The organism is Nocardia sp. NPDC060255 (assembly GCF_042727395.1).
Taxonomy (GTDB): domain Bacteria; phylum Actinomycetota; class Actinomycetes; order Mycobacteriales; family Mycobacteriaceae; genus Nocardia.
Map to the genome: position 1 here is coordinate 1 of NZ_JBHXAU010000038.1, position 56068 is coordinate 56068.

At 65.9% G+C, this 56068-nt stretch carries 57 protein-coding genes (1 of these 57 cut by a window edge); 17 read left to right on the forward strand and 40 right to left on the reverse strand.

From position 1 onward, the window contains the following. Positions 1 to 825: 825 nt before the first annotated feature. Genes ACFWF1_RS40760 through ACFWF1_RS40770 form a run of 3 tightly spaced genes read left to right on the forward strand, consistent with a single transcriptional unit; the run spans position 826 to position 3162 of the window. Positions 826 to 1416, forward strand: a complete 591-nt coding sequence (locus ACFWF1_RS40760; protein WP_379283549.1) for a hypothetical protein — start codon at positions 826 to 828, stop codon at positions 1414 to 1416. Beyond that, a complete protein-coding gene (locus tag ACFWF1_RS40765; protein WP_379283551.1) occupies positions 1413 to 2264 on the forward strand; it encodes a hypothetical protein in 852 nt (283 codons plus the stop codon). Before ACFWF1_RS40760 ends, ACFWF1_RS40765 begins: the two co-directional genes overlap by 4 nt. Before the next feature lie 22 nt (positions 2265 to 2286). Beyond that, positions 2287 to 3162: a lysophospholipid acyltransferase family protein gene (locus ACFWF1_RS40770; protein ID WP_379283553.1), complete on the forward strand. Its 876-nt coding sequence runs from the start codon at positions 2287 to 2289 to the stop codon at positions 3160 to 3162. Between the two features lie 43 nt (positions 3163 to 3205). Here the strand turns inward: ACFWF1_RS40770 and ACFWF1_RS40775 are convergent, their stop codons facing one another. The 3 genes from ACFWF1_RS40775 to ACFWF1_RS40785 all read right to left on the reverse strand — a co-directional run bounded on the left by ACFWF1_RS40775 (position 3206) and on the right by ACFWF1_RS40785 (position 4687). Continuing rightward, positions 3206 to 3652: a nuclear transport factor 2 family protein gene (locus tag ACFWF1_RS40775; RefSeq protein WP_379283554.1), complete on the reverse strand. Its 447-nt coding sequence runs from the start codon at positions 3650 to 3652 to the stop codon at positions 3206 to 3208. A gap of 71 nt (positions 3653 to 3723) precedes the next feature. Continuing rightward, on the reverse strand, positions 3724 to 3921 hold the full coding sequence (locus ACFWF1_RS40780) for a hypothetical protein (RefSeq protein ID WP_379283555.1): 198 nt from the start codon (positions 3919 to 3921) through the stop codon (positions 3724 to 3726). A 118-nt stretch (positions 3922 to 4039) separates the two neighbouring features. Further along, on the reverse strand, positions 4040 to 4687 hold the full coding sequence (locus ACFWF1_RS40785; RefSeq protein WP_379283556.1) for an HAD family acid phosphatase: 648 nt from the start codon (positions 4685 to 4687) through the stop codon (positions 4040 to 4042). Positions 4688 to 4904: 217 nt separating this feature from the next. On the opposite strand from ACFWF1_RS40785, the gene ACFWF1_RS40790 reads away from it, so the two are divergent. Together ACFWF1_RS40790 and ACFWF1_RS40795 are read left to right on the forward strand one after the other, a co-directional pair. Beyond that, a complete protein-coding gene (locus ACFWF1_RS40790; RefSeq protein ID WP_379283557.1) occupies positions 4905 to 5564 on the forward strand; it encodes a hypothetical protein in 660 nt (219 codons plus the stop codon). Continuing rightward, entirely contained in the window at positions 5561 to 6403 is an 843-nt protein-coding gene (locus tag ACFWF1_RS40795) for a hypothetical protein (RefSeq protein WP_379283558.1), read from the forward strand. The genes ACFWF1_RS40790 and ACFWF1_RS40795 overlap by 4 nt, the downstream gene beginning before the upstream one ends. Before the next feature lie 48 nt (positions 6404 to 6451). On the opposite strand, the gene ACFWF1_RS40800 is transcribed toward ACFWF1_RS40795, so the two are convergent. The 12 genes from ACFWF1_RS40800 to ACFWF1_RS40855 form a co-directional block, all read right to left on the reverse strand. Beyond that, complete coding sequence (locus tag ACFWF1_RS40800) at positions 6452 to 7096, reverse strand: class I SAM-dependent methyltransferase (protein WP_379283559.1); 645 nt, start codon at positions 7094 to 7096, stop codon at positions 6452 to 6454. Between the two features lie 100 nt (positions 7097 to 7196). Beyond that, entirely contained in the window at positions 7197 to 8543 is a 1347-nt protein-coding gene (locus ACFWF1_RS40805; RefSeq protein WP_379283560.1) for a M14 family zinc carboxypeptidase, read from the reverse strand. 133 nt (positions 8544 to 8676) lie between these two features. Continuing rightward, a complete protein-coding gene (locus ACFWF1_RS40810; protein WP_379283561.1) occupies positions 8677 to 10995 on the reverse strand; it encodes a GH92 family glycosyl hydrolase in 2319 nt (772 codons plus the stop codon). Between the two features lie 290 nt (positions 10996 to 11285). Then, positions 11286 to 12215 carry a hypothetical protein gene (locus ACFWF1_RS40815; protein WP_379283562.1) on the reverse strand — a complete coding sequence of 310 codons (930 nt, stop codon included), beginning with the start codon at positions 12213 to 12215 and terminating at the stop codon, positions 11286 to 11288. 366 nt (positions 12216 to 12581) lie between these two features. Further along, complete coding sequence (locus ACFWF1_RS40820) at positions 12582 to 13613, reverse strand: esterase/lipase family protein (protein ID WP_379283563.1); 1032 nt, start codon at positions 13611 to 13613, stop codon at positions 12582 to 12584. Between the two features lie 616 nt (positions 13614 to 14229). Beyond that, positions 14230 to 14583, reverse strand: coding sequence for a hypothetical protein (locus ACFWF1_RS40825; protein WP_379283564.1), 354 nt, complete (start codon positions 14581 to 14583; stop codon positions 14230 to 14232). Continuing rightward, positions 14562 to 14840: a hypothetical protein gene (locus ACFWF1_RS40830; RefSeq protein WP_357389697.1), complete on the reverse strand. Its 279-nt coding sequence runs from the start codon at positions 14838 to 14840 to the stop codon at positions 14562 to 14564. Before ACFWF1_RS40830 ends, ACFWF1_RS40825 begins: the two co-directional genes overlap by 22 nt. Positions 14841 to 14885: 45 nt before the next feature. Next, positions 14886 to 15770 (reverse strand): phosphoribulokinase, encoded by an 885-nt coding sequence (locus ACFWF1_RS40835; protein WP_379283566.1) that lies wholly within the window; start codon positions 15768 to 15770, stop codon positions 14886 to 14888. Between the two features lie 16 nt (positions 15771 to 15786). Then, positions 15787 to 16857 carry a class 1 fructose-bisphosphatase gene (locus ACFWF1_RS40840; protein ID WP_379283567.1) on the reverse strand — a complete coding sequence of 357 codons (1071 nt, stop codon included), beginning with the start codon at positions 16855 to 16857 and terminating at the stop codon, positions 15787 to 15789. Between the two features lie 35 nt (positions 16858 to 16892). Continuing rightward, positions 16893 to 17240, reverse strand: a complete 348-nt coding sequence (locus ACFWF1_RS40845; protein WP_379283568.1) for a DUF5313 family protein — start codon at positions 17238 to 17240, stop codon at positions 16893 to 16895. An 11-nt stretch (positions 17241 to 17251) separates the two neighbouring features. After that, positions 17252 to 18187: a LysR family transcriptional regulator gene (locus ACFWF1_RS40850; protein WP_379283570.1), complete on the reverse strand. Its 936-nt coding sequence runs from the start codon at positions 18185 to 18187 to the stop codon at positions 17252 to 17254. A 3-nt stretch (positions 18188 to 18190) separates the two neighbouring features. Then, the gene (locus tag ACFWF1_RS40855) at positions 18191 to 19186 is read right to left on the reverse strand and encodes a class I fructose-bisphosphate aldolase (protein WP_379283571.1); all 996 of its coding nucleotides are present in this window, start codon (positions 19184 to 19186) and stop codon (positions 18191 to 18193) included. 163 nt (positions 19187 to 19349) lie between these two features. Between ACFWF1_RS40855 and ACFWF1_RS40860 the strand changes: the two genes are divergently transcribed. Genes ACFWF1_RS40860 through cbbX form a run of 3 tightly spaced genes read left to right on the forward strand, consistent with a single transcriptional unit; the run spans position 19350 to position 22189 of the window. Then, on the forward strand, positions 19350 to 20780 hold the full coding sequence (locus tag ACFWF1_RS40860) for a form I ribulose bisphosphate carboxylase large subunit (RefSeq protein WP_379283572.1): 1431 nt from the start codon (positions 19350 to 19352) through the stop codon (positions 20778 to 20780). Between the two features lie 16 nt (positions 20781 to 20796). After that, on the forward strand, positions 20797 to 21222 hold the full coding sequence (locus ACFWF1_RS40865; protein WP_379283574.1) for a ribulose bisphosphate carboxylase small subunit: 426 nt from the start codon (positions 20797 to 20799) through the stop codon (positions 21220 to 21222). Between the two features lies 1 nt (position 21223). Continuing rightward, positions 21224 to 22189, forward strand: coding sequence for a CbbX protein (gene cbbX, locus ACFWF1_RS40870; protein WP_379283575.1), 966 nt, complete (start codon positions 21224 to 21226; stop codon positions 22187 to 22189). Here cbbX and ACFWF1_RS40875 read toward each other — a convergent pair. Continuing rightward, complete coding sequence (locus tag ACFWF1_RS40875) at positions 22157 to 23305, reverse strand: GAF domain-containing protein (protein WP_379283911.1); 1149 nt, start codon at positions 23303 to 23305, stop codon at positions 22157 to 22159. The genes cbbX and ACFWF1_RS40875 overlap by 33 nt on opposite strands. A gap of 101 nt (positions 23306 to 23406) precedes the next feature. Then, positions 23407 to 24075 carry a response regulator gene (locus tag ACFWF1_RS40880; RefSeq protein ID WP_379283576.1) on the reverse strand — a complete coding sequence of 223 codons (669 nt, stop codon included), beginning with the start codon at positions 24073 to 24075 and terminating at the stop codon, positions 23407 to 23409. Between the two features lie 175 nt (positions 24076 to 24250). Between ACFWF1_RS40880 and ACFWF1_RS40885 the strand changes: the two genes are divergently transcribed. Next, positions 24251 to 25180, forward strand: coding sequence for a phosphoribulokinase (locus ACFWF1_RS40885; RefSeq protein ID WP_379283577.1), 930 nt, complete (start codon positions 24251 to 24253; stop codon positions 25178 to 25180). A 179-nt stretch (positions 25181 to 25359) separates the two neighbouring features. Here the strand turns inward: ACFWF1_RS40885 and nuoN are convergent, their stop codons facing one another. Genes nuoN through ACFWF1_RS40945 form a run of 12 tightly spaced genes read right to left on the reverse strand, consistent with a single transcriptional unit; the run spans position 25360 to position 37012 of the window. After that, the gene (nuoN, locus tag ACFWF1_RS40890) at positions 25360 to 26916 is read right to left on the reverse strand and encodes an NADH-quinone oxidoreductase subunit NuoN (RefSeq protein ID WP_379283578.1); all 1557 of its coding nucleotides are present in this window, start codon (positions 26914 to 26916) and stop codon (positions 25360 to 25362) included. Then, complete coding sequence (gene nuoK / locus ACFWF1_RS40895; RefSeq protein ID WP_379283579.1) at positions 26916 to 27215, reverse strand: NADH-quinone oxidoreductase subunit NuoK; 300 nt, start codon at positions 27213 to 27215, stop codon at positions 26916 to 26918. The genes nuoN and nuoK overlap by 1 nt, the downstream gene beginning before the upstream one ends. Beyond that, entirely contained in the window at positions 27212 to 27955 is a 744-nt protein-coding gene (locus ACFWF1_RS40900; RefSeq protein WP_379283580.1) for an NADH-quinone oxidoreductase subunit J, read from the reverse strand. The genes nuoK and ACFWF1_RS40900 overlap by 4 nt, the downstream gene beginning before the upstream one ends. Next, positions 27952 to 28482, reverse strand: a complete 531-nt coding sequence (gene nuoI, locus ACFWF1_RS40905) for an NADH-quinone oxidoreductase subunit NuoI (protein ID WP_379283581.1) — start codon at positions 28480 to 28482, stop codon at positions 27952 to 27954. The genes ACFWF1_RS40900 and nuoI overlap by 4 nt, the downstream gene beginning before the upstream one ends. Further along, positions 28475 to 29698: an NADH-quinone oxidoreductase subunit NuoH gene (gene nuoH, locus ACFWF1_RS40910; protein WP_379283583.1), complete on the reverse strand. Its 1224-nt coding sequence runs from the start codon at positions 29696 to 29698 to the stop codon at positions 28475 to 28477. The genes nuoI and nuoH overlap by 8 nt, the downstream gene beginning before the upstream one ends. Further along, entirely contained in the window at positions 29695 to 32067 is a 2373-nt protein-coding gene (locus ACFWF1_RS40915) for an NADH-quinone oxidoreductase subunit G (RefSeq protein WP_379283584.1), read from the reverse strand. Before ACFWF1_RS40915 ends, nuoH begins: the two co-directional genes overlap by 4 nt. Beyond that, a complete protein-coding gene (gene nuoF / locus ACFWF1_RS40920; protein WP_379283585.1) occupies positions 32064 to 33389 on the reverse strand; it encodes an NADH-quinone oxidoreductase subunit NuoF in 1326 nt (441 codons plus the stop codon). The genes ACFWF1_RS40915 and nuoF overlap by 4 nt, the downstream gene beginning before the upstream one ends. 1 nt (position 33390) lies before the next feature. Further along, positions 33391 to 34161 (reverse strand): NADH-quinone oxidoreductase subunit NuoE, encoded by a 771-nt coding sequence (gene nuoE / locus ACFWF1_RS40925; protein WP_379283586.1) that lies wholly within the window; start codon positions 34159 to 34161, stop codon positions 33391 to 33393. Then, positions 34158 to 35453, reverse strand: a complete 1296-nt coding sequence (locus ACFWF1_RS40930) for an NADH-quinone oxidoreductase subunit D (RefSeq protein ID WP_379283587.1) — start codon at positions 35451 to 35453, stop codon at positions 34158 to 34160. Before ACFWF1_RS40930 ends, nuoE begins: the two co-directional genes overlap by 4 nt. Further along, positions 35453 to 36121: an NADH-quinone oxidoreductase subunit C gene (locus ACFWF1_RS40935; protein WP_379283588.1), complete on the reverse strand. Its 669-nt coding sequence runs from the start codon at positions 36119 to 36121 to the stop codon at positions 35453 to 35455. The genes ACFWF1_RS40930 and ACFWF1_RS40935 overlap by 1 nt, the downstream gene beginning before the upstream one ends. After that, complete coding sequence (locus ACFWF1_RS40940; RefSeq protein ID WP_379283589.1) at positions 36118 to 36645, reverse strand: NuoB/complex I 20 kDa subunit family protein; 528 nt, start codon at positions 36643 to 36645, stop codon at positions 36118 to 36120. The genes ACFWF1_RS40935 and ACFWF1_RS40940 overlap by 4 nt, the downstream gene beginning before the upstream one ends. Positions 36646 to 36652: 7 nt before the next feature. Further along, the gene (locus ACFWF1_RS40945) at positions 36653 to 37012 is read right to left on the reverse strand and encodes an NADH-quinone oxidoreductase subunit A (protein WP_379283590.1); all 360 of its coding nucleotides are present in this window, start codon (positions 37010 to 37012) and stop codon (positions 36653 to 36655) included. A gap of 234 nt (positions 37013 to 37246) precedes the next feature. Between ACFWF1_RS40945 and ACFWF1_RS40950 the strand changes: the two genes are divergently transcribed. From ACFWF1_RS40950 to ACFWF1_RS40965, 4 genes are all read left to right on the forward strand, one after another. Continuing rightward, positions 37247 to 38128 (forward strand): phosphotransferase, encoded by an 882-nt coding sequence (locus ACFWF1_RS40950; protein WP_379283591.1) that lies wholly within the window; start codon positions 37247 to 37249, stop codon positions 38126 to 38128. 235 nt (positions 38129 to 38363) lie between these two features. Next, positions 38364 to 38960 carry a DUF4360 domain-containing protein gene (locus ACFWF1_RS40955; RefSeq protein ID WP_379283592.1) on the forward strand — a complete coding sequence of 199 codons (597 nt, stop codon included), beginning with the start codon at positions 38364 to 38366 and terminating at the stop codon, positions 38958 to 38960. Between the two features lie 164 nt (positions 38961 to 39124). Beyond that, positions 39125 to 39682, forward strand: a complete 558-nt coding sequence (locus ACFWF1_RS40960; RefSeq protein WP_379283593.1) for a GrpB family protein — start codon at positions 39125 to 39127, stop codon at positions 39680 to 39682. Positions 39683 to 39691: 9 nt separating this feature from the next. After that, positions 39692 to 40582, forward strand: coding sequence for an aminoglycoside phosphotransferase family protein (locus tag ACFWF1_RS40965; protein ID WP_379283594.1), 891 nt, complete (start codon positions 39692 to 39694; stop codon positions 40580 to 40582). 1 nt (position 40583) lies between these two features. On the opposite strand, the gene ACFWF1_RS40970 is transcribed toward ACFWF1_RS40965, so the two are convergent. The 5 genes from ACFWF1_RS40970 to ACFWF1_RS40990 form a co-directional block, all read right to left on the reverse strand. Then, positions 40584 to 41957: a beta-N-acetylhexosaminidase gene (locus ACFWF1_RS40970; RefSeq protein ID WP_379283596.1), complete on the reverse strand. Its 1374-nt coding sequence runs from the start codon at positions 41955 to 41957 to the stop codon at positions 40584 to 40586. Positions 41958 to 41997: 40 nt separating this feature from the next. After that, positions 41998 to 42867 (reverse strand): carbohydrate ABC transporter permease, encoded by an 870-nt coding sequence (locus ACFWF1_RS40975; RefSeq protein WP_379283597.1) that lies wholly within the window; start codon positions 42865 to 42867, stop codon positions 41998 to 42000. Further along, the gene (locus ACFWF1_RS40980) at positions 42858 to 43811 is read right to left on the reverse strand and encodes a carbohydrate ABC transporter permease (RefSeq protein WP_379283598.1); all 954 of its coding nucleotides are present in this window, start codon (positions 43809 to 43811) and stop codon (positions 42858 to 42860) included. The genes ACFWF1_RS40975 and ACFWF1_RS40980 overlap by 10 nt, the downstream gene beginning before the upstream one ends. 6 nt (positions 43812 to 43817) lie before the next feature. Beyond that, positions 43818 to 45194: an extracellular solute-binding protein gene (locus tag ACFWF1_RS40985; RefSeq protein ID WP_379322273.1), complete on the reverse strand. Its 1377-nt coding sequence runs from the start codon at positions 45192 to 45194 to the stop codon at positions 43818 to 43820. Positions 45195 to 45906: 712 nt separating this feature from the next. Next, a complete protein-coding gene (locus ACFWF1_RS40990) occupies positions 45907 to 46266 on the reverse strand; it encodes a winged helix-turn-helix transcriptional regulator (RefSeq protein ID WP_379283601.1) in 360 nt (119 codons plus the stop codon). A 146-nt stretch (positions 46267 to 46412) separates the two neighbouring features. Between ACFWF1_RS40990 and ACFWF1_RS40995 the strand changes: the two genes are divergently transcribed. The 3 genes from ACFWF1_RS40995 (at position 46413) to ACFWF1_RS41005 (ending at position 50511) form a co-directional block, all read left to right on the forward strand. Beyond that, positions 46413 to 47273 (forward strand): NAD(P)-dependent oxidoreductase, encoded by an 861-nt coding sequence (locus ACFWF1_RS40995; RefSeq protein WP_379283603.1) that lies wholly within the window; start codon positions 46413 to 46415, stop codon positions 47271 to 47273. Positions 47274 to 47648: 375 nt separating this feature from the next. Continuing rightward, positions 47649 to 48806, forward strand: coding sequence for a 4-hydroxybenzoate 3-monooxygenase (locus ACFWF1_RS41000; RefSeq protein WP_379283604.1), 1158 nt, complete (start codon positions 47649 to 47651; stop codon positions 48804 to 48806). Positions 48807 to 48825: 19 nt separating this feature from the next. Next, on the forward strand, positions 48826 to 50511 hold the full coding sequence (locus ACFWF1_RS41005) for a methyltransferase (RefSeq protein ID WP_379283606.1): 1686 nt from the start codon (positions 48826 to 48828) through the stop codon (positions 50509 to 50511). 18 nt (positions 50512 to 50529) lie between these two features. On the opposite strand, the gene ACFWF1_RS41010 is transcribed toward ACFWF1_RS41005, so the two are convergent. From ACFWF1_RS41010 to ACFWF1_RS41025, 4 genes are all read right to left on the reverse strand, one after another. Beyond that, positions 50530 to 51402, reverse strand: coding sequence for a glycosyltransferase family 2 protein (locus ACFWF1_RS41010; protein WP_379283607.1), 873 nt, complete (start codon positions 51400 to 51402; stop codon positions 50530 to 50532). 42 nt (positions 51403 to 51444) lie between these two features. Next, positions 51445 to 51810 (reverse strand): hypothetical protein, encoded by a 366-nt coding sequence (locus ACFWF1_RS41015; RefSeq protein WP_379283609.1) that lies wholly within the window; start codon positions 51808 to 51810, stop codon positions 51445 to 51447. 13 nt (positions 51811 to 51823) lie between these two features. Next, positions 51824 to 52150: a MafI family immunity protein gene (locus ACFWF1_RS41020; protein ID WP_379283610.1), complete on the reverse strand. Its 327-nt coding sequence runs from the start codon at positions 52148 to 52150 to the stop codon at positions 51824 to 51826. 157 nt (positions 52151 to 52307) lie between these two features. After that, positions 52308 to 52529, reverse strand: a complete 222-nt coding sequence (locus ACFWF1_RS41025; RefSeq protein WP_379283611.1) for a DUF6301 family protein — start codon at positions 52527 to 52529, stop codon at positions 52308 to 52310. On the opposite strand from ACFWF1_RS41025, the gene ACFWF1_RS41030 reads away from it, so the two are divergent. Continuing rightward, on the forward strand, positions 52476 to 52754 hold the full coding sequence (locus ACFWF1_RS41030; protein WP_379283932.1) for a hypothetical protein: 279 nt from the start codon (positions 52476 to 52478) through the stop codon (positions 52752 to 52754). The genes ACFWF1_RS41025 and ACFWF1_RS41030 overlap by 54 nt on opposite strands. Before the next feature lie 90 nt (positions 52755 to 52844). Here ACFWF1_RS41030 and ACFWF1_RS41035 read toward each other — a convergent pair whose 3' ends face one another. Next, on the reverse strand, positions 52845 to 54074 hold the full coding sequence (locus ACFWF1_RS41035; protein ID WP_379283613.1) for an alpha/beta fold hydrolase: 1230 nt from the start codon (positions 54072 to 54074) through the stop codon (positions 52845 to 52847). Between the two features lie 233 nt (positions 54075 to 54307). After that, positions 54308 to 56068: the 3' portion of an adenylate/guanylate cyclase domain-containing protein gene (locus tag ACFWF1_RS41040; protein ID WP_379283614.1), read on the reverse strand. 1455 nt of this gene lie beyond the right edge of the window; only the last 1761 of its 3216 coding nucleotides appear in the window; its start codon lies off the right edge, out of view; it ends in the stop codon at positions 54308 to 54310.

A 56068-nucleotide genomic window follows, 5' to 3' on the forward strand; every position in this document is an offset into this window, starting at 1 on the left:
CGCATTAGTTGTGCTGCCGCGCGCGAGTTATGCTGCCGCGCATGTAATTGCTGGCAGTTTCGTGCGCGGCGGGCGAGGACTTGCGCGGGCGAAAGCGGCGTGCGGCGAGAGGGCGCGGGCGTGCGCCTCGAGGGTCGGCCGTTGCTGCCGCGCACAAGTTGTGCTGCCGCGCACAAGTTGTGCTGCCGCGCACAAGTTGTGCTGCCGCGCACAAGTCGTGCTGCCGCGCACAAGTTGTGCTGCCGCGCTCGGCCGAAGCTGCTGCGCATTAGTTGTGCTGCCGCGCGCGAGTTATGCTGCCGCGCATGTAATTGCTGGCAGTTTCGTGCGCGGCGGGCGAGGACTTGCGCGGGCGAAAGGGGCGTGCGGCGAGAGGGCGCGGGCGTGCGCCTCGAGGGTCGGCCGATGCTGCCGCGCACAAGTTGTGCCGCCGCGCTCGGCCGAAGCTGCCGCGCATGAGTTGTGCCGCTGCGCATGTAATTGCTGGCAATTTTGTGCGCGGCGGGCGAGAAGGCGCGCGGCGACAGGGGGTGGGGCGAGGGGGTGCGCGGCGGGCGAGGGCTTGCGCGGGTGAGTGGGCGTGCGGCGAGAGGGTGCGCGGGGCGCGGGGGCGTAGACGCGGTTGGCCAGTTGCGTCGGATTTGACTTGGCGCTGGGGTACCGCGCGGTCGGGTTCGGGGTGGTGGGTGTGTTGCCGGTGGATCGCGGAAAGCTGTGGGCGGGGCGGAATCTCAATTGGTGACATCCGGGTGAGATCAAGAGTTTGGAACCTTGGCGGCGAGGCATTCCCTGTCCGAATACGACAGGCTCGGCAAGGAGGTACAGGTGTCGTCTGGAGTGTTGATCATCGTGATCGTTCTGGTCGTCGTCGCGGCGTTGGTCGCGGCCTTATTGGTATGGCCCATGGTGCGCAGGCAGCGGCTGCGCAGCACGTTCGGGCCCGAGTACGACCGGACGGTCGAGGAACACGACGACCGCCGGGCGGCCGAACGTGAACTGGCCGAACGGGAGAAGCGGCACGCCGAGCTGGAACTGCGGGCGCTGACACCGGAGCAGAAGCAGCTCTACACCGCGGAATGGGTCGAGGTGCAGGAGCGGTTCATCGACGACCCGGCCGAGGCGCTGCAGGCCGCCGACCGGTTGCTGACGACGGTGATGGGCCAACGCGGCTATCCCACCGAAAATTTCGACCAGCAGGTCGCCGACCTGTCCGTGCAGCACGCGGAGCCGCTCGGCCACTACCGCGCCGCGCACGAGATCGCGACCAGGGCGACCGGCACCGAGGTGTCCACCGAGGACCGGCGCACCGCCATCGTGCACTACCGGGAGTTGTTCCAGGACTTGCTCAATGGTGCGGGCGACGACAAGAAGACAGCTGAGAAGAAGTCCGAGCACGACAAGAAAGCACTGTCATGAGTACCGAATACGAGCGCACCGTGCATTCCGACAAGTCGACCGAGGATGCTCCGCTGAGCGAGCATGAGGCTAGCTCTGAGTCCTGGCAAGGGGACCGCGACGAAACTGAAACCGAGCGCGTCGCAAGCGAATCAGAGACCGGATACGCCGACCATGCTGAGGCTGGCGCGGCACCGGATGACGGTGATTCCGCGCGTGCCGACACGGACTTGGATGTCGAACCGGAACACGTGAGCACTACGGAATACGGCGAGGAGCACGCGACCGCGACGGAGTACGGTGCGGAGCGGGCGACGTCGGCGAACGCGGGCGAGGGTTCGGCGACCACGGCGGACTACGAAGCGCAACCCGCGGAAACAACCACCGCTGACTACGATTACGACGCGCAACCGACCACGACCAGTGAGGCCGAAGCGGATCAGGCAACCACCACGGCAGGCGAGCCCGCGGCGGATCAGGTAGCCACCGCGGGCGAGTCCGAAGCGGATCAGGTCACGCCGGTTACCACTCCAGACCAGTCGACCACCTCGGGCAACGGCGCTGAGCGGCAACAGACTTCGCTCGACGACGTCGGCGCACCATTGTTCGCCGACACCGACCTCGACCAGCTCCGCACCCAGTGGCGTGAGGTGCAGGGCACCTTCGTCGACAACCCCCGTGACGCGGTCACCCAGGCTGATCAGATCGTCACCGACATCATCTACAAGTTGACCACCGCCATCGCGGAGCGCAAGCGGGTGCTCGAGGAGCGCACCTCCGGCGCAACGGACGGGGATACCGAGGAACTGCGTCAGGCACTGCGCGGCTATCGGGGCTTCTTCCGGCGCCTGTTGTCGATCGAGTCGTAAGCAGCACCGGAAGGCGTTGTCCATGAACTGGTTTCGATTGCCGACCGACCGGATCGACCAGGCGGCCGACTGGGTGTCCAAGCAGGTGAACGCGCGGGTCCCCGCGGCCGATCCGGCCGAGCGGGATCCCGAATTCATCATCGACACAGTGGGTCCCGGCTGGTTGCTCGCGCGGTTGTACTTCCGCGCGGAGGTCCGCGGTCTCGACCGGATTCCGGCCGAGGGCCCGGTCCTGTTGGTCGGCAATCATTCCGGGGGCAACGTTTCACCGGAGGTGATGGTCGCGACGCTGGCGTTCGTGCGCCGGTTCGGTCCGCACCGCCCGTTCTATCAGCTGGCGCACGACATGGTGATGGCCTATCCGGTCATCGGTACGTTGTTGCGCCGCTTCGGCACGGTCGGTGCGGACCCGGACAGCGCGCGGCAGGTGCTTCGCGACGGGGCCGTGGTGCTCGTGTATCCCGGCGGTGACTGGGAGGTGCACCGGCCGACCTGGAAGGAAGACGAGATCGACTTCGCGGGCCGGACCGGTTTCCTCCGATTGGCCTGGGACGAGAACGTGCCCATCGTGCCGATGGTGAACATGGGCGCTCAGCAGACCGCGCTGATGCTGTCGCGCGGCGACGGACTGGCCCGGCTGCTGCGGCTGGATAAGATGTTGCGGCTGAAGGTATTTCCTATCTCGATCGCCCTGCCGTGGGGACTCAATATCGGCGATCTCGCCGGGCACATTCCGTTGCCGAGCAAGGTCACCGTCGAGTTCCTCGAACCGATCGATCTGCGGGCCGAACTCGGGCCGGAGCTGGATCTGGAGGCGGCCTACGAGCACGTCACCGGCGTCATGCAGGAGGCGCTGAGCGACCTCGCGGACGAGCGTGGCCTGCCGATCGTCGGCTGATGGATTCAGCTCGTGCCGGGCGATTCAGCTGGTGCCGGGCGATTCAGCTCGTGCCGGGCAGGGCCTGCGCGACGAACATGTAACTCTTCTCCTCGACCCGCCGCGCGATCCGCCACTGACCGTCGACGCGGGCGAACGTATCCAAATACCAGAGCCCGCACAGCATGAGACTCGGCGGTCCATCACCGCCGGACAGCATCATCGGGTTGTGGCACATGGTCCGCCCGGTGGCGGTGTCGCCGTCGACGGTGATCGAGGAATTGCTGATCAAGTGTTGGAACGCGGGAAAATTCGGCAGCATGGCGGCGAGGAATTTCTTCGTCGCCGCCACGTCGCCGACCGAGCCGCCCATCGCGGTGTAGTCGATGTGCGCGTCATCGGTGAAGATGTCGTCCAACTGGTCCCACTGGCCGGTGTCGACCGCGTGGGAATACCGGACCATCAGGTCCTGGATCTCCAGACGGTCCGAAATCTCCTGTAGGGACAGCATGTTGCCTCCGAATAGCGCGGGTCCGAGAATCAAACCTCAGTGTCGCAGCGGTAGTGGAGGCGAGAAGGGGTTTATGCCTTGTGCGGCAAGATGGTCAGTACAAGTGCGAGCCCGGCCGCGATGCTGGCGAACGCGAGGACCGTGGTGGTAGCAGACTGCGTCAGAGCGGCAATGCCGATCGAAAAGGCAAGGCACGTAGCGAATGCCAGCACCGCGGTCCCCGGCTCCACGCCGGCGATCCGGGCGGGTCGGTGATCCGTCGATGTCATACCTCTCTCAGTACGCACTCGACGCCGTTACGAAACCGTGACTGTTGAATCGCCACGTCAGCGGCTTGTTCGTGTCCCGTTGTGTGGGACATCGCGGCGCGCGATGTCCCACCCGGGACTACTGGAGCTTGCCGTCGTAGTCGGGGAGCTTGTAGGTGCGTTCGGCGTGGCCACCGTTGAGGTCGGTCCAGTTGTTGCCCACGTTCTGGATGATCGTGTAGCCGTCATCCTCGATCTGGGCGCGGTAGGCCGTCTTCATTTCCTGCTTGCCGCGGGAGTCGCCGGGCGTGCGGTGGTAGATGGTGTGCACGGGTAATCCCGCCCGCTCCAACGCGATTCGCGTCTTGGACGGGGAGTTGGTCGAGGCGTAGTTGCGGTTGGTGATGTAGAAGACCTCGACGCCGCTCTGGTCGGCCTCCTTGGCCAGTTTCAACGAACCGTCGACCGCCGGAATATTGTCGCGGTCGATCGCGAAATCGGTGGCGAGGGTGGTGTCGTCGATGTCGAAGACGATGGCCAGCTTGCCGCCCTGGGCGACTCGGCCGCGCAGATCGGCGGAGGCGGTGGACAGTGCGGTGTCGACATCCCGGAGCCACTGCTCCGGATCGATGCCTTTGTAGCTCTGCATACCGTCGGTGCGCGCGGCGGCGGCGGTGCCCGCGCCGAGGACGCTCATTGCCATCAGCATGGCGACAGCGGTCAGGACGAGTCGTGCGATTCTCGACTGCACTCGGAAAACCTTTCCCTGCTTGTCGATCGTTGTCATGGACGACGGCAGGGTATGGCCGCGCCCTTGCCCGCGCGCGGTGCGCAGGTGAACGCGTTGTGAATGCCCTGGCAGCGGGCTCGGCTACCTGCGTTCCCCAGATGGTGGGGAGCCGCAAGTGGAGTACAGCTGTACTCGCGACCCGGGCGGCGGGCGGTCGAAGGATGAGGGCGTGCGGAAGACCGCGCAGCAGTTACCAAGAGCATGGAGTGCGCTCATGGCCGAAAGATTCACCCTCCCGCCGCCGGGATTCCTGCGAACCGAAATCACCGATCTCGGACCCGTCATCGATCCGAAATTCACCGACGCACACGACTGGAGCGAGTACCTCCCGCCGGTACCGACGACGCCGGTGGATTCGGGGGAGCGGGACCTCACGGCAGCCGAGGAAGCCGCGTCCGTCGCGCCGCACGTCGCGCTCGCGCTGCCCGGCGTCAACCGCCTGCTCGACGGCAAGCGCTACGAAATCATCAGCGTCGGAACACGTTTCCTGGATCGCGACAGCGAGTATCCGGTGGTCGTCCTCTACAACTATTCCGACGACATCGTCGTAGAGGCGGTCGTCGACGTGGCCGAGCACTCGCTCGTCGAGGTGCACACGACACAGACCCCGCCCGCGGTGTCGGCGGCCGAGGAGGCGCGCGCCATCGAACTGGTCCGCCGCGACGGCCGGCTGACGGAACAGGGCATCGACGTCGGCACCGGTGCCGGGCTGATCGTCGAGGACGTGAATTTTCACAGCTCCCGGTGCCGGCATCGGCTCGTCGACCTCCGGTTCGGGCCCGCGGATCGGCGGGTGCCGACGGCGTTCGCCATCGTGGATCTGAGCGCCGAAGACGTCGCCGAGGTCGGCCTGATCCCGGAGGCACGGTCATGAGCAGTTCGGGAACAGTGAGTTGGCCACCGGAGGCTCCGGTCTGGAGGTTCCTGTGGGAGGTGCTCGACGGCAAGAGTGAAGCCATCGCCTTCCGCGACGTCTACTACAAGGGCGTCAAGGTGCTGCATCGCGCCAGCCTGCCGATGATTCGGGTGCAATACGACGGCGGTGCGGGCGGTCCGTACAAAGATCAGCTCAGCAGCGGCAACATGCAGCGACCCGTCGCGGTCTACGAGGGCACCAACCCGGACTACCGGTTCCTCGTGGTCGAGAGCTATCACGTCATCGGCCGCTACCGGCTGCTCAACCGGTGGATCTTCCGCAGCGACGGCATCATCCTGCCGCAGCTGTACAGCGCGGGCCTGCAACACCCGGCCAACCATCGCCACCACACCTACTGGCGATTCGACTGGGACATCGACGGCGCCGCGAACAACCTCGCGCTGCAACACGCACTGACAAGCCAGGATTGGGGTTACGGCCCCGGCTGGATCCCGCGGACGAGCGAGCTGTCCGCGATCCACATCGGCGACAACCGTTGGGCCGTCCTCAAAAAGGGCACCGGCCGCGGTTTCCTCATCGACAAGGGCCCGTTCGACGGCGCCAGCGACTGGTTCTCCCGGCTCGACGTCGCGATCACCGCCTACCACGGCCCCGAAGATCTCGGCGGCGCGCTGGGCGGCCCGAACGACGACGAGATTTGGCGACATGTCAACGGCGAGAACACCGATGGCGCCGACATCGTCATGTGGTACGTCGCGCACCTCGCCCACGAGGCCCACGACGGCGGCGACGAATGGCACGTCTGCGGGCCGATCCTGCGCCAGTTCGGCTACTGACCCGACTGCGCGCCCCGGCTGTTCGGCCGGGGCGCGCACGCTGGGCGTCTACACCCGACGCGCTTGAATCACCCAGACCGGCATGGGAATTCGCCCCTCGGCATCGATCACGACGTTCGGATACTGCGTCAAGAAGTCGCGAGACGACTCGGCCACCGCGAGCACCTCACCCGCGGTCAGGTCGGTGACGGCCCAGCCGCCCGCGGTCAGCGTGTCGCGAATACTGCTCTGTGACACGGGAAATGGCGCAGGCAGTCCGCCGATCGTCTCGTCGGAGAAGCACAACATGCTCAACAATGCCTCGGGTTTCGTGGCCCGATGCAAGGCGGCGACATACTGTGCGCGCTGCCCGTCGCTCAGGCAGTGATAGAGCGCGCTGTCCAGCACAGAATCGAACCGTCCGCCGAACTCATCGAGCCTGGTGGCGTCAGCAACCATGAACTCGACGTCCACCCCGCGCGCCACCGCTCGCCGCCGTGCCAAGTCGATAGCAGGCGCAGCGGCGTCGATCGCGGTCATCCGGTAACCCCGCTGAGCTAGGTAGATCGCGTTATCACCAAGGCCACAGCCAACATCCAGCACAGCACCGGACATCCGCCCCGCCCGTTCCAACGCAACAACAGCAGGTTGCGGCTCGCCGATATCCCAGGGCACCGGCGAGGTCGTGTAAAAATCATCGAAGTCGAGAATCATGATCCCAGCTCACTCGACCGGATATCCAGCTACCAGCCAGCCAGCTATTTGTGGCTGATTCCGTCACCGATCGCGGTCGGATGATGGAATTCGGCAGGCATCACAGGGGGAGGTTGGTGTGGAGGCGGCTGGCGGCGGTGAAGATTGCCGAGGATTGGATGGTTACCAGGCGGTGGACTGGGATGGGGTGGCCGGGGGCGTTGGTTTCTATGTCGGTGCACCATTTTTCGAAGATGGCAGCGAAATTGGTTCGCTCGGTGGCTATTTCGGTGGTGGGGGCGTGGCGGGTCTCCTCGTCGAGGAGGCGTTGGAGCATGCCGCCGGCGCGCAGGCGGGCTACGCCGACCCAGACGTAGTTTTCGATGAAGATTTCGCCGCGGGTTGCGGTGCGGGATTCGGTGGCGGAGCGTTTGGCGGTGGCGTTGCCGCGTAGGGCTCGGACGGTGTCGGTGAGGGCGCGTTCGAAAGGGCTTCGGCCGGTCAGTCGTTCGGATAGTCGGTCGAGTACGCCTAGGACGATGTCGGCGATTTCCTCGTAAGCGGTTGCGGTAGAACACAGGACACTGGCGAGGGAGTGATCGCTCGGGGTGTCGTCGGTGACCCGGGTATCGACCCATAACGGCAATTCGCAAACCAGCAGGGCGGTTCCGTAGGGGGCCGCGTAGTCGCGGATGCCCGCGCCGTACATCATCGCCAGCGGCTCGACACCTTCGGCGGTCAACGTTTCGGCGATCCGCTGGAACGTCGGAAGCTCGAAAACCCCTGGCGCCCAGGTTCTGGCGCCAGGCACGTCGGGTTCGCCGTCATAGATCGGCACGCCCGAGGTGGTCAGCTGGTCGGTGAGTCCGGTCCAGTAATCGCGATCGCCGCCGGTGGTGTAGAAGAATCCACCGCCGAAATCGGCGTTGTGCAGCGACACGATCAGCGCGGGACGGGTCCGATCGATCAAGCCCATCAGCGCCCGGGTTTCCGGCAGCGGCGTGCCGACATCGTTTCCGCGCCAACGAGTCGGGAAGCACCACTCGGGCTGCTCGGCGGCGGGCGGACGGTAGAAACCGCGCGCGACGCCGGTCCTGGTGCGCGCCTCGGCGAACCATCCTTCGTTGAGCCGGGTGCCGTCCGGATCCAGACACAGCACGAAATGCCAGGTGGCGCCCAAGGTTTGCGCGTCGTTCGCGGTCAGCCTGCCGAGCAGGTGCTGGATCGTCGCCATCCCGATGGGTTCGTTCGGATGCGGATTCCCGATCACGACCACCTGCCGTGCCCCCGACCCGACCCGCACCTCGCGAATCGGATCACCCCCGCGTGACCTGCCGATTTCGGCGACCGTCAGCCGATCCGGCACCGCGTCGGCCAACTTGTCGACGAACTCGCTCAATTCATCCACCGTGGGAAACGAGTCGATCCGCTCGACGACACCGACGATCTTGCTCACATCACTAGCCACCGAAACCTTCATCCTCCGCGCCCTCTTCTATAGTGGGCGCGTCGGGCGAGCTACGGGCCAGTTTGCGGCCAGCAGAACGCATTACGCAGGAGTCGGCACACCTCCTAACATCCGATGATCGAACCAGTTACCGCTAGTGAGGAACGCCGAACGAGGGTGGCGCGTCGGCTTCGGCGGTGCCGAAGTCCGGACCGGGTTCGGTGCTCAAGGTGAAGTCGAGGCGACCGCCGGACACGGCGAAGGATTCGGGCAACCACGCCTTGGTGGTGTTCTCACCGTTCACCTGCAACGTGTGAATGTACGGTGCGGCATCATCGACCTCGGGGGCACTGATGGTGAACTGCTCGCCGGACGAGCGCCGGATCTCCACCTTCGAGAATGCCGGCGTGTGCACGAAAAGTTCAGCGCGGCCGGGGATTACGGGGTAGAGCCCGAGCGAGGCCCAAACGTACCAGGCCGACATGGTGCCGAGATCGTCATTGCCGACCAGCCCGTTCGGGGTCGGGCCGAACAGTTCGCTGCGAGCGCGGCGGACCACGTCCTGCGTGCGGTAGGGCAGCCCCGCCCACGCGTACAGCCACGGAGTTTGCAGCGTCGGCTCGTTACCGAGATAGGCGAACGGCGCATGCGGGCCCGCGTTCAACTGGGTGAAGAAGGCGTCCAGCCGCCCGGCCGCCTTGGCTCGGCCGCCCATCAGGTCGAAGAGGCCGCGGACATCCTGGAAGGTCATCCAATGGTATTGCGCGCCATTGCCTTCCACGTATCCGTCGGTGCCGGCCGGGTCGTACAGCAGCCCGAAGAAGCCCTCGGCGGAACGGGGTTGCAGCCAGCCGGTGAGTGGGTTGTACAGGTGCTGCCAGCCGTGTGCGCTACGCAGGAACTTGTCGCTGACCGCGCGGTTGCCGAGCCGGTCGGCCAGCTGGGAGATGCCGAAGTCGGCGATGTTGTACTCGAGCGTGTCGGACACCTGGCCGGGCACCCAGCCGAGCCGCTGGTATTCGTCGTTGTTCGGCCGCTCGGTGTAACCGGCCTTCTCCCCGACGCGTTCGGCGCCCGCGACCATCGAGTCGAGCGCGTCCTCGGCGTCGAAGTCGTCGGCCCCGAACGCGTATGCGGTGGCGACGACCGAGTGGTACGGGTCGCCGTTCATCACCCCGGTGATGGTGTTCTGATGTGACCAGCGGTCCCACACGTCGCCGAGGACGTGTGCGTTGTCGTACATCGATTGGGCGATATCGGAGGCCACGTCGGGTGCCAGCCACGCGAGCAGCTGGGCTTCGCTGCGGTAGATATCCCAGCCGGAGAAGGTGGCGTAATAGTGGTGTGCGGGTTGACCGGGCGCCGCGGGCCGCACCTGGTGGGTCTTGCCGTCGAATCCGGTGTAGTTGCCGTCGACGTCGTCGAAGATATACGGCTGCAGGAACACGTGATAGAGCGCGGAATAGAAGGTGCGCAACCGATCCGGATCACCGCCGGTCACCTGCACTTGATCGAACCTGCGCCGCCACGCGTCGCGCGCGTCCACCCGGACGGTGTCGAAGTCCTTCGTGCCGATCTCGGCGGCGAGGTTGCGGCGAGCGCCGTCGAGACTGACGTAAGACAGGCCGGTGCGCATCTGCACCGGCTGCGCCGAGTCGAATTGCAGAAAGGCACCGGTGCCGAGGCCGTTGCTCGCGATGTCGCCGGAATTCGTGCGACGCGTGGGTGCCGCGCCGCGGGCGGTGGTCGAGCCCGGCTTGATGACGTTGTCCTTCCAGGTGCCCGACGCCGTGATCGGACGGTCGAAGGTGGCCTGGAAGTAGACCCGATATCGGGTGCGCGCGCCACAGAACCCGCCGGTCAGCGCCCAGCCGGACACGGAGTTGCCGTCGATGGTGATCTCGGCGTCGTCGACCCCGTTCACCGAGCCGGTGACGTCGAGCAGCAGCGTGCCCGGCTTGTCCTGCGGAAAGGTGAAGCGGGCGACGCCCGCCCTGGTCGACGCGGTCAGCTCGGTCTGCACGCCGGAGTCGGTGGTGACGCGGTAGTAGCCCGGGTTGGCCTGCTCGTTCGCGTGATCGAAGGTCTGCAGGTATCCCGCGCCGTCGACGGCCGGTGACCGGCCGATGATCCCGGACACCGGCAGCACCGGAAAGTCTTGTGCGCCAGTGCAACCGGGGCCGGAGATGTGCGTCATCGAGAACCCGTACAGGCGGTTGTCCTCGTATTTGTACCCGCCGCCCGCGGTGCGCACCGTATCCGGGCTCCACTGCATCATCCCGAACGGCGTCACCGCGCCCGGGAACGTCATCCCCGCTCCGCCGCCGTGCCCGAAATCGGGCCCACCATCCTGCGTCCCGACGAACGGATTCACATATCTACTGGAATCGGCCACGGTCTCAGCGTGCGCCACAACGGGAATCAAGGGAAGCAACAATGGAACAACGATGCCGACAAGCCGGCGACGCGACATACCTCTCCTCGACGAGCGTCAGACAACGTTGCCCCTTTGCGTGCCCCATCCTGGCAGCAGGCCGGGTGCGTCGGCTCGCCGACACGCCGCTGATCAGCGCATTTGTGGTTTTACATCGATCGGGGTGGGTGCCGGTCGCTTGGTACGCGTAGGCGGCCGGCGTGGCTTCGTGGCGTCGAAATCTCGCGGCCGACTATGCACGCTGAGCGTGCATAGTCAGTCGCCAGTTGGGCTGGCGATGGTCGCTACGGACGCGGGGTCGGGCCGTTGGCGGCCGGCACCGCGTCCGATCAGCCGCCGAGAGTGATCTCGTTGTCGCGCAAGGTGTCCCGCAGGTCATCGATTCTGAGGATTTCGTGGATCCAGGTGGGCGCGGTGGGCTGGCGCCGCACGGCCGCCCGCACGGCCGCGGTGGCCACGACGGCGGTTGCCAGCGACTGACCGCGACCCGCTGCCCAGAGTGACGACCCGTTCGACGAGCGCGCGAGCACCATCCACTTGTCGCTGCCCGGCATCCGTTTCGGCGCAAGCGACTGCAACGCGGGTGCTCGGGTGAGCATGCCGAGCCCGAGCGTGGCGAGTCGCGTGTCCATCCGCAGATAGCTGCGGACCGGAACACCGAATTCGCGGGTGAGGCGGTGCTGGTCGGCGAAATCGGCGCGCAGGGCTGAGGCCGGTTTGTATCCGGACTCCTTCGGCACGTCGAAGCGCTGCGGCCTGGTGAAGTTGCGGATGGGGGTGCCGTCGGGATCGAGAAAGTGTTTGCCGAGCAGGCCGTAGGTCCACGCGGTCGCGGCGGCCCCGTGGTGTTCGCCGGATCCGAGTCCGATCACGATGTCGACCGGGCTTCGGTGGCTGGACAAGGCGTCCGCGGCGAGCAGGGTGGTCAAACCGGGTGCCAACCCCACTCCGAGCACGATCGGCCCGGTGACACTCTCCAAGCTGTGTACGTATTCGCTGGTGGCGGAGATGTCGAGGAACGGAATCCCACGCCCGGCACACACCCCGGCCAGCCGGATGTCCTCGGTGCCCGCGCAATTGACCACGGCGGCAACACCATCCAACGCGGCTACGAAACTGTCGACATCGGACAGATCGAGCACCACATCCGCCCGCGCCGGGTCCCGCCCAGCGGCCAGCGCCGACATCCCGTCCGCCCGCAGCAGTCGCACCGCGTGCCCGCCGACCGCCCCGTATCCGCCCAACACCAGCACATTCATCGGGACCCCTCCGGATGTCGTTGCACCGTAAGGACGTCCACGGCCCAGGCGCGCCACCTCACCCTAGTGAAGATCCCGACGGAAATGGGGGCTGCCACTGCCGTTTTGTGGCAGTGATCCGCAGATCGCCGACTATGACGAACGATTCGTACAGGAGAACGAGCAGCGACTCGGCGGGATCGACATCCCGGTCCGGGTGCTGTGGGACAGCGAGGACATCTGGATCCTCGCTGCCCTAGCCCACAAACTGACCGATCTCATCCCCGGTGCGACGCTCCGGTTGGTCGCGGGTTCGGGGCATCTGATGCACTACGACGCCCCGATTCCGTTGACCGACGAGATCAGAAAATGGCTCGAGGCGACTATTCAGAGCAGCCAAGGATTCATCGAGCAGACCGGCGCGGGGTGGGTGGCCGGGTTGAGCGCGCGCAGCGCGAGGGAGACCGCGCGGGGCGAGTAGAGCATCGAGTTGTGGTCGGAGATGTCCTGCACGCAGCCGTCCTGCAGGAGCACGTCGTCGACCGTCGCGCCCGAGCCCGCGGTGAGGTAGGTGCGGGTGAACGGGCTGGACACCTCGTCGTAGCGGTCGGCGACGATGGTGTACTCGACGCCGGACATCGTGTCGCCGCCCTCGTTGAGCTTGGTGAGCACCGGCGATCCGATGAGCTGCTGGATGCCCGCGTGGCCGATGAGCGCCTCGGTCGGGGTCGAAAGATCAAGTCCCATCGTGTCTTTGAAGACGCCGAGGAGACTGCCGAGGCCGCTGAGCGTGGTGCCGTGGTTGGTGGCGCCGTAGGTGATGAGCTTCTTCACCTTGTTCGCCGCGGGGTCGTCGGCGTTCGCGCCGCCCTCGAACTTCAGGTACTGGCGTGCCACTACGCCGCCCTGCGAGTGCCCGATCATGTCGACCTGTCCCGTTCCGGTGGCGGCGAGCACGCGATCGACGAAGACGGCGAGTTGTTTCGCGGAATCCTCGATGTAGCCGGTGGCGCCGATGGTGGGCTGGTTGAGTCCCGCGCCCGCGACATTGGCGCGGCCGTAATTGAAGGTGAAGACGCAGTAGCCCGCCTTGGCGAGTTGCGGAGACATGTAGGAGTAGGCGCCGAAAGCGCTGGCCCAGGTCCCGTGCACCAGGACGACCGGGCGCGGGTGGGCGTCGTCGGGCTTGCACGCCCAGTTGTTAGACCCCTGCGGCGCGACGTCCGGATTGACGAGTCCGTAGGCGAAGGCCGCGGCCTCATCGGTCAGCACCGGACCGTATCCGACCGTATCGGCGGAGTGCGTCTCCGAGACCGATCCCGGATCCCCAACGGCCACCGCGGCATTGAGCCCAAATCCGACAATCCCGGCTGCCATCATCGCCGCGACCGTGCGCGACAAACGGAGGATGCTTCTCATTTGCTGGTTCCTAGAAAGAGAGGTGCTATGAGCACAGACGTGTGGAGCTGAAACAGAAACTGGTCGTACGACCAGTTGAGGGAAGATTAAAGGCAATTCGCCAGGAATTAGCCGTGACTACTTTCACGCTGCACTGGTAGCTGCCGCCCCCGAAGAACACACGGCCGGTCGACGTGCGAATCCCCACGCAACGTCGAGCCTCTACTCACCGACAGTTCACCCAACGTTTCCCCAGTTCAGCACTGTCGAACGCACGTTGTTGCGCAGCCATCAAGCCTAGCCAGACGGCAAGCGCACCCCCACCGTCACCATCGCCCCCATCCGGTGGCGGCATGAAGGGGTGTCACAGAGTGTGGACACCCCTCACAGCGGTTATAGCTGCTGTGAGGGGTGTGGAAGTTCTGTGAGATCGGTGGACGGGCTCGGGCCGACTCCGGTCTGCGCCGGTTCCGGCTGCCAGCGCGCGGGGCACGCTCAGCGAGCGTGCGGACTCCGCTGCCCGCCCCGGCTCACGCTGTAGCCCGAAATCCGCACTCACACTCGGGACATGCACTCGGAATAGGGCCCTAAAGCCAGTGCAGGTCCCGAGTTAGGGTGCAGATTGTGCTGGCGGGGGTCAGCTGGCGCGGTGGTGGATGGGGCGGACGCCGGCGAGGGCGCGGAGGGCGTCGGCGCGGGAGATGGGTTGGTCGTCGGCGAGGGCGGCGAGTTCGATGGCGAGCCAGTCGCGGATGAGTTCGCTCATGGTTATGCCGCGGGCCTGGGCTTCGGCTTTGATGGATTGGTCCATGTCGAGGGGGATACGCAGGGATCGGACCACCATGATGTCCTCGCCGGGGGCCATGGGCGGGGGCACGTCGGCCTCGCGCACCGGGGCGTCATCGAAGACGAGGCTGTCCATCAACTCGTCCACCCCCTGAGGGGTGGTGGGGAAGTTGTTGTCGCCCATCACTGGTTCTCCTGTTCCCACTTTTCGAACTCGGTTACTTGCTCCGGGCTCATCGGTCGGGCGGCGACGATCTGCCATTGCCAGGGTTCGGCCTGGCGCAGGCCGACGATCAGCGGGCGGCCCGCGGCCGTCCGGCCCCAGATCGTCAGCATCTCCATGCCCGCAGTGCCCCGGCCACGCCGTGGCCATCGTCGCTGCTTGGTCAGCACCTGCATCACCTCGTTCGGAGAGATCCCGATGAGCATGTCCAACGCCCAATCAGGCCACTCGAAACCCACACTAGCCATAATACGCGCGTATTACGCCTGGTGGCCAGCGGTGGGTCAGCGCGCGCCGAGTTCGGCGCGGCGGCGGTCGAGCAGCCGCAGGATCATCGGGGTGAAGATGAGCTGCATGGCGAGGTCCATTTTGCCGCCGGGGCAGACGATGGTGTTCGGGCGCGACATGAACGAGTCGTGCAGCATGCCGAGCAGGTAGGAGAAGTCGATGTTGGTCGGGTCGCGGAATCTGATGATCAAGAAGGACTCGTCGGCCGTCGGAATCGTCCTGGCGATAAACGGATTCGAGGTGTCCACCACGGGGACTCGCTGGAAGTTGACGTCCGTGCAGGAGAACTGCCTGCACATGTAGTTGAGGTAGTCGGGCATCCGCCGCAGGATGGTGTCGGTGACGGCTTCGGAGGTGTAGCCGCGAACCATCTTGTCGCGGTGCAGTTTCTGGATCCATTCGAGATTGATCACCGGGACCACCCCGATGCGGAGGTCGGCGTGCCCGGCGACGTCCACCTCGTCGGTGACGATCGCGCCGTGCAGTCCCTCGTAGAACAGCATGTCGGAATCGGCGGGTAGTTCCTCCCACGGGGTGAACGTGCCCGGTTGCTGCCCATACGGTTTCGCCTCCACGGCGTCGTGCAGGTAGCGGCGGATCTTGCCGGACCCGGTCTCGCCGTAGTGGCGGAACAACTCCTCGAGATCGCCGAAAAGGTTTGCCGCAGGGCCGAAATGGCTGAACGCATGGTCGCCGCGTTCTTGCGCCTCGGCCATCGCGGCCTTCATGGCCACGCGGTCGTAACGATGAAAGCTGTCGCCCTCGACGAAGGCCACGTTCACGTGCTCGCGCCGGAAGATCTGCTCGAAGGTGTGCATCACCGAGGTGGTGCCCGCGCCGGAGGAACCGGTCACCGAGACGATCGGATGCATGCGCGACATCGGCGGAAAACCTGCCTCAACCGGCCGCTCGGAACAGGCCGCGGTTGCCGTACAGCGGCCAGGCGCAGGCACTGTCGTTGTGCTCGCGGTGATAGCGGTCGATGCGCGCCACCTCCTCGGTCGCGCCGAAGATGAACGGGATGCGTTGGTGCAGACCGTCCGGGACCACGTCGAGCACGCGTTCGCGGCCGGTGCTCGCCGCACCGTCGGCCTGTTCGATCAGGAACGACATCGGGTTCGCCTCGTAGAGCAGCCGGAGCCGGCCCGGCCGCGCCGGGTCCTTCGAATCGCGGGGATAAAGGAAAACGCCACCGCGAGTGAGGATTCGGTGTGTCTCGGCGACGAGTGACGCGATCCACCGCATATTGAAGTCTTTGCAGCGCGGACCCGGCTTGCCCGCCAGGCATTCGTTAACATAGCGCTGCACGGCCGGTTCCCAGAAGCGCTGGTTCGACGCGTTGATGGCGAATTCGGAGGCGGTGCGCGGGATCTTGATCGTCGGGCGAGTGAGGATGAACTCGCCGAGCCCGCGATCGAGTGTGAAGGCGTGCACACCCGTGCCGACGGTCAGCACCAGCATGGTGGACGGACCGTAGATCGCGTACCCGGCACACACCTGTGCGGTGCCGGGCTGGAGGAAGTCTTCGGTGCTCGCGTCCACCCCGGGTTCGGGTGCGCGCAGGATCGAAAAGATGCTGCCGATAGAGACATTCACGTCGATGTTGGAGGACCCGTCGAGTGGGTCGAACAGCAACAGGTACTTCCCCCGTGGGTAACCCGCGGGCAGCACGTACGGCTCCGCCAGTTCCTCGGACACCATGCCGGCGACCTGTCCGCTCCACTCGGTCGCGCGCAGGAAGTAGTCGTTCGCGACGATGTCGAGCTTCTGCTGGACCTCGCCCTGCACGTTCGTCCGATCCGCCGAACCCAGCACGTCGGCCAGCGCGCCGTTGGCGACCCGATTCGCGATGGCCTTGCAGGCGAGCGCGACCTCGAGGATCAGCGCGTTCAAATCGCCACTGGCGCTGGGATACCGCCGCCGCTCCTCGATGAGGAACTGCACGAGCGTGGTGTGATCGGCGAGCATGACCCGTACCTCCTGGGCAGAATTAGGCGAAATCGCTAGTGCCCGTACCGCATCCGATACCGCTCCTTCTCGTACGCGGTGCTCTTGCTGCGGTCGACGATCCCCGGATCGAGTCCGTGCTGGGTGAGCCGGAACCGCCGCCACACGTAGCTGTGCGCCACCGTGAAGACGACCATCGGGACGGCCATGATCACGATCATCTGCCACTTGATGTGCATCGGACCGGGGAAAAGCAGGACGAACCCGTACAGCGGAATGAACGGCACAATGAATCGGACCAGATACCGTTCCATGGCGTACGGTCCGGTCAAGTCGTGCAAGACCCAATCATGAAGGTATGCGGGGAGTTCGCGGCCGAGGTTGTAGGCAATTCGTTGCCGCATTGTCGGAGTCTTCATAACTGTCGAGCATCCCCTTTCGGGCATGCCATTCCATCCCCCCGCGGGGTGGCGGCCGGGGGGAGCCAACCCAATTCGCGATGCGCGGTCAAATGCTGGACCAGAAGTTCGGTGGATGCCGTTGCCGTCGTTTGGCTGACGACATGCCATGGGCGGTGCAGCGGGGTACCTGGCACGTCGAGTTCGACGAGTGCGCCGGAATCCAATTCGCGGCGGACAGATTGGCAAGAAACAAGGGCGACACCCAGTCCGGCCACGGCTGCGGCGACAACAGACCCGTGCGACCCCAGCATCAATTGTGGTGGCGCCACTTCGAGTTCGCGCAACAATGTCGTGGTGGTCTCCCGAGTGCCGGAACCCGGCTCGCGCAATAGCCAAGTCGCGCGAGCGAGCTCGAATTCCGCCGCGATATCCGGCGGCCCGACGACAACCAGGGTATTCACCGATACCGCCCGCACCCTCGCGTTCCGCAGGTCGGCCGGCGGACGTCCCGCGACGACGAGATCGACCGCGTGTTGCGTCAGCAGCGGCCAAATGCGTCGTCCGGGCGCGACTTCGAGCCGCAGCACCACGCCGGGATGCTTCGCCCGAAACGACGCGAGCAGCGCGGGTATCAACAGCTCGCCCGCGGTGACTACCGCCGCCATCCGAATCGACCCCTGCTCTGGATCGGCCCGTCCACGCGCCGCGAGCACCGCCTCGTCGTGCAATCCGAGAATGCGGCGCGCGAAATCGACGTAGGTCAACCCGGCCGGGGTCAGCCGGACCCCGCGGCCGTGCCGATCGACCAGCGCGGTGCCCACCTCGGCGCTCAGCGCGCTCACCGCCGAGGACACCGCCGATTCGGTGACCACCAACCGCTGGGCCGCGCCACGCACCGAGCCTGCGGCATCCAGTTCGATGAGCGCGCGTAGTCGAGCGTTGGTCGTCATCGGTCAGGTGCGCTGGAGTTCGGTGCGCAGCCGAACTGCTGCGGCATTGGCGCGCACCCGCTCGGCGAGCGCGGACTGGCCTGCGGTGTATCTGGTGGCGTCGCCGCGCCAGGCCAGGAGTGCGGGCGTGACCAGAGCGCGGCCGAACGAGAAGGTCAACGGCCATGGGGTGCAAAGATGTTGGAGCGCCGCGAGGTTCGCGGTGGCGCGGTCGGGTGGCTGGCCGCCGGAGAGGAAGGCGACGCCCGCGAGGTGGTCGGGCCACGCCTGCAACACGTTTCCGGTCATCGCGGCGACGTCGGCCGGAGCGGTCCGATCGGGGTTGTCCGCGCCTTCGACGATCATGTTCGGCTTGAGCACCATCCCCGCCAGGTCGACGTTGAGCAGCTCGAGGGCCGTGCGAACCTCCGCGTGGATGGCGGCGGTGACCTCCGCGCACCGGAGTTGTGAGTGGCCGCCGGTCATCACCAGTTCCGGCTCGACGATCGGCACCAGCCCGGCCTCCTGGCAGGCGGCGGCGTAGCGGGCGAGGGCGGAGGCGTTGACGGCGATGGCACCGGCGGTCGGCGTGCTGTCGGTAATCGCGTAGACCGCACGCCACTTCGCGAACATCGCACCGAGTTCGGCGTAGCGGGTGAGTCGGGCGGCGAGTCCGTCGAGGCCCTCGGTCACTGTTTCACCGGGCAGGCCGGGACACGCTTTCGCGCCGGTATCGACCTTTATGCCGGGCAGGATGCCGAGATCGCGCAGTGCTTGCGCGAACGGAGTACTGTCGCAGTGCTGATTGAGCGTTTCGTCGCACAGAATGATGCCGGAGACGCCATTAGCGAGGTCGGGCGTGGTCGCCAACAGCTCGCGATAAACGCGCCGATTCTCCGCTGTCCCTTCGACACCGGCGTTTTCCAGCCGCGTCGACATGGTGCCGATGCTTTCGTCGGCGGCGAGTATCCCCTTACCGGGCGCCATCAATTGGGTCGCGATCTCCCGGCACGTGCGCATATGCAGGTCCTCCCGATCGGTTCGACAGAACTCGAATCTACGAGCGGGCAGCCGATCGCACATCACCCAGACGGGTGAGGGGGCTAATTATGAAGTAATCACTGAAGTATTCGCGGAAAACTCTCCATGGACAGCTTCATTGTCCGCGAGGAGTATTCGAGCCATGACAGACCGCTGGAACGCCGGGGTTATCCCGTACGCCGAAATGGGTTACTGGCAGCCGGATTACGAGCCCAAGGACTCGGATATCCTGTGCGCCTTCCGGATCACCCCGCAGCCGGGGGTGCCGCCGGAGGAGGCGGGCGCGGCGGTCGCGGGGGAGTCGAGCACCGCGACGTGGACGGTGGTCTGGACCGACCGGCTCACCAGTTTCGAGCACTACCAAGCCAAGTGCTATAGCGTGCAGCCGGTTCCGAACGCGCCGGGGCAGTTCATCGCCCTGATCGCCTATGACATCGACCTGTTCGAGGAAGGCTCCATCGCCAACCTCACCAGCTCGATCATCGGAAATGTGTTCGGCTTCAAGCCACTCAAGGCGCTGCGGCTCGAGGACATGCGCATCCCGACCCAGTACGTGAAGACCTTCCAGGGCCCGGCACACGGGGTGGTGATGGAGCGCGAACATCTCAACAAGTTCGGCCGCCCGCTGCTGGGCGCGACCACCAAGCCGAAACTCGGTCTGTCCGCCCGCAATTACGGGCGGGTCGTCTACGAGGCGTTGCGCGGCGGGCTCGATTTCACCAAGGACGACGAGAACATCAACTCCCAGCCGTTCATGCGCTGGCGCGACCGGTATCTGTTCTGCATGGAGGCCGTCAACCGTGCCCAGGCCGCGACCGGCGAGATCAAAGGCCACTACCTCAACGTCACCGCCGCCACCATGGAGCAGATGTACGAACGAGCCACGCTGGCACAGGAACTCGGCTCCATCGTGGTGATGATCGATCTGACCGTCGGCTACACCGCGATCCAGTCGATGGCCAACTGGTCCCGTGCCAACGGCGTGCTGCTGCACCTGCATCGGGCCGGTCACGGCACCTACACGCGGCAGAAGTCGCACGGCGTCAGCTTCCGGGTCATCGCGAAGTGGATGCGGCTGGCCGGTGTCGACCATGTGCACGCGGGTACGGTCGTCGGCAAATTGGAGGGTGACCCGCACGTCATCGCGGGCTACTACGACACGCTGCGACTGGACAGCGTCAAGGCCGACCCGGCGAAAGGCCTGTATTTCGACCAGGAGTGGGCCTCGATGCCCGGTGTCATGCCGGTCGCGTCGGGCGGCATCCACGCGGGCCAGATGCATCAGCTGCTGCACTACCTCGGCGAGGACGTGGTGCTCCAGTTCGGCGGTGGCACGATCGGCCATCCGATGGGCATTGCCGCCGGCGCGGAGGCGAATCGGGTCGCGCTGGAGACGATGGTCAAGGCGCGCAACGAGGGTCGCGACTACTTCAAGGAGGGCCCCGAGATTCTGCGCAAGGCCGCATCGCGCAATCGCGCGCTGGATGCGGCGCTGGCGACCTGGGGCGACATCACCTTCAACTACGAATCCACCGACACCCCAGACGTTGTCGCGACACCGACCACGGTCTGACGGAAGGACAGCGACCATGCGCATCACCCAGGGCACCTTCTCCTACCTGCCCGACTTCACCGACGAGGAGATCACCGCGCAGATCCAGTACGCGCTGGACAACAAGTGGCCGCTGTCGGTGGAATTCACCGACGATCCGCACCCGCGCAATATCTACTGGGAGATGTGGGGGTTGCCGATGTTCGATCTGGCGGACGCCGCCGGGGTGCTCCTGGAGGTAAATGCCTGCCGGACAACTCATCCCGACCTGTACGTCCGGCTCAACGCCTACGATGCCCGGCTGTGCAGGCAGACGACGGCGTTCTCGTTCATCGTGCAGCGACCCGCCGACGAGCCGGGCTTCCGGCTCGACCGGACCGAGGGTTCGGACCGGCGGATCTCCTACAGCACCTTCGCCTACGTGACCGAGCGGCCGGTCGGCGGCCGACACGCGCGCACCTGAGATGGACGTACCTGCGGGAACCCGGACACCGTTCGGGTCGTGGCCCGGCAATACCACTGGGCCACAGTCGGATCCGGACGAGCCCGCGTCCGACTTCCTGCCCGCCGATGCCGTGGTCGATCTCGCCGCGGCCCGCCGGCAGTCCGGCATCGGCGACGTGCTCGGCGAACTCGACGCGCAGCTGGTCGGCTTGGCGCCGGTGAAGACCCGCATCGCCGAGATCGCCGCACTGCTGCTGATCGATCGGATGCGAGCCCAATTCGGTGTGCTCGCACCGAAACCCACGCTGCACATGTGCTTCACGGGTAACCCGGGCACCGGCAAGACGACGGTCGCGCTGCGGATGGCCGACCTGCTGCACCGGCTGGGCTATCTGCGCCGCGGGCACCTGGTCAGCGTCACCCGCGACGACCTGGTCGGCGAGTACGTCGGTCACACCGCGCCGAAGACCAGGGAGGTGATCAAGCGGGCGATGGGTGGCGTGCTGTTCATCGATGAGGCCTACTACCTGTACAAGGCGGAGAACGAGCGCGACTACGGTGGCGAGTCGATCGAGATCCTGCTGCAGGTGATGGAGAACAATCGCGACGACCTGGTGGTGATCCTGGCCGGTTACGCGGACAAGATGGCGGGGTTCTTCGCCGCGAATCCCGGCATGCAAAGCCGTATCGCCCACCACATTTCGTTCCCGGATTACACGGTGGGGGAGTTGGAGGAGATCGCCTGCCTGATGACCGGTGAGCTCGGCTATGCGTTCTCCGACGAGGCGCGGGTGGCGTTGCGTCAGTACCTCGGGCATCGGATCGGGCAGCCGTGGTTCGCCAATGCGCGCAGTGTCCGCAACGCGGTGGAACGCGCGCGGCTGCGGCATGCGCGCCGGCTGGTCACCGAGGACGCCGAGGTCGGTTTGGTTGCCCTCACCACGATCGAGGCGTCAGATCTGCTCGCCAGCAGGGTGTTTCGGTGACTCCAGGGGGATCTTGACCGTCACCGTCGTCCCGGAACCGGGGCGGGACCGGATGCTCAAGCGGCCGCCGACGAGCTCGGCGCGCTCGGCCATCGACAGCAAGCCGTAGCCGCCCATTTCGCTGGCGCCCAGTGGGCGTTCGGAGGTGTCGAAACCTATTCCGTCGTCGGCGATTTCGAGGCGGGCGGTATCGGCGTGCACCGCGAAGCGGAGCGTGGCAACCCGCGCGTCGGCATGTTTGACGACGTTCTGCAGGCATTCCTGCGCGATGCGGTACAGCGCGAGTTCGATGTGTTCGGGCAGCCGGTGGTCGGTGAGTTCGAGTTCCAGATCGATCTGCGGTATCGATCGGGCGAGGCTGGCCAGCCCGCCGGCCAGGCCCAGGTCGTCCAGCACCGGCGGCCGGAGACCGCTGATCGCCGCCCGCGCCTCCTGCAGCGTCAAATCCACCAATTCCCTTGCCTTGTCGAGTTGTTCGGCGGCCTCGACCTGGTCGTCGACGACCGCGCGGGCCGCGGCGTCGAGGCGATAGGCGAGGGTGACCAGCCGCTGCGAGATGCCGTCGTGGATATCGCCGGCCAGCCGGCGGCGTTCGAGCTCCTGCGCCGCGATCATCTGCTCGGCGAAGTCCTCGTGTGCCCGCTCCCGCGCGGCGAGCTGTCGATGCTGCCTGGCCTGCTGCAGCGCACCGGCCACCAGCCTGCCGAGCAGTAGCAGCAATTCCATGTCGTGGCCGCTGAATTCGTGTCGTTCGACGGTGTGCACGTCGAGGACGCCGACCAGCCCGCCGGGATCGGTTTCCATCGGAATCGACACCATCGAGGTGAATTCCGCGCCGCCCAGTGCGGCGATCGGCTGGTATCGCGGATCGGCCTCCTTGTTGTCGCTGATCACCGCCGCTTGGCGACGGCTGGCCACCCAGCCGGTGATCCCGGAGCCGAGCGCGAGCCGAACCCGGCCGATCTGGCGATCGAAGGGCGGGGTCGCACCGGCCAGGGTGAGTGAACGGTCCGAGTCGTCGAGGACATGCACGAGACAGACATCCGCCGCCGTCGACGCGACGACCATCCGGGCGACCGCGGCGGCCAGTGGCTCGATCGCCGGGCCGCTGGACATCGCCTGCACGATGTCCAGCAGGGTCTCTCGTTCGAGACCGAAACGGCCGGGCACCGAAGGTTCACTCGCCGTGGGCAATTCGGGCTGCTGGCCCGGTGCCGTCACAGGAAGATGCCCTCCCGGAGGGCGGTCGCGACCGCGGTTGTCCGGTCGCTGACGCCGAGCTTGCGGTAGATCGAGCGCAGGTGGCTCTTGACCGTTTCGTCGCTGATGATCAGTCGGGTCGCGATGCCGCGATTGGACAGGCCGGTGACCATGAACGACATGATCTCGCTCTCGCGCTGGGTCAGCCCCTGCCGTGCGCCCGGCCAGAACTCGTCGCGCTGCATGCGGGCCGCGGTGTCTACCGCGCGCACCGCCATGTCCGGGTCGATCGCGGTGGATCCGCCGTGCACGAGCTCCAGTTGCCGCACCAGCTCGTCGCTGCCGATGCTCTTCAACAGATAGCCGGCGGCGCCGACGCGTAGGGCCTGGAACAGATACTGCTCGTCGTCGTAGACCGACAGCAGCACCACCTTGCGTTCCGGGGCGAGGCCGCGCATCGACCGGCACAGGTCCAGCCCGCTGATGCCCTGCATCCGGATATCGCAGAGGACGATGTCGGGTTCGAGGTCGGTGATGACCCGCAACGCGTCGTCCGCGCCGACGGATTGCCCGACGACCACGACGCGCTGGTGGAACGACGCGAGCATCGCCTTCAGGCCCTCGATCACCATCTCATGGTCGTCGACCAGGACAACTCGTACCGGCCCCGTGGCGGACGTCACCATATCCCCACGATACGGCGGTTTTCGGCCCTGTCTATCCCCTCGTCAACCCCCCGCTCCGGGGTGACCGAGGAGATCAGCCGACACCTAATATTGAGGATGACCCATGAGGAGTTCGGGATGGACATACCCGCCCGTAGTGCCCGCTGCCGAATTCCGGTCGAGCGGGCGAAGACTCGTGGCTGACAAGACGCTGCGGATCTTTCGCGCGAGCCGGAACACCCGGCGACGACCCATCATGCTGGCGATCGCCGGAGACAGTGCCGCGGGCAAAACCACGGTAACCGCAGGACTGGTCGAGGCATTGGGCGCGCACCGCTGCGTATGGCTGTCCACCGACGACTACCACCGATTCGATCGCGTTGAGCGGCAAGACAAACCGTTCACACCGCTGCACCCGGACTGCCACTACATCGATATCCTCGGCCAGCATCTGCAGTTGCTCGCCACCGGCCAGCCGATTCTCAAGCCTGTGTACGACCACGACACCGGCAGACTCACGCGGCCGGAACTCGTTGAACCCAACGAGTTCGTGATCGTCGAGGGCCTGCTGCCGATGCACAACAGTCTCGCCCGGGCCTGCTTCGACCTCACGGTCTACCTCGACCCTTCAGAAGAGATCCGTCGCGGCTGGAAGGTCAAGCGCGACACCGCGACTCGCGGCTACTCCGCCGAACAGGTTCTTTCCGTACTGTCCCGCAGCGAACCCGAGTCCACCCAATTCATCCGCCCGCAACGAGCACACGCCGACATTGTCGTCCGCTTCGCGACCATCGAGGGCCGCCCCAACTTGTCCGCCGAACTCCTACTCCGCCCGACCATCCAGCAACCAGACCTGACCGCCATCCTGCAACCTGACCTGACCCACGCGATCCACCTCCGCCTCGCCCGCGACACCGACGGCAAACCCGTCGACAGCGTGCACATCCACGGCTACGCAACCACCGAAGACGGTGCAGCCGTGGAGAAATTGATCTGGCAAGCCCTCGGCGACCCAACCACCCCACCCCCTGGCGGCCTCGGCCGAGTAGACCCCGACGAACACAGCACCCCCCTCGCTGTCGTACAAATGGTCCTGCTGCATCATCTACTTGCGGGCACCCCCTAGTTCAGTGCGAGCGCTGTTTCCGTCCCGTCAACGAAGCCTGATTACATCGAGGTCACCTTCGAGGCCGTCGCCGGAATGAAACTGGTCCCGCATTACGAACCACTGACCATCGGCATCGCGACGCCAGCGCAGAACGGAATCCCACTGAACGTCACCAACTACGCGGCGCCGCAATAGTGTCAGCGCAAGAACGTCGCGGCATCGGTCGTCAGATTCAAGACCGGTTGTGGGATGACTCCGAGGACGATCGTGGCGACGGCACCGAATGTGATTGCGGCGGTGGTTAATACGCTGGAGGGGGCGATGGTTGCCTCGGGGGCTTCTGGTGGGGGGTCGGCGAAGAACATGATCATGATGACGCGGATGTAGATGTAGGCGGCTATTGCGCTGCTGAGTATGCCGACGAGGGCCAGGGGGGTGGCGCCGGATTGGATCGCGGCTAGGAAGATGGCGAACTTTCCGATGAAGCCGCTGGTTAGGGGGATGCCGACGAGGGCTAGTAGGAATAGGGCGAAGGTGGTGGCGAGTAAGGGGGAGCGTCTGCCTAGGCCTGCCCAGCGGGCGATTTCGGTGACTTCGCCGGTGGGGTCGCGGACCAGGGTGACGATTGCGAAAGTGCCGATTGTGCTGAGGCCGTAGGTGAGTAGGTAGAAGAGGGTGGCTGAGGATCCAGCGGGGTTTGCGCCGATTACGCCGATCAGGATGAAGCCGACGTGGGCGATCGAGGAGTAGGCGAGCATGCGTTTGATGTCGGTTTGGGTAACGGCGGTGAGTGCGCCGACGACCATGGTGAGGATGGCGATGGCCCAGAGTAGTGGGCGCCAATCCGTTTGGAGGCCGGGCAGTCCCACGGTGAAGACGCGCAGTAGTGCGCCGAACGCTGCCGCCTTTGTCGCGGCGGCCATGAATGCGGTGATCGCTGTCGGCGCGCCCTGGTAGACGTCCGGGATCCAGGAGTGGAAGGGGACCGCGCCGACCTTGAACAGCAGTCCGATCGACAGCATGCCCGCGCCGATCACCGCGAGGTTGCGGTCGTCGGGCTGCGTAGCGATCGCATTCGCGATGCCTGCCAGTTCCACGGTGCCCGCGCAGCCGTACAGCAGGGCGACGCCGAACAGGAAGAAGGCGGATGAGAATGCGCCGAGCAGAAAGTATTTCAGTGCGGCTTCTTGCGACAGGAGGCGTCGGTGGCGGGCCAGCCCGCAGAGTACGTACAGCGGTAGTGAGAGCACCTCGAGCGCGACGAACATCGTGAGCAGGTCGTTCGCGGCCGGAAACAGCAGCATCCCGCCGATGGCGAACATGGCCAGCGGAAACACTTCGGTGGTGACTATGCCTGCCTTGGTCGCCTCCAGCTCGGCCACGCTGCCGGGGATGGCGGAAGCTTGCGGGGTGAAGGCGACGCCGCCGGGATCGACCCGGCGCTCGGCCATCAGCATGACCGCCGGAATCGACAACACCAGGATCGTGCCCTGCAGGAACAGCGTCGGTCCGTCGATCATGACCGAGCCCATCACCACCGCACCGTGCGGCGAATCCGATTGCCCGGCAAGCACAACGACCGCGACGAACGCCGTGACCAGCCCGCTGAGGCCGAGTACGAGTTGGCTCAGGTATCTGCTGCCGCGTGGCAGAAACGTTTCGGCGAGCACCCCGAGTATCGCCACACCGAAGACGATCAGCATGGGGGACAGCTGGGCGTACTCGAACGTCGGCGCCGGAATCGTCGAGTTCATCAGTGCCGCAGTAGGTTCGCGTCGTCCACCGAGACCGAGCGGCGGGCCCGGAAGATGGTCATGATGATCGCCAGGCCCACCACGACTTCCGCGGCGGCGACCACCATGGTGAAGAACGCGAAGACCTGGCCGTTGAGGTCGGCGTGCATGCGCGCGAACGTCACGAACGCGAGGTTGGCGGCATTGAGCATCAGTTCGATGCACATGAACACGACAATGGCGTTGCGCCGCAACAGCACTCCGGCGGCACCGATCGTGAACAGGAACACGGCCAGATAGAGATAGTTCTCCGGGTTCACCGCGAAGCCTCCGCCTCGGCGACGGTGCGCTGCCGCATCGTCCGGCTGACCGACAGCTCCGAGTCTGTCCCGTCGGGGAGGCGAGCGCCCATGTCCACCGCGTTGTGTCGCGCGTAGACACCGGGACTGGGTAGCGGAGTGATGCGATCACCGCTGCGTACGCGGTCAGCGGACATCTCGCGCTGACCTCGACGTGCGGCGATGCGTTCGCGGTGCGCCAGCATCATCGCCCCGAGCGCCGCGGTGATCAGCAACGCACCGGTGAGCTCGAACGCCCAGGCGTAGCGGACGAACAGCAGCTGGGCCAAACCGGTTATGTTACTGGCAGATTCATAGTTGGCGGGGCGACTCGAACGAACGTGTCCGATGCCGACGATAAGCAGCAGCCCGAATCCCGCGGCGACCGCGACGGCGGCAATGCGCTGCCCGCGCAGCGCCTCGACCAGTGAGTCGGACGAGTCGACGCCGACGAGCATCAGCACGAACAGGAACAGCATCATCACCGCGCCGGTGTAGACCACCACCTGAACGACACCGAGGAACACCGCACCCTGCGCCACATAGAACACCGCCAAGATGATCATCGAGGCCGCGAGAAAGATCGCCGAGTACACCGCCCTGCTCGCGCACACCACCCCCAGCGCGCAGACCACCGCCAACACACCGAGAACCCAGAACAGCACGCTCTCGCCCGTGGACGCACGGACAGCGGGTTCGGCGAGCAACAGAGCGGTGTTCATCGATCGGACTCACCTTCCGCGACAATAGGAATGGTGCCGCAGTAGTAGTCGATGGCCGTCGCGCCGGGAACCATCGGATGCGGAGCCTCGACCATGCCGGGCTCCAACGGCGCCAGCAGTCGCTCCTTGCCGTAGGTCAGGCCGGCGCGATTGTCGTCGGCCATCTCGTACTCGTTGGTCATGGTCAAGGCCCGCGTCGGACAGGCCTCGATGCACAGCCCGCAGCCGATGCAGCGCAGGTAGTTGATCTGGTAGACGCTGCCGTAGCGTTCGCCCGGCGAGTAGCGCTCGGCGTCGGTGTTGTCCGCGCCCTCCACGTAGATGGCGTCGGCGGGGCAGGCCCACGCGCACAGCTCGCAGCCGATGCACTTCTCCAGCCCGTCGGGGTAGCGGTTCAGCTGATGTCGTCCGTGATAGCGGGGTGCCGTCGGCGCCTTCTGCTCGGGGTAGTACTCGGTGTTGGGCTTTTTGAACATCGTCGAGAAGGTCACGCCGAAACCCGCGAGGGGGCCGAGGAATTCAGGCATCGCTGTGCTCCTTCTGCCAAGGCAGGGGTGGGACCGGGAACCCGCCTGCCATCGGATCGAACGGGAGGTCGGGCTGCGGAGTTTCAGTGGGGCGCAGTGCCTTTATGAGGAGAACCAGCAGTGCGAGGCCGACGACTGCCCCGCCGATCACCAGGGCGATCCACCCGCTGCCGTATCCCGCGTTGTGAGCCGCGCGAACCGCGGCGACGATCATCACCCACACCAGCGACGCCGGTATCAGGATCTTCCACCCCAGATTCATGAACTGGTCGTAGCGCAGCCGTGGCAAGGTGCCACGCAGCCAGATGAAGACGAACAGGAAGCCCCAGACCTTCGCCACGAACCAGAGCAGCGGCAGCCAACCGGAATTCGCGCCCGCCCATACGCTCAACGGCCACGGTGCGTGCCATCCGCCGAGGAACAGGGTGGTCGCCAATGCCGAGACGGTCACCATGTTCACGTACTCGGCGAGCATGAACATGGCGAACTTCAACGACGAGTACTCGGTGTGGAATCCGCCGACCAGCTCGCCTTCGGCCTCGGGCAAATCGAAAGGCGCACGGTTGGTTTCGCCGACCATCGACACCAGATAGATCACGAACGACGGCAGCAACACTACGATGTACCAGTTCCCGTCTTGCGCGGCGACGATGCCCGAGGTCGACATCGTGCCCGCGACAAGGAAAACGGCGGCGAAGGACAGCGCCATCGGGATCTCGTAGGAGATCACCTGCGCGGTCGAACGCAACCCGCCGAGCAGCGGATAGGTGGAGCGAGACGCCCACCCGGCCAGCACGATTCCGTAGACACCGATGGATGCCAACGCGAGCACATACAACACCGCGACCGGAAAGTCAGTGAGCTGCAATGCCGTTCGATGGCCGAGGATCGAGACCGCCGGACCCATCGGAATGACCGCGAACGCCATCAGCGCGGGCGTCGCCGCAAGGATGGGCGCCAGGACGTACACCGGCCGGTCGACGCCGGTGGGCACGATGTCTTCCTTCAACGCCATCTTGACGCCGTCGGCGACGCTTTGCAGCGCGCCTTTCGGCCCCACCCGATTCGGCCCGACCCGCATCGCCATGCGCGCCACGATCTTTCGCTCGGCCAGCACCGCGAAGACGAGGGTTATCATCAGGAACACGAAGATGGCCAGCGACTTGGCGAGAACCAACCACCACGGGTCATGGCCGAACAGGCTCAGATCGGTCATCGAGCATCACCAACGCTGATCCGGACGATGCTGCCCGCGGTCGCGGCGAGACTACGGTGCACCGCCGACCCCGGGGAGTTCAGCGGCAACCAGACGACACGATCGGGCAGGTCGGTGAGCACCAGCGGAAGGACGATGCTGCCGCGATCTGTCGACACGGTGACCGAATCGCCCTCAGCAGCACCGATTTCGGCGGCGGTCCGGGCGGACAGGCGCACCACCGGGGTACGGGCGGTGGCGGCCAGCTGCGGTTCGCCGTCTTGCAGCCGGCCGTCATCCAGCAGCATCCGCCAGCTTGCCAGCACCGCGGTGCCGCGAATCGGTCGCGGCAGCGGTGCCGCCGCGACGTCCGGTCCCTGGCCCCGGTATCCGGTCCACCCGCCGAGGGCGGCGATTTCGGCCTGGATCGCTGCCGTATCCGGCAGGGCCAGTGGGAGATTCATCGCGTTCGCGAGGGCGTCGAGCACTCGTGCGTCGGGCATGGCCTCGTCCTTGCCCAGCGCCGCGTCGAACGTGCGCGCGCGGCCCTCCCAATCGAGGAACGTGCCGGACTTGCTCGCCACCGCCGCGACCGGGAAGACAACGTCGGCCCGATCGGTGACGGCACTGTGCCGTAATTCGAGGCTCACGACGCAGGGTGCCCGGTCGATCGCGGCCAGCGCGGCGGCCGGATCGGGCAGATCGTCCGGCTCGACGCCGCCGATGAGCAGCGCACCCAACGCGGCATGCAGGATGCCGTCGGTGTCACGACCCGGCGCCGCAGGCAGACCCGGCACATCCCAGACCACCGAAACCCGGCGTCGCGCCCACGCATCCGCGACCGGCCGACCGCCCGGCAGCAGACCAGGTAGTGCCCCGGCCTCGACCGCGCCTCGCTCGCCCGCCCTGCGCGGCACCCAGGCGAGATGCGCACCGGTGCGATCGGCCAGCCGTGCCGCCGCCGACAACGCGCCGGGCACTATCGCGAGTCGCTCACCGACCATGAGGACCGACCCCGGCCGGGCCAGCAGGTCTCGTGCGTGCACGCTGCCGAGCACTGCGCCCTCACCACCGGGAGCGGTTTGCAGCAGTCGACCCGACATTTTGGCCAGGGCGTTCGTGGCGTACGGCGCGATGGAGTAGACCGCGAGGCCGTTCTTGCGCACCGCCTTACGCAGCCTGAGGTAGACGATCGGTGATTCCTCTTCGGGCTCGAACCCGGCCAGCAGCACGACCGGGGCGTGTTCCAGGTCGTCATAGGTGGTTTCGAGGAATCGTCCGGCGACGCGGGCCGCGAGGAACTCGGCCTCCTCCGTCGAATGCGGACGGATCCGGAAGTCGATGTCGTTGGTGCCCAGTGTGATTCGCGCGAATTTGGCGTAGGCGTACGCGTCCTCCAGCGTCGCGCGGCCGCCGACGAGCACGCCTGCGTTGCCGTGCGCCGCCAGCAGGCCGGCCGCCGCCGTAGCGAGCGCCTCGGGCCAGGACGCGGGGATCAGCTGCCCGTTGTCGTCGCGGACCAGCGGTGTGGTGATCCGATCCGACTGCGTCGCATAGCTGAACGCCCACCGTCCTTTGTCGCAGTTCCACTCCTCGTTGACGTGCGGGTCGTCGCCCGCGAGACGGCGCAGCACGGTGCCGCCGCGATGGTCGGTGCGCTGGGCACACCCGCTCGCGCAGTGCTCACACACGCTCGGACTGGAGACCAGGTCGAAAGGCCTGGCGCGGAACCGATATGACGCCCCGGTGAGTGCGCCGACAGGGCATATCTGCACGGTATTGCCCGAAAAATAGGACTCGAAGGGCTTTTTGGCGTAAAGGCCGACCTGCTGCAGCGCGCCACGCTCCAGCAGTTCGATGAATGAGTCACCGGCGATCTGCTGCGAGAACCTGGTGCACCGTGCGCACAGCACGCAGCGCTCACGATCCAGGAGCACCTGGGCGGACAGGTTGATCGGTTTCGGGAAGGTGCGCTTGCCCTCGTCGAACCGAGTTTCGGCCCGCCCGTTGGACATTGCCTGATTCTGCAGCGGGCATTCGCCGCCCTTGTCGCAGATCGGGCAGTCCAGCGGATGATTGATCAGCAGCAGCTCCATCACGCTGCGCTGTGCTTTATCAGCGGCGGGTGAGGTGAGCTGGGTGTGTACCACCATGCCCTCGGCGACCGGGATGGTGCACGACGCCATCGGCTTTCGCTGTCCTTCGATCTCGACCAGACATTGGCGGCAGGCCCCGACGGGCGCCAGTAGCGGGTGGTCGCAGAAGCGGGGGATCTGTACGCCGATCAGCTCGGCTGCGCGAATGACGAGGGTGCCCTTCGGGACATTGAGTTCGACGCCGTCGATCGTGAGCCACGCCAGGTTGGTCGTCTCGTTGGTGGTCCTGGTCATCGCGCGTAGACCTCGACCGGTTCTGCCACGAATTGTGCTGTCATGACAGTGGATTGGTACGGATCGAACGGACAGCCGCCGTGCTCGAAGTGAGCGATGTATTCGTCGCGGAAGTACTGTAGCGACGAGATGATCGGGCTGGCCGCGCCGTCACCGAGGGCGCAGAACGACTTGCCGAGCATGCTGTCGGCGATGTCGAGGACCTTCACCAGGTCCGCCGCGGTGCCGCGGCCTGCCTCCAATCGTTCGAAGACCCGCACCAGCCAGTAGGTGCCCTCGCGGCATGGCGTGCATTTGCCGCAGGATTCGTGGGCGTAGAACTCGGTCCAGCGCAGAACAGCGCGCACCACGCAGGTGCTGTCGTCGAATATCTGTAAGGCCTTGGTGCCCAACATGGAACCGGCCGCGGCGACGCCCTCGTAGTCGAGTGGGATGTCGAGGTGGACGTCGGTGAGGAGGGGGGTCGATGAGCCGCCGGGTGTCCAGAACTTGAGGCGATGCCCCGCTCGGATGCCGCCCGCGCAGTCGAGTAACTCGCGCAGGGTGACGCCGAGCGGTGCCTCGTATTGGCCGGGGCGGGCCACATGTCCGGTCACCGAGTAGAGGGTGCAGCCGGGTGACTTCTTGCTGCCCATGGCGCGGAACCAGTCGACGCCGCGTTCGATGATCGGTGGCACGCTGGCGATCGTCTCGACGTTGTTGACCACGGTCGGGCAGGCGTAGAGACCGGCGACGGCGGGGAACGGCGGCCGTAACCTCGGTTGGCCGCGACGACCTTCGAGTGAATCGAGCAGTGCGGTTTCCTCGCCGCAGATGTAGGCGCCCGCACCGGCGTGCACGATGAGTTCGAGGTCGTAGCCCGAGCCCAGGATGTTGTGTCCCAGGTATCCGGCGGCGTATGCCTCCGCTGCCGCGGCGTGTAGTCGGCGCAGCACTGGAACCGCCTCGCCGCGTACATAAATGAACGCGTGGCTCGCTCCGATCGCGTACGCGGCGATGATCGCGCCCTCGATCAATGCGTGCGGCGTTGCCAGCATGAGCGGGATGTCCTTGCAGGTACCCGGTTCTGACTCGTCGGCATTGACGACCAGGTAGTGCGGCTTGCCGTCATCGCGCGGGACGAAGGACCACTTCGTGCCGGTCGAGAAGCCTGCGCCGCCGCGGCCGCGCAGGCCGGAATCGGTGACCAGCTCGATGATTTCGGCGGGGGACATGCGCAGTGCTGTCCTCAAGGCCGAGTAACCGGCGTGCCGTCGGTAGGCGTCGAGGGTCCAGGAGCGTGGCTCGTCCCAGTAGCGACTCAGTACGGGGGTCAAGAGCATGTCAACCTCCGTCGGCTCGGTCGACGGAAAAGGCCTCGGCGGAAGACAATTCGTCGATGCTCTGGAGGCGGGCCAGTTCGAGCCCGGCGAGGGTCGCGTGACCGACAGTGGTGTCGTTGGCGCCGATGCGTTCGTCGGGGAACCCCGCGAGGATGCGCGCGGTGTGCCGGAAGGTACACAGCGGCGCGCCACGGGTCGGCGTGACCCGCTCACCCGCGCGCAAGGCATCGACGATCGCGCGGGCGGAATCCGGCGTCTGATTGTCGAAGAACTCCCAATTCACCATCAGCACAGGGGCGAAGTCACACGCGGCATTGCATTCGATGTGTTCGAGGGTGATCATGCCGTCGGCCGTCGTGGCACCGTGGTGCACGCCGAGGTGTTGTTCGAGTGCGGAGAAGATAGCGTCGCCGCCGAGGACCGCGCAGAGCGTGTTGGTGCAGACCCCGACGTGGTAGTCGCCCGTGGGGCTGCGGCGGTACATCGAGTAGAAGGTCGCCACGGCAAGGACTTCGGTGCCGGTGAGACCGAGTTGTGCCGCGCAGAAATCGATTCCAGCTGGTGTGATGTAAGTGTCCTCGGACTGAACAAGATGCAGTAGGGGGAGGAGCGCCGACCGCGCCACCGGGTATCGGCTGATGATGAGGGCGGCGTCGGCTTCGAGCCTGGCCTGGATCTCGGCCGAATAGTTCTGTCGCGCATTGGGTCGGACGAGTTGACCGTCTTCGTCCGGATGCGGGCCGAGCTGGATGAATACGCGTCCGCTGCTCATCGGTCCACCCCACCCATGACCGGATCGATGCTGGCGACAGAGGCGATGACGTCGGCGATCATGCCGCCCTCGCACATCGCCGCCACCGCTTGCAGATTGGTGAACGACGGATCGCGCAAGTGCACCCGGAACGGGCGGGTGCCGCCATCGCTGACCAGGTGTACGCCGAGCTCGCCACGCGGGGATTCCACCGAGACGTACACCTGGCCGGGCGGGACGTGCAGCCCCTCGGTCACCAATTTGAAGTGGTGGATCAATCCTTCCATCGAAGTGGCCATGATCTTGCGAACGTGCTCCGGCGAGGTCCCCGATCCGTCGGTCCCGAGGGCGAGTTGGGCGGGCCAGGCCAGTTTGCGGTCCTCGATCATCACCGGGCCTGGCCGCAATCGGTCCAGGCATTGCTCGACGATCTTCAGTGACTCGCGCATCTCGGCGACTCGGATCAGATAGCGGCCATAGCAGTCCGCGCCGGTGTCGGTGGCGACAGCGAACTCGTAATCGTCGTAGCCGCAATAGGGTTGGGATTTGCGTAGGTCGTGCGGCAGCCCGGTGGCGCGCAGTATCGGGCCGGTGATGCCGAGCGCCATGCACGCGCTCAGGTCGAGGTAGCCGATGCCTTTGGTGCGGGCCTTCCAGATCGGGTTCGCGGTGAGCAGCAGCTCGAGATCGCGCAGTCCCTTCGGCAGGGTGCGCACGAGCTCGCGGACCTGCGGCACAGCATCGTCGGGGAGATCCTGGACGAGCCCACCGGGCCGGATGTAGGCGTGGTTCATGCGGAGGCCGGTGATCGCCTCGAAGGCGTCCAGGATCCGTTCGCGCTCACGGAATCCGAAGAACATCACGTTGACCGCGCCGAGCTCCATGCCGCCGGTGGCCAGCGCCACCAGGTGTGAGGAGATCCGGTTCAGTTCCATGAGCAAGACTCGGATGACGGTGGCGCGCTGCGGAATCCGGTCGGTGACGTCGAGGAGACGTTCTACGCCGAGACAATAGGCGGTCTCGTTGAAAAACGGCGCGAGGTAATCCATTCGGGTCACGAAGGTGACGCCTTGGATCCAGTTGCGGTACTCGAGACTCTTCTCGATTCCGGTGTGCAGGTAGCCGATTCCGCAGCGCGCCTCGGTGACGGTTTCGCCGTCGAGTTCCAGGATGAGGCGCAGCACGCCGTGCGTGGACGGATGCTGCGGGCCCATATTGACCACGATCCGTTCGTCGTCGGCCCGTTGGACTGCGTCGACGATCTCGTCCCAGTCCTGACCGCCTGCCACATAAACCTTTTCGCGCATGGTCATCAGCTGTACGCCCTGCGCTCGTCGGGCGGCGGGATCTGCGCGCCGTCGTATCGGACGGGGATGCCGCCGAGTGGGTAGTCCTTGCGTTGCGGGTGACCGTGCCAGTCGTCGGGCATGGTGATGCGGGTCAGCGAGGGGTGGCCGTCGAAGACGATGCCGAAGAAGTCGTAGGTCTCGCGCTCGTGCCAGTCGTTGGTGGGGTACAGGTCGTAGAGCGAGGGGAGGTGGGGGTCGGTGTCGGGTGTGGTGACCTCTAGTCGGAGGCGGCGGTTGTGGGTGATCGAGAGCAACGGATAGATGGCGTGCAGCTCGCTGTCGTGTGGGTAGTGCACTCCGCTGACGCCGAGGCAGAGTTCGAAGCGCAGGGCAGGGTCGTTGCGCAGGATTCGGGCGACCGCGCGAAGGTGCTCGCGGTGGACGTGCACGGTGAGCTCGTCGCGGAATACGACGACTCGATCGACAGCTTCGGAGCGGCGGATGCCCGCGAAAGTCAGTGCTGCCAGCAGACTGTCGAGGATCGCGTCGAAGTATCCGCCGTAGGGGCGGGCTGTCCGGGTGGGCTGAGTTCGGTGGACGAGCCTTCCATACCCTGAGGTGTCGCCGCTGCCGTGCACGCCGAACATGCCCCGACGCACGGTGTTCGGCGCGTCGCCTTGATCGCCCGTCATCGTGGCAACCCCAGTGCAGCCATTTCCGCCACCCGCACCGCCTCGATCCGGTTGACGCCCAGCGGCATCTGCTGAATCTTTGTGTGCAGCGCCAGAATCGCGTGTAACAGCATCTCTGGGCGCGGTGGACAACCCGGCAGATAGATGTCGACCGGAACGATGTGGTCGACGCCCTGCACGATCGCGTAGTTGTTGAACATCCCGCCCGAGGACGCGCAAACCCCCATCGCCAGTACCCATTTCGGCTCGGCCATCTGGTCGTAGACCTGACGCAACACCGGCGCCATCTTCTGGCTGACCCGCCCGGCGACGATCATCAGATCCGCCTGCCGTGGCGAGCCACGGAACGCCTCCATCCCGAACCGGGCGATATCGAAGCGCCCGGACGCGGTCGACATCATCTCGATGGCGCAGCACGCGAGGCCGAACGCTGCGGGCCATACCGAGCCTTTCCGGAGATAGCCGGCCAGATCCTCGACCGTGCTCAACAGAAAACCGCTCGGCAGCTTCTCCTCCAGTCCCATCCGGCCCTCACTCCCAGCTCAGGCCGCCGCGCCGGCACACGTAGGCGTAGGCGACGAAGACGGTGAGCATGAACAGGAACATCTCGACGAGGGCGAAGAGGCCGAACGAATCGAAGCCGACGGCCCACGGATACAGGAACACGATCTCGATATCGAAGATGATGAACAGCATCGCGATCAGGTAGTACTTCACCGGGAAGCGGCCACCGCCGAGCGGCTGCGGGGTCGGGTCGATGCCGCATTCGTAGGCGGCCAGCTTGGCTCTGTTGGCGCGCTTCGGGCCGATGAACGACGCCATCGTGACGGACAGGCTGGTGAAGCTGAGCGCGATCGCCCCGAGGACGAGGATCGGCGCATACGCGTTCATGCTCGCGACATTCGTTGTGCGATCTGTGACATAAGACTTTGTCCCACTCTCGGACGCGACCGCCGCGTGACGGCGTGCGATCGGAAATCCGCTGCTGTGACACTGCCTGCGGTTTCTCCTGGTTACTGTCTACCGGCGGAGCGTGTGCGGGTGCGCCCCCGAGTCGGGGGGTGCGCCGGGGGAGCCGGGAAATCCTGCTGCGTGCCGAATGGCCGCGCTGGTAGAAGTGGGTGTGTGATCTATGTCGACGTCCCGCTGACCGAGGACATTCGCGCCGCTGTGGCGGCCGAATGGGGATACAAAGGCGACGGCGAGCGGCTGTATGGCGGTGAGGAGTCCGCTGCGTACCGCGTCGGCGAGGTCGTGGTGCGGATCGGGGTGGTGGATCGCGACCCCGTCGAAGTCGAGTGGTGCAACCGCATTGCGGTTGCGGCCGCTCGCACTGTGCCGGAGGCGGTGGCCCCGTTGCCGCGGGCGAATGGGGCGACGGTCGAGGTGGTGGCGGGTCGCCCGATTACCGTGTGGCCGCTGATCGAAGGGCAGTGGGCCAGTAGCGAGGATCCGGTGCAGGTGGCCGAGGCGGCCGGGCTGCTGGCGCGCGTGCATCGTGCCCTGGCGGACCATCGGCCGGCGCCGCGGCCCGAGCGGTCGTTCCTGGAGATCGGGCTCGACGGTGCGCCGTCCGCTGAGTTGCCCGATCCCGAATTGGATCGTTGGCTTGCCGAGTTCAGCAGGACCGCTCGTGTGCAGCCGCTGCACGGTGACTATTACGAGGGGAATCTCTTGGCCCGCGACGGGCATGTCATCGCCGTGCTCGACTGGGACGAGGCGCTGATCGGGCCGCCGGAGGTCGAACTGGCCTCCGCCGCTTTGGAATTCGCCGATGTGCTGGGGAGTGATCTGGAGGGCGCGCGTCGGTTCGTCGACGTGTACTACGCGGCAGGCGGCACGGCGGGGCAACTCGGCGATGTCGTGCTCGCGCAGCTGATGCGGCATCGATTGCGCAGGGAAGCAGTGTATTTCGGCATCGCCGTCGGCCGCGGCGTGCAGCACGACGAGGACGACCTCGCGTACCATCGGCAGCGGATGGACGCATTCCGCCTGCTCCGGCCCTGAATCGGGCAGACACTATAAAACTCCAACATTCAACGTTTCAGTGGGTATCCGGGAAACCGACCGCCAATTATGTAGGGGCCGAGTAATTTCCGGGTTTCCCCACTTCTGTTGGGGAGCTTCGAGTGGGTATAGACGTCTTACAGTGAGATCTGTCCGATCCCCGCCCGTTGTGAGGCATCCCATGTACAAGAAATTATTCACTGTCAGCGCTGCTGTATTCGCGCTTGCTATTCCGATGGCCGGTTCGCAGGCGTCGGCCGATTGGAACGGCCCCGTTCCGCCGGACAAGATTGTCATCGACGTCGCGACCGTCAATGGCACCGGTTGCCCGGCCGGAACCGCGGCCGTCGCGGTTTCGCCCGACAACGAGGCCTTCACGGTGACCTACAGTCAGTACACCGCGAAGGTGGGTATCGGCGCGGGCCCGACCGACTTCCGGATGAACTGCCAGCTCAACCTGAAAGTACATGTACCGCAAGGCTTCACCTACGGCATCGCCTCGGCGGACTACCGCGGCTTCGCGTCGTTGGCGAAGGGTGCGACCTCCCTGGAAAGGGCCAGGTATTACTTCCAGGGCAATTCGCCGACCGACTACGTCGACCACACGCTCAAGGGTCCGTACGGTGACGACTGGCAGAATACCGACTCCACCGAGGTCGGCGCGATCGTCTACCAGCCCTGCGGCGAATTCCGCAATTTCAACATCAATACTCAGCTGCGCGTCGACGCGGGCACATCGGATCCGAAGAAGACCACCAGCTTCATCACAATGGATTCCACCGACGGAAGTATCACCACGACTTACCACTTCGCCTGGAAGCAGTGCCCTTAGTGAAATACGCCTGACGGCGTCATTTCCTGAATCGGCACGGTGATCGGTAGACGGTTACCGGGCCGATGCGAATTCGACCGCTATCCGCAGAGTATCTTCGGATAGCGGTCGTCGCAGCCTGTTCGAGTGGCGTGGTGCACGGTCGACGCGCGAGGATGGGCGGTATGCCTGATCGGACGGAGCTCATCGGCGGCGTCGAGAAGCGGGACATCCGCATCGTCGACTACGACCCCACCTGGCCGGAGCGCTTCGCCGACGAGCGCGCCCGCATCGCCACCGCCCTGGGCGTCACCGCGCGCCGCATCGACCACATCGGCTCGACCTCGATACCGGGGCTCGCGGCGAAACCGATCATCGATATCGACGTCAGCGTGCCCGACATCGAGGACGAGAACACCTACCTCGAACCACTACTCGCCGCGGGCTACCAACTTCGCGTCCGCGAGCCGGGCCACCGCATGGTACGAACCCCGAAACGCGATGTCCACGTACACCTATCCACCGTCGCCAGCGACTGGGAACGCCGCCATCTCCTGTTCCGTGACTGGCTCCGGCACGATGCCCACGACCGCGCAGCCTATGGACAGCTGAAACAACAACTCGTACAACGTGACTGGCCCGACATGAATGCCTACGCAGATGCCAAGGGCCCGTTGATCATCGAGATCACCGCCCGAGCGGAGACGTGGGCACAGTCCATCGGCTGGATGCCGGGGGATTGAGTCGCGAACGTGGACAACGTCGAGATCGATGAAGCCCTGGTGCGCTCGCTCCTGAATGAGCAGCACCCCGACCTTGCCGGACTGGGCCTGCAGCGTGTTGCTGCCGGTTGGGATAACCAAATGTGGCGTCTCGGTGCGGAATTGGCGGTCCGTATGCCGCGCACGCCGCGTGCTCCGGCATTGTTGGACAAGGAGCGGCAGTGGTTGCCCATGTTGGCCGCGCGTCTCCCGCTCCCGGTCCCGACGCCCATTCGGTTCGGTGCGGCGTCGGCAAGTTTTCCGAGGCCGTGGACGATTGCGCGCTGGGTTCCGGGTGAACCGGCCGACCGCGCGACGATCAGCCGCGTCGAGCACGCTGCCGATGCTTTGGCGAGCTTCCTCAGGGCGCTCCATCAGGAGGCGCCCGCCGAGGCTCCGGCCAATCCGCGCCGCGGCGTCGCGCTCGCGACGTTCGCTGACGATGCCGGTCCGAAGCTCCAAGCTTTTGTCCCGGACGGCATTGTCGCCGATGTTCAACGTGTATGGGAGGCAGCCGTTTCCGCGCCCGCGTGGGCTGGGACGCCGGTGTGGCTGCATGGTGACCTGCATCCGGCGAACGTCGTCGTTTCGGGTGGGACGCTCGCGGGCGTTATCGACTTCGGTGAGCTTTGCGCGGGTGATCCGGCGAACGATCTTGCGGCCGCGTGGCTACTGCTGCCCACCGGCGGTGCCGCGCGATTCCTCGAAACCTATGCCAACGCGGACACGACAATGGTTCGGCGAGCGCGAGGGTGGGCCGTCTTGCACGCGGCTTCGCTCATCAGCATCGGCCAGGCGTGGGACCGGGGGCTGCCCGGTGGCCAGCCGACCTGGGGACGCGCGGGTCGGGTGACGCTCGAGCGCGTGCTGGCGGACCGCTAGATCAGCCCACCGGCAGTTGGTTCGGACGGTGGGCGGTTGCGGGGACGTCGGGGCGGGTTTGCCAGGGGTGGGGGCCGTCGAGTGGGCGGTATTCGACGCCTAGTGCGTCCAGGCGGGGGAGGTGGTGGTTGCGCAGGCGGGGGAGGAACTCGGTGTAGTCGTGATTTGGTGGGCTCCACGCGAGTTCGGCGACGGCGCATAGACGGGGGAAGGCGGCGTAGTCGACTCGGCGTACGGAATCCAGGTGTTCGCTCCACAATTGGGCTTGGAGGCCGATGACGTGCGGGGCGTCGAGGGGTTGGTAGTGGTAGACGTCTTCGAGGGTGCGCAGGTAACCGACGGGGATGGGTTCGCCGGGGTGGTCGGATTGGCGGTGGTCCAAGTAGAAGTGATCCTCTGGGCACAGCACGACGTCGTGGCCTGCCGTAGCCGCGCGGGTGGCCGCGGCGGCGTCGCGCCATGCGCCGATCACCATGGGTGGCAGGGCGCCGGCGTCGAGGACCTCGTCCCAGCCGAAGGCTCGGCGGCCCTGGGTGGCCAGATATGTTGCCAGGTCGGCGACTAGGCGGCCGTGCGCTGGTGTGGCGCCGGGGACCTCGTCGCCGCCGATACCGATGACCGGTGACGGGAATATGGTCAGCACATGGTCGAAGACTTGGCGGAAGAAGTCCAGCGTGTTCGCGGTGGGGTTGAGCAGTGAGGTGCTGATGCCCCAGGACGTCCATACCTCCCAAGGGCTTTCGGGTTCGGGGCCGAGCTCGGGGTACGCGGCGATGGCGGCGCGGGCATGGCCGGGAACATCGATCTCCGGCACCACGGTGATGGATCTGTCGGCCGCGTACGCGACGATCTCACGGAGGTCGTCGGTGGTGTAGAAGCCGCCGTGCGGGCGGCCGTCGCGTTCGGGGCCGTCATGGCGGCCGACCATCGATCCTGTTCGCCACGAGGAGATTTCGGTCAGCTTCGGGAACGCGGGGACCTCGAGGCGCCAACCTTGGTCGTCGGTCAGGTGCAGGTGCAGCACGTTGAGTTTGTGTGCTGACAGGAGATCGATGAACCGCAGTACCTCCGCCTTGGTGCGGAAGTTGCGTGCCACGTCGAGTAGGCAACCGCGCCAACGGAATCGCGGATGGTCTTCGACGACACCGCACGGGATGGTCCTGTTCCGGGTGCCGATCGCCGCGGCGCGGAACGTATCCGGTCCGGCGAGCTGGCGCAGCGTCTGCTGGGCGTGGGTCTGCCCGGCCTGATCCGCAGCCGTGAGCGTGATACCCGCGGAGGTGATCTCCAGCCGGTATCCCTCGGGCGGCAGGTCCGGATCGACATGTGTGTCGACTTCCGTGGGCCACGCGCAGACTCCAGGCCGTGGGGTCACCGAGACAGGTCGGGGGAGGAGCGTGTCGAAACCTGGCATGTCAGCCTTTCACCGCCCCGCCGAGGCCGGAGACGAGCTTGCGCTGCACGAGCACGAACAGCACGAGCGCCGGAATGGTCATCAGGGTCGAGGCCGCCATCACCGCGCCCCAGTCGGTGTCCTCCGGTTTGAAGAACACCAGGATCGCCTGCGGCAGCGTCTGATTCTCGGTCTTGGAGATGATGAACGTCTTCGCGAACAGGAAGTTGTTCCACGCGTGGATGAACGACAGCACGCTGACCGACACCAGCCCTGGCGTCACCAGCGGCAGCAGGATCTGCCAGGCGAACCGAAGACGGCTCGCCCCATCGAGTTTCGCCGCCTCCTCCAGCTCGACCGGCACCGCCGCGACGAACCCGCGCAACAGCCAGATCGCCAGCGGCAAGCTGAACACCAGGTCCACCAACATGATCGAGCCGAGCTCATTGAGCCCCAACGCCGGAACGGTGCCGCCGATCGAACGCATCAGGAAGAACAGCGGAATCGTCAGCGCCTCAACGGGAACCATCTGCGCCACCAGGATCATCACCAGCAGCACGGTCCGGCCACGGAACCGGAAGCGGGTGAGTGCCACGGCGGACAGGAACGACAGCAACAGCGAAAGGACCACGACCACAGCGGCGATGAGCAAGCTGTTGAGGAAAAACCGGCCGAAGCCGTCCATCGAGAGGACCCGGCTGAAGCTGTCCAGGCTCGGCGCCAACGTCCACGGTTTCGGGTCGGCCGACTGGATCTCGCCCGGCGGCTTGAGCGCCGAGAGCACCATCCAGTACAGCGGAAAGGCGACAAACCCGGCGATCACCACGGTAACCGCCTCGGCGACAAGGCGTCCGGGCTTGCGCGGAGTGCGCAGCAAGGGTTTCACTGCCATGGTGTGCTCCTGCGCTGGGACCGGACGTAGAGCCCGGTGATCGACAACCGCAACAGCGTCATCAGCACTCCGATCGCTGAGCCGAGACCGTATTCCTGCCCGGCGAAGGCCTTTTGGTAGGCGTAGACGTTGAGCACCAAGTTGCGCCCGGCGACGCCGCCGCCATTGGTCATGACGTAGATCTGGGTGAATATCTTGAAGTCCCAGATGATCGACTGGATCGTCGCGATCAGCAGCAGGGGGCGCAGCATCGGCAGGATCACCGAGCGGGCCGAGCGCCACGTCGACGCGCCGTCCAACGCCGCGGCCTCCAGCACTTCCTCGGGGATTGCCTTGATGCCCGCGTACATGGTCACCATGACGAACGGGAACGAGCACCAGATCACCTCGGTGGCGACAATTCCGAATGCGCTGAGCGTGCCGAAGGTCCACGAGTGCCCGTCCATCGAACGGAGTCCGAGGCCGGACAGCGCCTCGTTGACTATGCCGAAGTCGGCGTCGAACAGGAACAGCCAGACATAAGATCCGGCCATCGCGGGAGTCGCCCAGGCGCCGAGCGCGGCGAGGAACAGCAGCATCCGCGGTAGCGCGCGGACCCGTGTCGCGAGGACGGCCAGCGCCGTGCCGACGACCAGGCCGCCCACCACGCAGACCGCGCCGAACACGAAGGTGTTGGCGAGCACGATCCAGAACTGGCTGTCCGACAGGAGTTCTCGGTAGTTGCCCAGGCCGATGAACTCCAACGGCGCGGCGCCGGTGGCCTGTGCCTGGCCGTAGTCGTAGAACGAGATCACTACGATCTGATAGATCGGATAGATCAGCACGGCGGCGAGCAGGAGGCCCGCCGGGGCGAGGTAGAGCCACGCGGTGACCGTGTCCCGGCTGCGGCGACGAGGCTTCGGCGAGCTGCGCGGAGTTGTTCTCGATAGTTCTTGAATTGCCATGTGCGCCTACCTGAATGCCTTGTTCATCGCGGCGGCCGCCGCGTTCAACGCCGCCGAGGGATCCTTGGCTCCGGTGGCGATCTGCTGCACCGCGGCCGGCAGCAGGTTCTGGCTGTCGATCTTCGACCAGGCCGGTGTGCTCGGCACGAACTTCGTACCGGCCTTCAGCGATTGGACGAACGGGGCGAGGAACGGGTCGTTCGCGGCGAGCTTGTGCTGCACGCTGGTCAGCGTCGGCAGGTTACCCATCGCCTGGTACATCTTCTCCTGATACACTGCGCTGCCGAGCAATTCGACGAAGTCGACGGCGAGGCCGCGATGCTGTCCGGCGCGGAAAACGCCGAGCAGGTTGCCGCCCGCGAAGGCCGGTGCGACCGAACCTGTTTCGGTGCCGGGCAGCGGGATCACCGCGTATTTGCCCTTGGACGCACCCTGATCCATGGCCTTGCGGCTGAAGTCGCCACCGATGGTCATCGCGGCCTTGCCGCCCGCGAAGGCTTGCACGCTCTGGGTTCCGGTGAAGTCGGCGCACTGCGCGGGCGGGCAGATGTCGTCGTGGATCAGCTCCGCGTAGCGGGTGATCCCCGCCTTCGCCCGGTCGGAGTTGACCGTGGCGTTCCACATGGTGCCGTCGTTTTCCGCTATCTCGCCGCCGTGGGCCCAGAGGTACGGCAGCATCGCGTAGGTGTACTTGCCGCCGACCGAAATGCCGTACAGGTCGGGCTTTTTCGCGCGGATGCGGCGGGCGGTGTCGGTGAGTTCGGCCAGGGTGGTCGGCGGCCGCAGGCCCAGTTCGGTGAAGACGTCGGTGCGGTAGTACAGCGCGCGGATGCCCGTGTACCAGGGCAGCCCGTAGATCTTGCCGCCTGATTTCGCGGTCTCCAGGACCGACGGGTCGATGTCCTTGCCCTCCGGCCAGGACGCAAGGTCGGCGCCCAGGTCGGCGAACGCGCCGGTGACGGCGTACCCCGCGAGGTCGGTGTTGCCGAACTCGGCCAGATCAGGGGCGCTGGCCGGATCGTTGAAGGCGCCGGCGAACTTCTCCGCTCGTCCGGCGACCGGCACCCACTGCACGTCGACGTCGACATTCGGCCGGTTCGCCTTGAACTCCGCGATCGCCTCGTTGATCACCGCTTCCTTCGGTGCGCGCGTCGCCTCGTCGAACAGCCAGACCCGGACGGTGCCGGTTTTCTCATCGGCACCCGATCCGGCCGGACCGGACTGCACCGGCGCGCACCCGGCGAGCAGGAACAGTGTGGCTCCGAGCGTGAGTGCGCGTCGCACGGCCCCGCCTGGCCGGAATTCACGGTGCAGCATCAAGATTTTCGATTCCCATTCATCACTCGTTGCATATAGTGCAACGTGTATTGCGTTGCGTGCCACAATGTTTAGCACCAAGCGGGGGTCACATTCAATAGGCAGATGTGATGCGGGTCGCAGGTGGGTGCGCGAAGTCATGGGCGGACGCGGCGGATGACCTCCGGCGGTTCGGATGCGCGGTCTCCCGCAGTGGTAGCCGCGCTACCTGGTCGGTCGTGGCATCACAACTCCGGATCTGGACGGATGATCACCGGGTACTGGTGCTGGTATATCGCGAGAGCCCAACAGCACCAGTTCCTCCTCGGCGAACTGAGGGGCGGAAGCGACGATCCGGGGTCGGCGATGAGTTGTTTCTGGAGTCGAACGCCGGGAAGCCCACCCCGAACATCGGAAAGTCCACCCCCGTCGTCGGCATCACACTCGAATCCGGTTGTTTCGGAATGGTATTGACGATTTGAGACCTGGTTGGATGCAGGTTCGATCGACCTCGCCGATGCGCTCCGAGGCGAGCCGATTCACGGTTCTAGGTAACGGATCGAACACGGGCACCGATCATCCGCATGTGCGCATTTACTGCCGACCGATCCTCGGCGGGTTGGCAGCCCTACTGCTCGTGATCCTCGCCCTGTTCCTGATGCCCACGAACGAACCGCCGATGCCCGCGACCAACCAGCAGGTGCGGACGTTGCCCTTCATCTCGACGCCGCCGACGACCACTGTCGACGTAAGGCCTACTGCGCCAATCGATCAGCCCACACCGGGTCGCGAATAGGCGTTACGTGGTAACCGGGTGGACGCGGTCCGCGCCGATCCGGTCGATCCGATCACGACCCCAGGCGCCGAGCGGCTCCAGTGCGCGATTGAGCTCGGCACCCAACTCGGTCAGCTGGTATTCGACGCGCGGTGGCACCTCGCGATAGACCTCGCGTGACACGATCCCGTCTTGCTCCAATTCGCGCAGCTGTTGAATCAGCATCTTTTCCGAGACGCCGGGCAGGCCGCGGCGGAGTTCGCCGAACCGGCGGATGCCGTGCGCCTCCAGCTCCCACAGGATCAGCGCCTTCCACTTGCCGCCGACCACGTCCATCGCCGCGTCGATGCCGCAGAAGTATGGTCCGGATCTCTTCTCGCCCATCGCACGACCTCGCTACCTGTTCACACACCCATTGGTAAGTACCGGACTAAATAGTAGGTACTTGTCGTCATAGCGGGCAAAGCGCAACCTTGGTTTCAGCGCGCTGACCACATCGTTCACGAACTTTCCAAGGAGTTGACCCCGCCATGGCGGAAACCACGAACACCCCGGTGACAGTCCTCGGACTCGGCGCGATGGGCCAGGCGCTGGCCGCGACGCTACTGAAGGGCGGCCACCCGACTACGGTGTGGAATCGCACTGCGGGCAAGGGGATCGAGCTCGGCGCCGTCGTCGCCGCATCGGTCGCCGAGGCGGTTCAGGCGGGCGGGCCGATCATCGTCGTCCTGTTCGACCACGCCTCCGTGCACGCGATCCTCGACCCGGTCGCCGGTGAACTCTCCGGCAGACAGGTCATCAACCTGACCAGCACCGCCCCCGACGAGGCCCGCGAACTCGCCACCTGGGCGGCCCGGCACGGCATCGACTACCTCGACGGCGGCATTATGGCCGTGCCGCCGATGATCGGGCAGCCCGGCGCGTCCATCCTGTACAGCGGTTCGGGTGCGGTCTTCGAGGAACACCGCGCTGTTCTCGAATTGCTGGCGGCCGCAGAGTATTTCGGCGATGATGCCGGACTGGCCTCGACCTACGACTTCGCGCTGCTCGCCAACATGTACGCCATGTTCGCCGGCTTCATGCACGGCGCGGCAATGATGCGCTCGGTAGGGGTCTCGGCCAGTGCTTTCGCCGAACGTGCCACGGCCTGGGTAACCGCCATGGCCCAGATGCTCCCGGCCTACGGCCAGATCATCGACGGCGGCGATTACACCCGACCCATCCAATCCCTCGCCTTCCACAAAGCCGCGCTCGACGCCATCAACCGAGCCACCCGCGACGCGGGTGTCACCGTCGATTTCGTCGCTCCCATCAAGAACCTCATCGACCGCCAAGTGGCCGACGGTCATGGTTCCCAGGAGTTTGCTAGAACCATCGAAGAGTTGGTGTGACGGACGGGGCTCCCGACTCGCGCTCTCGGGAGTTCGCCGCAACCTTACTCATCGAATGAACGCTCGGCAAAACGCGTGGTCAACCGGCGATCGGTGTCATCGGTGCATTGGAAACTGGCTGTTGCCTACGGTTTTCGTCGATGGTCTGCGTGCGCTCACGTGTGTTGCTCGGGGGAGACGCACACGGACAGCCCGGATCGTCCGGATAGTCCGGATCGACGTCGGCCGGAACAGTTCTCAGCTCCGCGCCGACTGTCAAATCCTCCATGTAGCAACCGATGCGCTAACTCGCATTCGGGCGTTTGCATCAGTTATCACGTTGCGATGATCTAGATTCTGCACGTGCTCGATAGTGCGAACCACCAAAATTCCACAGTGCTCATCCTTGGCGCCGGCCCGGCGGGGCTGGTGCTGGCCAACATCCTGCAGGCCGCGGGGGTGGCCTCGATCGTGCTGGAGCGGCGCAGTCGCGTGCAGGTACAGCAGCGGGCCAGGGCCGGGTTCCTCGCTCCCGACAGCGTCGCGATCCTGCGTGCACACGGCCTCGCCGCCGGGCTCGACGCCCGCGGCCACACGCACGGTCGTTGCGAATTCCGAAGTCCCGCAGGCAGTATCGATCTGCGCTACAGCGAGCTGGGCAGCGGCCGGGTGCACACCGTGTACCCCCAGCAGGACCTGGTCACCGATCTGGTCGAGGAATACCTGCGCCGAGGCGGCACACTGCGATTCGACACCACAGTCGAGCGGATCGACGACATCCACACCGACAGGCCTACCGTGGTGGCTCGCGACGGGAACGGTCGCGAGCGCCGATACACCGGCCACTACCTGGCCGGATGCGACGGCGCGCGCGGGGTGGCACGGACCGCGGTGCCGGCCGAAGCCGCGTCTCGCGACCACGGCATTACCTGGCTCGCGCTGCTGGCACAGGCGCCGCCCGCCAGTGATTCGGTCATCTACGGCGTGCACGACTCGGGGTTCGCCGGGCACATGCCGCGCACCGCCGAAGTGACCCGGTACTACCTGCAATGCGATCCGGCCACGGACCCCGAACAATGGACCGAGCAACAGATTTGGGCCGAGCTGGAGCGGCGGCTGGCCGCGCCGGGCAGCCCGGCATTGGTCACCGGACCGATCATCGAACGCACGCTGGTACGGCTGCGTTCGCAGATTCTGGACACGCTCCAAGCCGGCCGGTTGTTCCTGGTCGGGGATGCCGCCACCTCGATCAGCCCGTCCGCGGCCAAGGGGGCCAACCTGGCCATCTTCGGCGCGCAGCTGCTCGCCGGGGGCCTCATCGACGCCACGCGGAACGCTGATGAGACTGCGCTGCAACAGTATTCGGCGGAGTATCGGCCGCGTATCGAGCGTGCCCAGGAATTCTCGCGCTGGATGATAGATCTGCTACATCCGCCGACCGGCGACGAACACGAACGCGCCGAACGGCGCGAACAGCAACAGGCGCGGCTGCGCGATCTGGCCATCTCGCGGGCCCATCAAGATGTTTTCGCTAATAGCTATGTCGGCATCTGAATCCCCCTCAGGAGGGCGCGTGACCCGTGCAGTGACCGTCTCCACGACCTCGTCCGGTCTGGTCGCAGCAGATCTAGAGCAACTGGACGCGGTGCTAATGTTCCTGCGCCGCAACGACACCGAGAGCACGCTGAAGGCGATGCTGCCCGAGCTGACCGTCGGCGAACGCGATGCGATCGCCGCCCGATGCCGGTTGTCGCATGCCGCACTTTTGCTGAGCCCGCGTGATCTCACCGAATTATCGGAGGTCCTCGCCGAGCGCGGACTCCTTGCCGGGCCGGCCACACCCAGCACGGTGGTCCGTGGGCGGCTGGCCGTCCGTTACGGCAGGCCCGCGGCTCGACTAGATGTGCGGATCGTGCATGCCCCGGTGCTCGCCGCCGACGAATCCCACTGCACCGTAGAGGTTTTCGCGCTACTGCCGGTGCCGGGCAGCCCGATCGACGAGATAGTCGCCGCCGAACGGGTAGCCGGCCACGAACAGCATGTCGCCCTGGCCACCGAGTCGACCGACGAGATCGTGCTCACCGGGCTGCGGGCCATGCTCACCGGCGGCGGTCTGCACAGCGACGGCGGTGGCTACAACGAGCACGAAAACGTGACTGTGCTGTACTTCCGGAGCAACGCCCCCGGCCCCTTCCAGAGGCTGGAACTGCTTTGTACCGGAACACATTCGCGATTGCTGGCCACTCACCTGGCCGCTTCCCACGACGCCCCGACCCGCCTGTTGCGACTGCTGACCGGGGCCTGGGCCACACAGGCATTGGCCGCCACCGCCACCCTCGGCGTGGCCGACCTGCTCGCCGCGCGTCCCGGCTATCCGGTCGCCGAGCTGGCCCGCGACAGCGGCACCGACCCCGACGCGCTGCATCGGTTGCTGCGGTATCTGCGCGAACTCGGCATCGTGGCGCCCTCCTACGACAGGACGGGATACGCACTCACCGAACTCGGTGCGCTGCTGTCGAAGTCGGCGCCACAGTCACTGCATCCACTGGCCCAGCTCTACGGCGGCGACTTCTACCAGTCGTTCGGCCACTTCGAAGAGTCCATGCGCAGCGGGCGACCGGCCTTCGACACCCATTTCGGGCAACATCACTTCGAATACTTCGCCGCGGCACCCGAACGCGCGGAACTGTTCGACGCGGCCATGGCGGCCAGCGCGACGATCTTCGGGCGAATCGACGAACTGATCGATCTCACTGCCGCGCACACCATTATCGATGTGGCCGGCGGAAACGGAGCCCTCCTCGCGGGACTGCTGCGCGCCGCGCCACACGCGCACGGAGTGCTGTTCGAGCGGGCCGGCACCTTGGCGGTCGCGCGACCGTCGTTGGATCGGGCCGGCTGCCTGGCTCGTACAACGCTGGTCGCGGGTGATTTCACCCAGGAGGTCCCCGGCGGCGGCGATCTGTACTTCCTGTCCCGGGTGCTGCACGACTGGAACGACATCGATTGCGGAGCAATTCTCCAGCGCTGCGCTGCGGCCATGCCGGACCACGCCAGTCTGTACGTGATCGAACGTCTACTGCCAGAAGATGATTCACCATCGCTCGCCCCAGCTTGGGACGTGCACATGCTGTGCAATGTCGGTGGGCGGGAACGTAGCCTGAGCGAGTTCCGGGCGCTGCTCGACAGTGCAGGGCTTCATCTCCGCGAAACCCAGCCGCTGGCTATGGATTTCGCACTTTTGCGCGCCACACGCTGAGGTTCGGCGGTTGTTCGGCTAGGCGGTGGTGCGTTGTGTGACGGCGGTGCGTAGTACCGAGATCACACCGCGCACCACGAGTCCTACCGCTACCACCGGCGCGAACACCAACCAGGGGGAGCGTCGGTGGTAGTCGCAGTAGAACCGCAGTGCGCTGCGGTGGTGGCTGCGGATCTTGCGGAACGGTGCTGAGCGCATGCTGCCGCCTTCACGGTGGCGGATCTCGACGGTCGGGTCGAGGACCACTCGCCAACCGGCGCGGTGCATGTCCAGTGCGACTTTGGTTTCCTCGAAGTACAGGAAGTATCGGGTGTCGAATCCGCCGATGGCGTCGAATGCGCTGCGGCGGAACAACATACAGCAGCCGGAGATCCAGTCGACATCGCTGACCGTGGTTACAGGCTCACCGAAATACCGACGAGTGGCGGGATTGCCCGGCCATACTCCGCCGAGCAGCGCGTGCACGATTCCGACTGCCAGCGACGGGAACCGACGTCCGGTCGGGTACGGCGTCCCATCGAGCCGGGCCACCTGCGGGCCGATCATGCCGATTCTGTCGTCGGTCATCGCTGTCTCGACCAGTCCGGCGATCGACCCGGGCGCAAGCCTCGTATCGGGGTTGGCGACCAAGATCCATTCCGCGTTGGTCGCTGCCGCTCCCTGGTTGATCGCGGCAGCAAGACCCACGTTCTCGCTGTTGCGGATCACGGTGCCGCCGAATTCCTCGACGAGCTCGACGCTTCGATCAGCGGAAACGTTGTCGACGCCGACCACGTCTAGCGTGAGCGGCTCCACCGCCGCCGGCAGCGATTCCAAGAAGGGCGGCAGATCTTCAGCGCTTTGATACGTCACCAGGATGAGGCCGACGGTCTTGTCGTCACGGCGAGACATGCGCGCGAACCTATCAGGTGCCGAACACCTCCTGCTCGCCCCCTACTCCTCGGCGAAGGTTCGCAATGTTGCTCGAGCGGTCTCCACAACGTTGCTCCACTCAGGCATCGCGATAACGGCAGCATCGCTGGTGCCGGGCGGGAGCGACGAGTAGAGCGGAAGTAGTACGCCAGCCAATTCTGCTATACCTTCGGCCTCGCTACTGTTCCTGAGCACCGCACCGACGTACCGCTCGATATTCTTGTCGTCAAGATACAGATCGAACAGGTCTGCCACCGCTTCGTCCAAATTCTCGATCAGATCTGGATCACCTCGACGTTCCACCCAGACACGCTGTTGAAAGTCGCGGTCGGCCAAGTTCCCCAATATGTCGATAACAGCGCTTCGCGCCTCGGAATGCTCGATCATTTATGGACCCCTCTCAGAGCGACTCCATCCCGGATTCGGCTTCGAGATGCAGTCGGCAGATCTCAGCAGAAGCTTGGTGATCCTTGTCCGCCTCGGGGCTGTACAGCCGCATTTCATGCGCCGCACGGTCGAGGTGCTGCCAGTAGGACTGGGGCACATCCAGGTTGTGACCGAGGTAGACCAGATAGTCGAAGGCAAGACCGAGTTCGTTGTGCTCGAGGAATTCGCGCGTTGGTGACAGGTCGACGTTCGGCACATTCGACAGCAGTGTCTGAGCGGCGTCGAGGTGGCCGGCCGTCCGGCCCCAACTGGCCCGCAATGCCGCTTGATCATCACTCATGGTGTCAGTGTCGCCGAGGTAGCCCCCGGCCAATGTTCCGACATGCCGCCCGACGGGCGTCGGCCAGATGGAGGCGCATAGTCCTGTCCCATTGGTCATATCAGGCCCTGCTCCTGCAGTTCGACAGTCTCGTCATGGAGAGCGAGCCACACGTTGGTCACCAGGAACAGCCGCACCGTCGAAACTCGGGGAACTCGCCCGGAGGCATCCCGAAGCCGACATCAAGAATTATCGACCGCGGCTCGACACTCTGCACCTGCCAACCGAACTCGGCGGCGAGCTTAGGAAAATCCGAGATCTGCCACGACCAGTTCAACGACAGTAGTTGGACGGCCAACGCACTGACCTCGGCGTCACCCAACGCTTGCCACTCAGCCACGTCCGCAGCTTAATTCGATGCGACGACTGCGATCGGCTCGGCTCCGCCATGCTCGGCGTCCCGCACCCGTCGAAGGACATGGACCTCGTGATGCTGAGCCTGCTCGGCGGCAAGGAACGCACCGAGAACGAGTACCGAATACTGCTGAACAACAACGGCTTCGACCTCGACCGAGTCGTTCCGACCCCGAGTCCCCTCGTGATCCTGGAAGCGACCAGGCGATGACAGCAGATTAGACCGCGTTGACCACGTGCGCGTCCAGCAGGGGGTGCCGCAGATGCGTCAGTCAAGGTGACGCGTATCCCTGACGACCCGTCAGATGCGGCCGCGGACGAGGTCGATCAAGCGCCCGAGTACGTGGTCGCCCGACGCGCGCAAGCCGTTGTGCTCGTACTCGTTGGTGATCCACGGCCGCAGGGTCGGGATCAGCCGCGCGGTCTCCTCGGAAAACGCCCGCTCGACGTACATGTCGTCGGCGTAGATCGCGGCGGCTGCCGGGACCGTGCACTTGCGCAGTACGTCGGCGTCATACAGCCGCGGCCACTCGTGTGCGGCGAGCAGCTCGGCGGTTTGTTTCATCGGCCGCAGACCGTGGAAGTCGTCGAAGACCCAGGGGAACACGTGCTCTCCGGTGAACAGCGTCCGGTCGGTGCGGAACTCGTCCGGCAGCACGCGCTCGGCGGACCAGCCGGTGGCGAATCCGTCGGAGTAGGACGACTCATGGATCACCGAGTACAGCGGGTTGCGCGCGATGAACGGCAGTGAGTTGGCGACGTCGTGCGCGAAGGCGGGGGACTTCGGGTCGCGTTCCAGCAGGTAATGCAGCGTTTCCTCGCCGCCGCCGGCACCGAGGACGTACCCGAGCTGCCGAAACAATCGTGTGGTGAGCGGACTGCCGTCGGGCAGGACGACGGCACCGTCGTCGAGCATCGGCAACAGCGCCTCGACCCGATCGCGATCACCCGGATAGCGGAGGTAGTACTGGCGGTTGCGCTCGATCATATTGGCGAACGTCGCGGTGTAGACCTCGTCGGGATGCCGCGCGATCGGCGGCAGCCCGCCGGTGAAGAAGGCCTCGGCCAGGCCTTCGGGAGCGTGGGAAAGGTATGCGAGCGTGCAGAACCCGCCGAATGACTGCCCGAGCACGCTCCACTTCTCGACGCCCAGTTGCCGCCGCACGAACTCCGCGTCACGGACGATCGCGTCAGCACGAAAGTGGGTGAGGTACTCGGCCTGCTCGGCCGGAGTGCCGGACAACGTGCCGACCGGTGTGGACCGTCCGGTGCCGCGCTGGTCGAGCATCAGCACCCGATACTCCCGCAACGCCCGCGGCAGCCAGCTCGGCGCCCCGCGCGACGGCCGCGGCGCCTCCTGCCCGGGCCCGCCCTGGAGGTAGACGAGAAACGGCAGGCCGAGTCCGTCCGGATCGGCGATCTCCCGAGCGAACACGGTGATCTTCGGGCCGTCAGGGCGGGAATGGTCGAGGGGGACGAAGAACTCGTGCTCGGTGAGCACTAGGCCGGGGATGCGCACGCTGGTTGCCATACGGGGGATTCAACCAGAACGGGCGCGTGGTGTTCAGGCCGCTAGATCGATCGGAGCTATACCACACCGCATGGAGGCATTGATTCCCCGAACAGTATGGCCGCGTGACGATCTCCTCGCTGCGGCGTTGGTGGCTGTCAACCAGTCGGCGTCCGGTAGTCGCCGGAAGTCGTTGCACGGCAAACACATCGGAGACCGCGCAGGTCCGTGATTCGCTGCTCCTACTCCACGGCCTATGCGCGGCTTGGATCACCCAGCGCAGCCAACCGCCGCAGGAATCGCCTGTCCCGCAACCGTTCCAATGTCGTACGCGCGGCAGGGAGGTGGGAGCGGTCGCCGGTTCGTTGGGCGTGAACCAGACGTAGCCGGGCCGCGGTGACGAGACGGCCGAGGTCGTCGAGGGCAGTGATGCAGGCGGCCAGGGCGGTATCGTCGCCGTCGCGCAGCGCTCGCGCCACTTCGGGGACGCAGGAGCGGTACGCGGCGCTGTTCGCGGCGGCCTCCGCGATGGCGGCGGGCGAGCTGAGCAGGCCGCGTTCGTTGTTGAAGGACACGAAACTAAGTGCCTGGGAACCGAATTCGGCGCCATCGACGGCGCCATCGGCGCCGTCGCGCAGCTCCAATGCCAGCAGGGCGCGGCCGGCGGGGAGCAGGGTGGGCAGCGTTCGCAGGCAGTCGAGAATGAGGCGGGCGAATCCGTTGGCACCCTGGCGGTCTTCCCGCGCGACCGCGATGCGGACGAGGGCAAAGAAGCCCTCGACACACAGGGCCGCGTCCTGCGGCGAGGCGGTGGTCTGCTCATAGATTCGGGCCAGCCGCGCGCCCAGTCGTTCCGCGGTCGCCCATTCGCCCGCCGCGTAGGCGATCGCGATGCCGTGGGCCAGCGGGTGCGCCAGGTAGGGGGCGTGGTCGCCGTCGCGATGACGGTTGGCCTCCTGTTCGATCGCCGCCAGCCCGGCGGCCGGATTGCCCAGGGCCGCATGCGCTCTGGCCAGCATCGCCAAGGCGTCGCCGAGTTCGTGCGGTGGCAGATCGTGCAGCAGCAGCCGCTCGCGGCAGAATTCGAGTGCCGTCTCGGGCAGGTGCAGGTGGGTGGCGGCGATATGGCAGCCGTCCAGTGCCTCGTTGGCCGCCACGACATCGCCGATCGCCAGGAAGTGCGCGACGATGGCCCGGCCCTCGGCGAGCAGCGCCGCGGGATCTGTTCGCGCGACGAATTCGCCGTCCACGACCTGCACGGGTTGCCGCTCGAAGAACAGAAACAGATCGACCGTTCGCAGGCGCAACGTCTCGTCCCGGTCGGCCCCGTCGGCGGCGAGCCGATGGGCCTCGACGTAGTGCCGCAGAATCGTGTCCCGATCGACTCGCGTCCGCGCCATGAGCCCACACCGCAACCACAGCAGCAACAGCTTTCGCCGGATCCGGACCGCGACCGCGCGGGAGTCACCGCACCCCGCGCCGGCCTCCGCCAAGTGCCGCAGGGCCTGTTCGTAGCTGGTGACCGCGGTCGGCGAGATGCCCGACACCGCGCCGAGCAGTTCGAACAGCTCCGGTAATCGTTCGGGCTCCGCGATGGACCGCGCACCCTCGAGGAAGGTCTGCGCGTCCACCACCAGCCCGGCGCTACTCGATACGGTCGCCGCCGTCATCAGATCGGTGACCGCGGTGCCGGATTCGAACGGCAACCGGATCGGAATCGTCGATCGGCGGCTGGCCTCGATCGCGGACAGATAATGCTTGCCGATCATCACCGATAGTCGCCGCGCTCGCCGATCGAGACCGGCGAGAAGGCTGGCGACTCCGGAATGCAACTCGATGCGCATCGCGCGCGGCAGTGCGCCGTAGACGATGTCGCGCACGATCGGCTGCCCGATCATCAACCGGCCGCTCTGCTCCGCGCGAACAATATCCTTGGCCAGCAGCTCATGGATACCACGGTCCACCTCCGCCCGCCCCCACTCGGCCAGCAGATCGGCGTAGCGGTCCGTCGGCAG

Coding starts and splice junctions, on each gene's coding strand:
- ACFWF1_RS40935 (WP_379283588.1), bottom strand. CDS start 36,121: ATGACGGGCGATCAAGGCGACGCGCCGAACACCGTGCGTCGGGGCATG.
- nuoI (WP_379283581.1), bottom strand. CDS start 28,482: ATGCCTGAATTCCTCGGCCCCCTCGCGGGTTTCGGCGTGACCTTCTCG.
- cbbX (WP_379283575.1), top strand. CDS start 21,224: ATGGACGTACCTGCGGGAACCCGGACACCGTTCGGGTCGTGGCCCGGC.
- ACFWF1_RS40975 (WP_379283597.1), bottom strand. CDS start 42,867: ATGGCAGTGAAACCCTTGCTGCGCACTCCGCGCAAGCCCGGACGCCTT.
- nuoE (WP_379283586.1), bottom strand. CDS start 34,161: ATGAGCAGCGGACGCGTATTCATCCAGCTCGGCCCGCATCCGGACGAA.
- ACFWF1_RS40955 (WP_379283592.1), top strand. CDS start 38,364: ATGGCCGGTTCGCAGGCGTCGGCCGATTGGAACGGCCCCGTTCCGCCG.
- ACFWF1_RS40810 (WP_379283561.1), bottom strand. CDS start 10,995: ATGTCGCGTCGCCGGCTTGTCGGCATCGTTGTTCCATTGTTGCTTCCC.
- ACFWF1_RS40800 (WP_379283559.1), bottom strand. CDS start 7,096: ATGATTCTCGACTTCGATGATTTTTACACGACCTCGCCGGTGCCCTGG.
- ACFWF1_RS40930 (WP_379283587.1), bottom strand. CDS start 35,453: ATGACCATGCGCGAAAAGGTTTATGTGGCAGGCGGTCAGGACTGGGAC.
- nuoH (WP_379283583.1), bottom strand. CDS start 29,698: ATGACCGATCTGAGCCTGTTCGGCCATGACCCGTGGTGGTTGGTTCTC.
- ACFWF1_RS40865 (WP_379283574.1), top strand. CDS start 20,797: ATGCGCATCACCCAGGGCACCTTCTCCTACCTGCCCGACTTCACCGAC.
- ACFWF1_RS41020 (WP_379283610.1), bottom strand. CDS start 52,150: ATGAGTGATGATCAAGCGGCATTGCGGGCCAGTTGGGGCCGGACGGCC.
- ACFWF1_RS40860 (WP_379283572.1), top strand. CDS start 19,350: ATGACAGACCGCTGGAACGCCGGGGTTATCCCGTACGCCGAAATGGGT.
- ACFWF1_RS40980 (WP_379283598.1), bottom strand. CDS start 43,811: ATGGCAATTCAAGAACTATCGAGAACAACTCCGCGCAGCTCGCCGAAG.
- nuoN (WP_379283578.1), bottom strand. CDS start 26,916: ATGAACTCGACGATTCCGGCGCCGACGTTCGAGTACGCCCAGCTGTCC.
- ACFWF1_RS40845 (WP_379283568.1), bottom strand. CDS start 17,240: ATGCGGCAACGAATTGCCTACAACCTCGGCCGCGAACTCCCCGCATAC.
- ACFWF1_RS40840 (WP_379283567.1), bottom strand. CDS start 16,857: ATGCTCGCCGATCACACCACGCTCGTGCAGTTCCTCATCGAGGAGCGG.
- ACFWF1_RS40945 (WP_379283590.1), bottom strand. CDS start 37,012: ATGAACGCGTATGCGCCGATCCTCGTCCTCGGGGCGATCGCGCTCAGC.
- ACFWF1_RS40765 (WP_379283551.1), top strand. CDS start 1,413: ATGAGTACCGAATACGAGCGCACCGTGCATTCCGACAAGTCGACCGAG.
- ACFWF1_RS40990 (WP_379283601.1), bottom strand. CDS start 46,266: ATGGGCGAGAAGAGATCCGGACCATACTTCTGCGGCATCGACGCGGCG.
- ACFWF1_RS40995 (WP_379283603.1), top strand. CDS start 46,413: ATGGCGGAAACCACGAACACCCCGGTGACAGTCCTCGGACTCGGCGCG.
- nuoF (WP_379283585.1), bottom strand. CDS start 33,389: ATGCTCTTGACCCCCGTACTGAGTCGCTACTGGGACGAGCCACGCTCC.
- ACFWF1_RS40775 (WP_379283554.1), bottom strand. CDS start 3,652: ATGCTGTCCCTACAGGAGATTTCGGACCGTCTGGAGATCCAGGACCTG.
- ACFWF1_RS40835 (WP_379283566.1), bottom strand. CDS start 15,770: ATGTCGCGCATGCATCCGATCGTCTCGGTGACCGGTTCCTCCGGCGCG.
- ACFWF1_RS40790 (WP_379283557.1), top strand. CDS start 4,905: ATGGCCGAAAGATTCACCCTCCCGCCGCCGGGATTCCTGCGAACCGAA.
- ACFWF1_RS40880 (WP_379283576.1), bottom strand. CDS start 24,075: ATGGTGACGTCCGCCACGGGGCCGGTACGAGTTGTCCTGGTCGACGAC.
- ACFWF1_RS40960 (WP_379283593.1), top strand. CDS start 39,125: ATGCCTGATCGGACGGAGCTCATCGGCGGCGTCGAGAAGCGGGACATC.
- ACFWF1_RS41010 (WP_379283607.1), bottom strand. CDS start 51,402: ATGTCTCGCCGTGACGACAAGACCGTCGGCCTCATCCTGGTGACGTAT.
- ACFWF1_RS40780 (WP_379283555.1), bottom strand. CDS start 3,921: ATGACATCGACGGATCACCGACCCGCCCGGATCGCCGGCGTGGAGCCG.
- ACFWF1_RS41035 (WP_379283613.1), bottom strand. CDS start 54,074: ATGGCAACCAGCGTGCGCATCCCCGGCCTAGTGCTCACCGAGCACGAG.
- ACFWF1_RS40940 (WP_379283589.1), bottom strand. CDS start 36,645: ATGGGACTGGAGGAGAAGCTGCCGAGCGGTTTTCTGTTGAGCACGGTC.
- ACFWF1_RS40785 (WP_379283556.1), bottom strand. CDS start 4,687: ATGACAACGATCGACAAGCAGGGAAAGGTTTTCCGAGTGCAGTCGAGA.
- ACFWF1_RS40820 (WP_379283563.1), bottom strand. CDS start 13,613: ATGAGAAGCATCCTCCGTTTGTCGCGCACGGTCGCGGCGATGATGGCA.
- ACFWF1_RS40855 (WP_379283571.1), bottom strand. CDS start 19,186: ATGCGCACGTGCCGGGAGATCGCGACCCAATTGATGGCGCCCGGTAAG.
- ACFWF1_RS41015 (WP_379283609.1), bottom strand. CDS start 51,810: ATGATCGAGCATTCCGAGGCGCGAAGCGCTGTTATCGACATATTGGGG.
- ACFWF1_RS40770 (WP_379283553.1), top strand. CDS start 2,287: ATGAACTGGTTTCGATTGCCGACCGACCGGATCGACCAGGCGGCCGAC.
- ACFWF1_RS40795 (WP_379283558.1), top strand. CDS start 5,561: ATGAGCAGTTCGGGAACAGTGAGTTGGCCACCGGAGGCTCCGGTCTGG.
- ACFWF1_RS40915 (WP_379283584.1), bottom strand. CDS start 32,067: ATGACCAGGACCACCAACGAGACGACCAACCTGGCGTGGCTCACGATC.
- ACFWF1_RS40850 (WP_379283570.1), bottom strand. CDS start 18,187: ATGACGACCAACGCTCGACTACGCGCGCTCATCGAACTGGATGCCGCA.
- ACFWF1_RS40900 (WP_379283580.1), bottom strand. CDS start 27,955: ATGAACACCGCTCTGTTGCTCGCCGAACCCGCTGTCCGTGCGTCCACG.
- ACFWF1_RS40875 (WP_379283911.1), bottom strand. CDS start 23,305: ATGTCCAGCGGCCCGGCGATCGAGCCACTGGCCGCCGCGGTCGCCCGG.
- ACFWF1_RS40815 (WP_379283562.1), bottom strand. CDS start 12,215: ATGAATGTGCTGGTGTTGGGCGGATACGGGGCGGTCGGCGGGCACGCG.